This window comes from Streptomyces sp. 5K101, from assembly GCF_046506645.1.
Taxonomy (GTDB): Bacteria; Actinomycetota; Actinomycetes; order Streptomycetales; family Streptomycetaceae; genus Streptomyces.
Genome location: NZ_JBKFFO010000001.1, coordinates 625,699 through 675,110, shown reverse-complemented (window position 1 = coordinate 675,110; position 49,412 = coordinate 625,699). Strand labels below are relative to the sequence as shown.

Below are 49,412 nucleotides of genomic sequence, written 5' to 3'. Positions count from 1 at the left end.
ACTCCACCAGCGCCAATCCCGGCCTCCCCACACACGCCGCAACGACGCGCACAGAAAAGCCGATCACGGCCACTGTCAACCATCAGCTGGGACCGAAGTGTCAAGCATCTCCCGGGACCGGACACACCTGCCTGACGTTCCCGCGGACAAAGTTTCCCTACGTCATCAAGGGCTCGCTCCGCTCGCCGCGCGCCCGGCTTGGCGCCGGGCGACGCTCCTGTCTCCGCCCCGCTCCGCCCGGCCGCCGGACGCGCGCGGCGCGAGCAGATGCAGAGAAATCGGCCGGCACGGGGCTGGGGCGGTCGGTTCCACGGCTTTAGCCACCTCCCCGGTCCGGGACCCGCGCCGAGCAAGACCAGGGGGCCAATCGGGCACATCAGCGGGCAGGCCAAGGGCTGCCCGATTCGCGGGCCAGCGTAAGGCCCCCTGATCATGCTCGGCCCCGAACCAGGCAGGACACCGGCCAAAGCCGCTCCACCGCCCTTGAGTCGATCCGGCGTGCGACGAACGGGCAGCGTCTAAACTTTGGCCCATGCCTCGCAAAGATCAGAAAATGCCGGATCGGTATACCTGGTTACCTTACAAGGCAGTTCACGCCTGCATCCGGCTAGCCAAGCGGCACTCTGATGCGTTTCAGGAGGCCCGCCACTTTATGATCGACGTGGCGATCTTCCTTGCCGTTATGGCGTATCCGTCAAGCGGAATACGAAGAACCCGTCAGGACCTGCTCGATGGACTGACTATGGTTAGCGAGCTAAAGGTCCTTGTTGAGTCTTCAGAGGAGCGGCTACTTCGCGAGGCGCGACGTCGGGGTATTCCCTTTCGAGAGATAGCCGACGCTATGGCTATGAGTAGTCGGCAGGCGGCAGAGCAGCGGTTCATTCGGCTGGTCGGCGGTCAAGGCGAGGCGGAAAAGGCACACATGAACCGTCGGCGCAAGAGGCGACTCGGGTGCATAGTGGATGCGCAGGACCGGCTCGAGGATCACATTGAGAATCTCACTCTTGCATTCCGTTGGATGCAGCTCGAATCGCATCTTCCGGAGGAGATTGTGCAGGAGGTGGAGCAGGATTCCTAGATGCTTCTGATCTCTCCGCGGAAGCCTGGTGCAACAGCAGAAGGATCCCTGAGATAGCCGTCATCTGTTCTGCGTCAACGAACTGCGAGCAGAGCACGAGAAAGCCGAGCTGGATGGCGATCCTCGCGTTGCATGCGCGTGCTAGATGCGCAGCTCGTGCATAGCGGGTGTTGGGCATCGGTGGTACGTCCCCCTCATTTGGTCTGCGAATGCTGCACCGATGCGTTAATAATGCCTAGCCCTGACAGTCGCCCCGGCGACCAAGAAAATATTATCCAGTGCTAGACCGCCTACCTGCGGCCGAGCGTTGCTGGTGACCGCTTCGACGAGGTTCAGTAGTGATCACAGAGTTGTCAATGATTGATTGACTAGAGATCGGCGTCCGTGTGACAAGCGGATGCTGGGAGGCCGACGCGGCCCGCACGGTGGGAAGCCGTGTACCGCACCAGCTCACATGCAGTAGTCCCCGTGCTGTACAGCAGCGGAGTACAGCAACCACGGTGACCGCAGCCGCCCTTCAACGCCCTTGAAGGACCGATCGGCCAGCTCCACAGACCTCAGCAACCGTCCCGCCGATAGTTCGCATCCAGGGGCTAAAGGCCGGGCACCCCATAGCAGGCCCGGAGAACTACTGACTGGTAGAACTCTTAATCTGTTTCCCTCCGATAGCAGTTTGGAGATTTGACAGAGGAGCGGAACTTAGGCAGGTCATCGCGAAAAAAGAAGATCTGTCGTGGCCCTGCACCGTGGAATTCATCGGCGGATTTCTTTGAAACGATCAGGCAGAATTTCTTGATCAATGGACTGCGATTCTCTGACCGACTCAACTGAAGCGATCCCTCATACCGGCCGGGCTGGAAGGTCCAATTATCGGCCCAGAAATTGAGTGTGGGTTGCTGAGGTTTGTCCTGACTAACAATGAATGGGGCAGGATCGCTGGCCCAGTGATAGTTGATCTGGTCTGAAGTGGGATCGTATACATACGTTCCGCTTTCATGCCAGTAGAAAATCGGCTTCCTTAAAGATGAAAGCGAGCCGACTGGGGTCAGTTGCAGATGTGCATCACGAATCACCTCGACATCCTGGGTCTTAAATCTGGTGGACACCGTCGGCTGAATCTCGAATGCGATTCCATTATCCACCTCCCCAATACGCAACAGGTGAGGAAGGGTCAGATCGATTCTGGGCTTCTGTTGGAGTTCAGCGAAGTTGTAGATCGAGAAAGCAAGCGCGACAACGGCGGCTAGTGTGGCAGCCCACTTGTGCACACTATCGAATCGCGCTCTTCGAGACTCCGTCACCCTCTCATCCGTACCGTTCACACTTCTACTCTCTGCTGAGATCAGAGTCGTCGTCTGCTGTGTTGCTCCATTTGGCCGGCATAATTAGCACCTGGACCGCCAGCGAACGGCTCACTCTCACACCCGCCCATATCTGCAACGATCCGATTACGCGGCAGATCCCGGGAGCTCCTAACACGATCAGAGGTCGCAGGCGCCGAAGCGGCATTGAGTCCTGTGGACTACCCGTGGATGGGCGATGCTCGCTCAAGCGAAGCCCTGACCAGCCATCTTGTTGAGGAGCGAAACGGCCTCCGGAGCCGTGTACGCAGGTTCGAATCCTGCCGGGGGCACCAGCCACAAAGGCCCCGGACCGATCACGGTCCGGGGCCTTTGACATCAGCGGGAGTGATGATCGAACGCAGCGCACCCGTGCCCGCCTCCCGCAACATCTCAAATCGGAGCTCTGGGTGGCTCAGCGGGCGCAGCTCATGGGTGGATGGGGGAAGACGGGTACGAGAGCACGTTGCCACCGGCTGGGAATCGAACAGGAGGTGGTCAGGCGCGCCCCTGCCGCAGGTGGCGGGAGGCGGCAAGACAGGAGGACAACCATGTCGCCTCCTCGCGGTTGACGATCAGGCCAGCGACAGTGATCATCCCGTCCATCGGGCCGCCGAGCCGAATCGAGCGGTCACCGACAAGGAACATCTCCCAGTCCGCGTCGCTATGCCAGAGCCGGGCGGTCTTCTCGCCCCGGCGCTGGGCGAACACGAGTTCCTCTCCGTGCTCATTCATGAAGTATCCGACGTAGTCCTTGTCGGTGATCTCACCGCCGCACAGGCGGGCCAGGAGCGGTTCGATCGCGGTCGGCGCGTCAGTCATGCGGCAGGCCCCTCGTCCGGGTCAACGTCCTGTCGTGCCGATGACAGGGCCAGCATGCGGGAGGCTGAATTCAGCAGGACCTCGTAAGTGATCACTTCTATGCGTGTCTGGTGCGCGTTGTAGGTGCGCAGCGTCTCCGCGATCTCCCGAGAGGTCACGCCCCCGGTCACGTACTGCGGGTGTCCGATCACGACCGTCGCCGAGGCCCGGCGAGTGTCGACCCCGTGCTCGGCCAGGATGCTCGGACGGTTCTCGTCCATGGCCCGGAGGTAGTTCTGCGCCTGGGAGACCGCGCGGTGCGCCGCGGCACCCAGCATGAGGTGGCCGGAGCGTCGTGTGACCAGGTCCTTGATGTTGGCGCGCTTGAGCTCCACCACGTGCAGCGAGCCGTCGCCGCGCAGGAGTGGGATGTCGAGGATGGTTTCCGGGGTGTACTGCCGGCGTGCCAGCTCGGCCACGTAAGCCCCGCCGAAGATCCATTCCTGGTTCTTCAGACAGGCATGGAGGGCGCTCTCGGGACTGTCCGGGTCCTCCACCACGGTACGCAAGGCCGCCAGGCCGGTCTGTCTGGCCCTCAGTTCGAGCAACTGTGCCAGCATGCCTGCGTCGACATCGGCCAGGACGTCGTTCATCATCCGTGCGGCCTCGGCGGAGGCGGGCCGAGGCAGGTTGCGGAGGACTATCTCCATGTGCCCGTACTGCTGGAGTCGCCTCGCCTCCCGGGTTGAAAGCCGGATCCCACCCTCGCCGTCCCCAAGGCTCAGATAGTCGGCGGACCGGGCAATGCCGCGGAAGAGGTCACGAGCATCTGCTGCGGTCGCGTCGGGTCGGTCGCGGCACAGAACGTCCAGGGCGGCGACCGCCCTGTCAGCACCCATGGCAGTCATCCTCCGCATGTGTTCCTCGCTGCGCTGCCGGGCTTCGCCGTCGTAGTAGTTCTCCAGGATTTCAAGAAACAGGTCGCCTCCGGCATAGGCGGCGAAGCGCTGAAAGCGCTGAGCGAGCGCGAAGTCTTCGTGAAGAATTGCCTCTTGGGCTACATCCTCCAAGGCATCCACCAAGGACCTGCCCTTGCCGTACGTCCCACCGAGGCCGCCCATGATGTGCAGCACCGTGTCGACGCGCTCCTGGACGCGCTCATCCGCGGTGAGCTCGCGTGCCGTCCGGACCATCTGCCAGAGTGTGAAGCCGGATCGAAATGTCGTCACGTGGGCACCCTAGGGCCGGGGACTGACAACCACGCTTGGCGGGAGTTTCGGCTGATCCCTGGCGACAGGGCCGAGCGGATGGTGCCGCATCCTTGCGCGCGGTCGCGGACGCAGCCGAGGGCCCTTGGCACAAGTACCGAGACGGAGACGGTGAACACCGCGCTGCGTGAGGCATTGGAGAACCGTCGCCGTGCTCTGGCACTTACCCACCTACGGGAGGCTGTTGGGGAGCACGCCGTCGATCTGGACCTCTTCGAGGACACACGGATCCAAGCGGACTGTCGCGAGTGCACTTTCGCCGACCTGTCGATCGCTGTGGATGTGTGTCGGTCGGCATGTCCGGTGACGCTAGGCCGACCGACCGGGAGAGCCGTTGCAGGTCTGCCCGGTGCCGGAACTGTTCCGCTGACATCCAACATTGACATCAACGACCAGGGACCGCGGTGGCTGCCGACATCCATATACGGCGCCCATGCGCACAGGGGTCCGCAATCACACCGGGCTCTAATCGAACTCCTAAAGCGGGTGTCGCAGGTTCGATCAGCCATTTGTTGATCGTCCAGGCGGAGACGCCGGAAGCGACCATGAGCTGAGGGTGGTCAGAAGGGGGGCGAGCCCGGTGAGGCCGAGCGTCTGCACCCGTTCAGTGAGTCTGAGTGTCTGCTGCTCCAAACTAAGGACGCCGTCGGTAAAACGGGTGCGCCCAGACGTGCCGCCTGCGTACCGTTCTGCGCATGAATGACGTCATGCCTGAGGGCGAGGCCATACGCCTCTTCACGGTGCCGATCACTCAGGAGCTCGCCCAGGAAGCCGCTGCGATCCTGACACGGTTTCGTGAGATTGCGGACGACGCCCTGCGCGTGAAGGATCTGGAGGCATTCGAACAGGACACCACCTCACTGTTCCGCCGGGAGAGCGCAGAGATCGACGCGCTCGGTGAACCGCTCCGTAGTGAACGCCGCAGCCTTCACGGCCTGCTCCTGGAAACGGCGAACCTCACGAAGGACAACGCGCTCGATCACGTGCGCGCCTTGGAGCACGACATCCTCATCCAGCCGCCCCCAGTGTGGTCGCCGCTCACCCTCAGCCGTGTAGTCATGGAGGGCGTACTCTTTTCCGAATACCTCTTCGATCCGGCCATCCCCCTGAACAGGCGTCTCGCCCGCCTTGCCGGAATATGGATGACCGATGCCACCCATAGCCAAAAGCTGGCCCAGGCCTTGGGCCCCGAGGACCAGGCGAAGGCCGCCGATATGTTGGCCTATGTTCAGGACTGCTTGCGGAAGTGCCAGGCCACTGAACGGCACAACAGGAACGGCAAGCTGATCGGCTACAGCATCGATAGCGAGTCCGCGACCATCGATATCAACATCACCGAACGCGCGGCTCAGGCCTTGCCCACCTGGCTCCCGGCTCCGTACCGACTGACCTCCGGCGCGGCGCACAACCGCCCGTGGATGATAGGCCGCGCCAAGGACTTGGCTGGGGGCAACGGTCTAGTAGGAGAGGCGGCCACGGTCATGGCAGCGGTGATGGTAGCCATGGGCGCCGTTGAGACCGTCGTACGCGTATTCGGGGAGTTCTTCGGAGTGGATACGAACGACGGGCTCCAGGAAATGGAGGACGAGCGGGTGGCGTTCCTGTACAGGGCCATCGGGATCGCCCACGCGCAGTAGAAAGGTGCAGGCCGGCAGTAGCATTACTAGACGCCCGGGCGAGCGGGCCCCGGGCCTGGCCGAGTAGACCCGAAGCGTGTTGCGGAGGGCATCTCCTCCAGATTCGCGCCCACCTCAAGCCCACCGAGACAGCCGTCTGCCTTGCAGCCGATCGGAGAGGCTTCCGAACGCAGCACAGGGAGCAACCAATTCAACGAACTCTTCGACCAGCTTGCGGTCAATGAATGGATTGAGAGAGAAGCTCAGCTTAGGCTCGCGACTCCGGGTGATCATCGTCATCGCAGCGAGCGCCAAGAACTGGTCCGTCTCCTCCCACATTTTACTGAAGACCTCCGGCCAGCATCGGAGGTCGGGAAGGTCGGTGTCGCTGAGGTCGACGATCAGCACGGAAGGCAGTAGCTTCGACTGCCGCACCTTACGTTTCTCCCGCAACACGTTGCGTGCCACCTCTTGGGCCATCGCGATCATGTGCGGACTGTTGTGCGGGGCCGACATCCGTCCGTAGCCGCCCCGAGAACTGACCTCAATTGTCACCCAGGAGGCGGGTATCCCGTCGTCAGGCCGCGCTGGCGAAGCCATCACCCGCATCGATGTGACGCCCGGGGTTCCGTCCGTAGGTAGGAAGGCCTCAAGGATCTCCTTACGGACTTTGTCGCGGATCAATACCGGAGGAATCGGGTTAGTCGAATAGCTCACTGCCGACGGCAGGCCCCTCGCTCGAAGTCCCGTGCTCAGTTCCTGAGTCAGGCTCCGAAGGCTCTTCGGCCGTCGTGAACTCACCTCGATGCCGAAGTCCTGTTCCCCGGAGCCCAGGAGAATGTCCGGCCCCTCGCCGCCGTTGAACCGGAACGGAATGCCGCTCTCGGCAAGGTGGGATGCCACCGTCAACTCGGCGCGGTGCGTCATGAACTGATCCATGCCCACACCGCTCTGGTCCCTGAACGCTCGGAACTCTCGACGCTTCGCTCCGAGACCGTCGGGTTGAGCGGCTTCGAGGATCGCCAGTGTCTCCTCAACTGCCCTAAGGATAGGGTTGCGCCACCAAGCGAAGACAACACTCGGGTGCAGGTTCGGTCTACGAGATTCGAAGTACCAACGTAGCGGGTGTGCCTGGACCCCCTCCAGCCAGTGGCGGAGGAATGGTAGATCACCATCGAGGTTGCCGGTCACCCGTTAATGCTATGAGCCCGAACACCTATCTCGCCATCGAGTTCCGTATGCCGCTGCCCTGTCGGCTCCCGCGTGTTGTGCAGCAGGAGGAGATCGTGCGAGGGTGCTTAGTTGTGACCGACGGCGATCAGGGGTGGCAAGTCGACTACCAAGGTGACCCGGGAACGCGCAGGTCAGCGGCCCTCACCCCCTGGTTCGCACCCAGGGGCGGCAGTCAGGGGAGATGGAGTGTTTCTCACCGCGGCGGTGGGTGAAGTGGCTCGTGGTGGTGCCAGATGAGGTAGCGGTCCTCGCGGCGCAGTTCGGCGGAGCCCCATTCGATGCGCATGACGCCTTGAGTCATGGAGCAGGCGTAGGCCACGAGCACGAGCTTGACGTCCTCTGACAGCAGAGCGAGGTCGGGATGGGGTTCTTGCTCGTCCAACTCGTTGAGGCCGAGGTCGAAGGCCTGTTGCATGGGCTCGGGGCCATGCCGTCGTATCAGGTCGGCTCGGAAGCCCTTGGTGCGTCGCAGTCGTGCTGCCGTGACGGGGACGTCTTTCTTCGCGTAGCAGAACGGATAGATCACATGGTCGCGAAGGATCATGAGCGTTCGTCCCTGTAAGCGCACAGAGGTGGCCGTGGGGAGTGAGGCGAGGCCCACTTCCAGTTCCTCGTACTGTGCGGCGTACAGGCCGTGTCCGTATGCCTCCAGGGTCTGGGTCTGCACTCCCTCGTGGCCGTTACGGGCTCGGGCATGGGCTCGAACCAAGCTGGCCGGAATCAGGTCGGCCAACGGGCCGGCGGCATCGCCGAAGGTCTTCTCGGCCCACCCTGTCACGGTTGCCATGGCCTACCGCCCTTCCCCCTTATGGCACCTGAGTGCCGAGCAGCATTCAACGAAACCGTGCAGGCTGTGTGCGAGCCGCGCAAGAGGGCATCCGTCGCACGGCGGGGCGCACGGTGCCCCGGAGCCCAGCCTTCGGGTGCGTGGAGCGGCAGGTGGGTGTCATTGGTGGGCCGTACGCTGCCGCCATGCGCAGAGGAGCGATCACACAGGGATCCGTGCTCAAGGCCATCGCGGAGTACGACGAGTTGGGGCGGGATGCGTTCCTGGCCAAGTATGGATTCGGCGAGGCTCGCTCGTACGTTGTGGTGCACGACGGGCGGGAGTACGACTCCAAGGCCATAGCAGGCGTGGCGCACCAGTGGGATCAGGGGCGAGTCCTCAGGGCTGACGAGTTTAGTGGCGGCAAGGAGCACGCCGCGGCGTGGCTGAAGCGGGCTGGTTTCCAGGTGAAGGCTGTCAAGAACCCCGACTGGGCCCGAGACGAGATCATCCTTGCCTGCCAGCTCGTGATGGAGAACGACTGGAAGGGGCTGGACGCTCAGGACGCAAGGGTGGTCGAGCTGTCGGGGCTGCTCCAGCTGCTTCCCATCCACGCCGAGGCTGAGCGCAACGAGAAGTTCCGCAACCCCAACGGGGTGGCGCGCAAGACGTTCGACATCGCCACCCGGCATCCGGACTACCAGGGCAAGCCCACCAACGGCGGCGCCCTCGACGTTGCGGTGCTGAACGAGTTTCTCGACCGGCCTGACGAGATGACCGGGGTCGCTCGGCTCATTCGCCAGGGCATCGCGGCCGGCGAGTTGCAGGGCCTTGCGCCGACGGAGGACGAGGAGTTCGACGACTACAGCGCTCCTGAGGGGCGGCTGCTCATGCGGCGGCACCAGGCCCGCGAGCGGAACAAGAGCCTGCGGAAGAAGAAGATCGCTTCTGTGATTCAGCGCGGTGGGCGGCTGGCGTGCGAGGCGTGTGGGTTCGACTTCGAGGAGGTCTACGGCGACCGCGGTGCTGGCTACATCGAGTGCCATCACGTGGTGCCGTTGCACGAAGCAGGCGAGGGGCGGACCAAGCTCAGCGATCTCGCCCTCATATGTGCCAATTGCCACCGTATGGTCCACCGGCGTGCGCCATGGCCGACCCCTGCGGAGCTGCGGGTCTCCATTGAGCGAAAGCACGCAGCTGACAGGCGTGCCGCGGAAGCCATTGGACGACCGCGTCGGGCGGCTGACGAGCAGATGCCGAAGCCGTGATCTGACATCCACCGCTGACATCAACGTCGGCGCACAGAGGCAGTCCCGGTGGACTGTGGGCGGCAGCCGTCGCCGGGGCCGCCAAGGTGCTCAGCGGCCATCGGGCGAACTTACAAAGCAGATGTCGGCGGTTCGAAACCGTCCGCGCCCACCAGCGAAAAGGCCCCCAGCCGATCACGGCTGGGGGCCTTCGACGTGTACGGCGGCCGCTCATTGGCGACCGGCGGGGGCGATGTGGTGGTCGTGCCGCGGCACAGGGGGAGCCGATCGGCGTGGGAGAAACAATCAGCGAAACCCACTTTTTCCGCTAGCATGTTCGAGCTCATAAACGATCACGCTGAAATATCACAAATCGGTTGAAAAATTGATATCCACACTGACGCGAGGGTCTTCGCGGCGAGGCGGCAGCCCTCGGTGGGCTGCATGGCGTCAACCACGCGTCATGCTGTGGGGCGCGGTGAGTGCGGTAGGCCTCGCATTCCTCATTGCACTGGAGATCGCCGCGCGTCGGTACGGCGAGCGGGGGCCGATCACCGACCAGGCGCGCGAGGTGGTATTCGCGCCCAAATCGGGGACGGTGCTGTACGTCAGCATGGCGTTGACGCTGGTGGTGCTCACCTGGCGGCAGCGGTTCATCGCGGTCGGCGCCGCGATCGGCATCGACGTCGTCTTCTGGCTTGTGCGGTGGGCCGTCGGCGGCAAGATGATGTACGGCAACGGCGCGTTGTGGGTGACTCTGGCCTGCGCCGTCATCGCCGTCACGCGCCGCACCGGCCGGGACCGCGTCCTGCTGCTGAAGGGTGTCGGACTGGCCCTGCTGCTGGTGGCCGGCCGCAAGGCCGGCTACACCTGGCTGCTGATCACGTCGAAGACGCGTCCGACGGTGCTCGACCAGTACGTGGCAACCGCCGATCACGCGTTGGGCGACCCGTCGTGGGTAGCGGGCCGGATCGTCGCGGCGACCGGCTCGGTCGGCGCCCACGTTCTCGACTGGGTCTACATCCAGCTCGCGGTGGGCGCGGTCGTCGTCGCGCTGTACCAGCTGCGCAACGTGGCGGTCGAGCGCCGCTTCCCGGGCCACCACCTGGTGCGCACGTTCCTGGTCATCGGCCTCCTCGGACCGGGCATCTACATGATCTTCCCGGTGGTCGGACCGATCTTCGCCTACGGTGCCGACGGGGGACACTGGGCGATGGCCGACCTGTGGCCGGACACGCCGCCACCGGTCGGCACCCCGCAACCGATGCCCTTCGACGGGATCACCCCGCGCAATTGCATGCCAAGTCTGCACACGGCGTGGGCTACCGCGATCTTCATCCACTCCCTCAAGGGCCCGTGGGCTTTGCGCTTCCTGGGCGCGTTCTGGCTGATCGCCACGCTCGGCGCGACGCTGGGCTTCGGCTACCACTACGGCGCGGACATCATCGCCGGTGTGGTCTTCACGCTCACGATCGAGACGGCGCTGCGCGCGCTCGACCGCGGCTGGGACCGGCCGGGAATCCAACTGGTCGTCCACGGCACCGCGGTCTTCGCCGCGCTCCTGGTGTCGTATCGCTATCTGCCGGTGGAGATGGCCGAACATCCCTGGGTGTTCGGGCCGTTGCTCGTCCTGGCGACGGCCTCAGTGGTCTACGGCTACGTACGGACCACCAGGTTGTGGGACCGTCAGGCCGTGTCGGCGCATCTGCCGGAACCGCGACGCGAACCGCAGCCCGAACCGGTCGAGTCACGCGCGGCCGCCGCCGAGCGGGCCGGCTGGAGCTGAGGACCAGACAGGGCATCGTGCCCGATCCGTGTCTGACAAGGCGGGTGACCGGGCAGCGCAGACGGACCGCGCCGGACCGGGGGCGGCATGTGGAGCGTCAGGCGCGGCGCCGGCCACCGGGTACCCGGCTGGTGCTGTCAGTCCTCGTCAGGGACGGCCTTGGCGCCGTCGCGTCCGTGCATGCGGACGAAGATCGGGTTGGCGGCGGCAGTGGTCTCCGTCAGGCTGTCGGCCTCCGCCGTCCTGCCCTCCGCGCGGAGCGTGGGGACCACGTCGTGGGTGACAGCCGCCTCGTTCCATTCGTAGGAGCCGGACCGGTAGGTGTCGAGGGCTGCCTCGAGGTCGGCGTGTGCCTCCGGGTACCGGCCGAGCTCCCGGTACGCGACGCCGCGGAGGTGCCTGGCCATGGCTCCGGCGTACGCGTCTCCGGCTCGCCCGGTCACGTCGACGGCGTGCGTCAGCGGTTCGAGGGCGTCCCCCCGGCCGGTCGGCCCTGAGGTGGAGCCAGCCGATGTCCCGCTCGGTGTGGGCCTGCCAGATCTCGTCGCCGACCTGCTCGAAGATGTTCAGCGCGGCTCTGGCCGTGTCGGCGGCCTCGTCGAGGCGTCCCATGCCGGCCAGGACGCGGATCCGGGCGTTGGTGACGCGACCGACCCAGTGGCGTTCGCCCATCGGCCCGAAGATCTCCTCGGCCCGGTCGTAACGCTCCCGGGCGTCCTCACGCCGGCCGAGCAGGCGGTAGATCTTGCCGAGGGCGTAGAGGCTGGCACCTTCCACCTGCGGTCGTTGAGCACTCGGAAGTCATGGACGGCGGCTTCCAGCAGGGGTGCCGCCTCCTCCGGGCGGCGCAGATATCCGAGGGTCTCCGCCAGGGTCCGCCGCAGCCGGGCCCGGGCTCTGAGGTCGCCGCCTTCGGCCAGTCGAAGTGCCTCCCGCTGGCTCCGCTCCGCCAGTTCGGGATTGCCTCGCCACCTCTGGAACTCGCCCAGTTTCTCCAGCGAGTTGAGGACGTGCCACACGTCATCGGCGGCACGCAGCTGGTCGGCAGCCGCGGTCATGTGGTCCAGGGCTTCATGGAAGTCCCTCTTCGCCGCGTACGCACGGGCGACGACCATCTCGTCCCTGGCTCGGACTGCCGGGGTGGCACTGTCGTCGGGTTCGTTGTGCAGAAGGAGCGTCAGCGCGGTGTCCGGTGACCCCTCGGCCACGGCCGCCGAAGCGCGGGCACGCCGCAGGCCCGCGAGCACGCGCGGCCGGGTCTCGGACGGCGGCGCATCGAACCACCAGTCCGCAGAGCCGGCGGGAAGGTTGATGTCGTCGAGGAAGTACGACAGCGCCTCCCCTATCTCGGCCGCCTCGGCGTGCATGTCGAGGCTTCTGGCGCGGCCGATGGCCCAGCGGAGCCGGTCCTGCTCGGCCGACACCCAGTCAGCGGCCGAAGACCGGCCCAGATCGCCGATGTCCGCGGCGGACACCTCGGCTGCCAGCTCCGGTGCACGCTGTGCGGCCAGGTGCACCACGGCGTCGCGGTACCCCTTCACCAAGCGGGCCTCGTGCGGGCGCCGTTCCTCCGGCGGCAGCAGCTCGTACCCTTCGGCGGCGAAGACCCGGACCAGGTCATGGAGGCGATAACCGGCACCCGCCTCGTCGCCCCCCTGTGCCTCCATCAGACTGACCTCGATCAGCTCGTCGCACGCTGCGATGGACGCCCCGGGGGTGGTGGCCACGCGCGCGAAGTGCCAGTCGGTGAGTCGGCCGGCCGGCAGTGAGGCGATCAGTCCGAGCGTGGTCCGCGTCGACTCCACGAGATCCCGGTAGGTGAGCATCAGGCATGCCTGCAGGCTCTCGCCGTCGTAGACGAGTTCCCTCATCAGGAGACTCTCGTTCTCCAGCCGTTCCTGCATGTCGCTCAGGCTCAGGTCGGGCCGTTGGGCCAGTTTCGAACCGACGATGCGCAGGGCCAGCGGAAGTCTGCCGCAGAAGCGGGTGATCTGCAGGGCGACTGCCGGATCAGCGGTGATGCGCTCGCGGCCGGCGTAGTGGGCCAGCACGTCCAGCGCCTCACTTTCGTCCGGCAGGGAAACCAGGACGGGCTGACGCGCGGTGGCACCGGCGGTGAGCGGCTTGCGGCTGGTGATCAGGACCGAGCAGCCCGCACCCACCGGCAGGAGCGGTCGTACCTGTTCGGTGCTGTGCGCGTTGTCCAGCACGATCAGCAGCCGCTGGTCGTTGGTGAGACTGCGGAGGCGGGCGGCCCGGCCGTCGACGTCGGCCGGAAGGTCGTCGCGCGCGACATCGAGGCTGAGCAGGAGGTGCTCCAGCGCCTCACTGCTCGTCTTCGGCATGTCGCCGTCGCCCTGCAGATTGACGTAGAGCTGGCCGTCGGGATACGCGTCCTGTGCCCGGTGTGCCGCGGTGAGGGCGAGAATGGTCTTGCCCACGCCCGCCGCGCCGTACACGACGACGATCTTCGCTTGGCTCTCGGTGACGTCCACCGGCAGCGATCCACCGGTCGGAGGGGGCACGTCCCTGAGCAACGTCAGCAGTCCGTCCACGAGCGCCTCGCGCCCCACCAGGGGCTCCACCCTGGGCAGTTCATGCCGCCGGGTGAAGCCCGACGTCACCGTGCGTACGGACTCCTCCTGCCGAGCCCTGACGGCCTGATAGGCGACGATTCCGCCCGTCACGACGGTGGCGCCGACGGACACGACCTTGGCCGTCACCCCGCTGCCGAAGACGTTGAAGATGAGGTCGCCGGTCGTGCTCAGGGCAGCGGCGCTGAAAGCCGTTCCGGCCAGCAGAATCGTGCTGCGACGTGAACTGACCTGCTCCGCCATGAACATCCCCCCGAGGTCGGCATGGCCCGATGATGCCCGCCGATCAGTAGCAGCTTAAGCCGACCAACTTGCCTGACGGAACAGGCGACTTACGTACCGAGGGCCGGCCGGGCCCGGAGGGGGCGGCGGTCAGCCCGTCCCGGGGCCCGGGGTGAACATGACCGGGAGTCGCGTCGGGCCGCGCAGGCCGCCGAGGCGCCATGGCAGGTCGGTCGGGGGCACGGCCAGGGCCAGGTCCGGAAGGCGGCGCAGCGCCGTGCCGATGGCGATGCGGCCCTCCAGCCGGGCGAGCGGCGCGCCCAGGCAGTAGTGGATGCCGTGCCCGAACGCCAGATGGCCGTTGTCACCCCGGGTGACGTCCAGCCGGTCGGGGTCGGGGAACCGTGCCGGGTCGCGGTCCGCGATCGCGGACGCGATCAGTACGGTCGCGCCGCGCGGAATGGTCACGCCCGCGATCTCGACGTCCTCGCGTGCGAACCGGGCAATGCCCGGGCTGACCGGCCCGTCGTAGCGGAGGAACTCCTCGATCGCGTCCGGCAGCAGCCCGGGATCGTCCCGCAGCAGCGCCAGCTGGTCGGGGTGGGCGAGGAGTGTGGCGATGCCGCCGCCGATCAGGTTGACCGTCGTGATGTACCCGGCCGCGAGCAGCAGGAACGTCATGGCGATCAGCTCGTCCTCGTTCAGCCGCTGCCCCTCGTCGCGGGCGCTGATCAGCGCGCTGAGGAGATCGTCACCGGGCCGGGAGCGCTTGGCATCGAGGAGCTTCGTCACGTACGCACGCATCCGCTGCCAGGCCCCGTTCACGACGGCCGGGTCCGGCATCCTCTCCCCGCGCGCGAGCATCTCGTCGGTCCACCGCTGGAAGTCGTACCGCTCGTCCACCGGCACGCCGAGCATCTCGCTGATCACGGTGACCGGGAGGGGCAGCGCGAAGTCCGCGACGAGTTCGGCCCGGCCGGTCGGCACGACCGCGTCGAGCAGCCGGTCGGCGATCTCCTGGATGCGGGGCTCCAGCTCGGCGACCCTGCGTGCGGTGAACGCCTTCGAGACCAGGCGGCGCAGCCGGGTGTGGTCGGGCGGGTCGGAGCGCAGCATGTTGCTCATCATCGACTCACGCTCGAACTGGGGCAGCTGCTCCATGAGGCGCGGGTCCGAGGCGTCACGGATGTCGCTGCTCAGCCTCGGGTCGGACAGGGCGGCCAGCCCGTCCTCGTAGCGAGTGACCAGCCAGGCGTCCAGGCCGCCTGCGAGGACGGCCCGCCGGACCGGGCCGTCCTCGCGCAGCCGCCGGTAGAGCGGGAAGGGGTCCGCCACGAAGGCCGGGTCGGCGTAGGGGAGAAGGACCGGCTGCTGGCTCATCATGCCTCCTGGGCACGTTACGACCATATGTGGCAGTTTGCTGTGACTTGATGGTGTATACCCACGATGGACCGATATGCGGAGCCAGTGAAGGGAAGCCGTGATGGACGCGGAGAACGCCGGGGAGACGGGCGAGCGGACCACCTGCTGCGTGGTGGGCGGCGGCCCCGCCGGCATGGTCCTCGCCCTGCTCCTGGCCCGGGCCGGGGTGGACGTGACCGTCCTGGAGAAGCACGGCGACTTCCTGCGCGACTTCCGCGGCGACACCGTGCATCCGACCACCCTCGCGCTCCTGGAGGACCTCGGCCTCGGCGAGCGGTTCGCCCGGCTGCCGCAACGCCGGGTCACCACGATCCAGCTGCCTCTCGGCCGCGATCGCTCGCTGGTCACCGTAGGAAACATCGGCGCACTGCGGGGCCCGTACAACTACATCGCACTGGTGCCGCAGTGGGACCTGCTCGACCTTCTTGCCGACGAGGCCCGGCGGGAGCCGGGCTTCTCCCTGCGCATGAGCACCGAGGCGACCTCCTTCCTCGTCGAACGGGGACGGGTGACCGGGGTGTCCTACCGCACGCCCGACGGCCGCACCGGCGAGCTGCGGGCCACCCTCACGGTGGCCTGCGACGGGCGCGGCTCGCTGGCCCGCTCGCTGCCCGACCTGGGGCTGCGGAGGTTCCGCTGCCCGATGGACGCCTGGTGGTTCCGGCTACCGCGACGCGGCGGCGACCCGGCCGGGCTGGTGGGGGGCGTCGGTGACGGGTTCCTCTGCGCCATGATCGACCGCGGGGACTACTGGCAGTGCGCCGGGCTGATCCCCAAGGGCAGCGACGCACGGCTCCGCGCGGCCGGCCTCGACCGGTTCAGGGACGCGTACGCGGCTGCCGTGCCGTGGATCGGGGACCGGGTGCCCTCCCTCGCGTCGTGGGACGAGGTGAAGTTGCTCGACGTACGGCTCGACCGGCTGCGGCGCTGGCACCGGCCGGGGCTGCTGTGCATCGGCGACGCGGCGCACGCCATGTCGCCGGTCTTCGGCATCGGCATCAACCTCGCCGTGCAGGACGCCGTGGCCGCTGCCCGTCACCTCGTCGGACCGCTGCGTGACGGCGCGGCCGGCCTGCCGGCGGCCGTACGCCGCGTCCAGCGCCGCCGCCGGCCGACCACGGTCGCCACCCAGGGCCTGCAGCGCTTCGCCCACACCCACGTCATCGAACCGGTGCTGCTGGGCCGGCCCCCCTTCGGCGATCCCCGGCGCGCGGGGCGCCTGGCCGAGCTGGTCACCACCTCGCACTGGCTGAACCGGGTGCCCGCGTACTTCCTGGCCTACGGGGCCCTGCGCGAACGGCCCCCGGCGGCGTCCGTGCGGCGGGCGCTGTGACCGGGGCGCGGCCACGCCCTGAACCTGGTGCGGCGCACTGAGCCGGGCGGTGACGCGCTGGGCCGGGCGGTGACGCGCTGGGCCGGGCGGCGGCGCACTGGGCCGGGCGGTGACGCGCTGAGCCGGCTCCGGGTCACCCTGCGGCCGGGCCGCCGCTCGTCAGTAGCCGTGGCCGGGCCAGTGCGGATCCGTCCAGCGGTCGTCGCCGGTGAGGCCGAGCAGCCGTATCCGGTGCTGCAGATCCGTCGACGCGTCCGCCGCGCGGAGCCGGTCGCAGCGTGGCCGAGGAGCCAGGCGACCAGTTCGGCGCGCATCTCCTCCTCGTCGTGCTCGTACCAGCGGACGCTCCACGGCAGATGGTCTCCCAGCAGTTCGTACTCCCATTCCGCCGCCGCCTCCGCGAGACGTCGGTCGCTGAGAGCCCCGGTCTGCGCCTCCCATACGGCAAGCCAGGGGCCGACCGTTCCGGATGCCTCGGCACACGCCGCGAAGACCTCGTGCGCCGGGACGACCGCCTCCGGATCGGTGACGCTGTGCGCCAGCCACGCATGCAGGAACTCGCGTACCGGACCGGCGTGGTCGTCGGGCCACTCCTGCCAGCAGCGGCCGCGGGCGAAGGAGTACCCGGCTTCTTCCAGCCCGAACACGGGTTCCGCGTGACCGGCGACCAGGACCGGGGCGAACTGCGGCAGGATGCGGCGCAGTACAGCCGCGTGATCGGTCCAGTCGACGGCCTGCCAGGTATGGCGCAGGAGGTCCGGATCCAGTTCCACGTCCGGAGTCCTCAGAAGGGCGAGCTCCTCCGGACTGCCCCAGTGACAGGTGCAGTTGCTCTCGTCCGGGCGCGCGGTCATGCCGCGGAAGGTGACGGCGAGGTCGTCCAGGGCGGCGCTGAGGCGGCGGCCTGCGGGACGGTCGGCGAGATGCATGGGGTGCCCGGCCTTCGGGGACTCCGTACGGCTTCCGCCGGCCGAAGGCCGCCACTTTACCGGGTGACGTGGCTGTGACGCCGGGCGCCCCGGGGACCGGTGCGGGCTGCGCGTCCGCAACTCGCCGCGCACGGCGCCACGTCGCGCGGCCCGGGCCGCGGTCGCAGGGCGGCGGGCCGGATGGAGGGGCCCGCGCGGTGACGCAAGGGCCACGGCTCACCGGGCGAGGAGCATGTAGGTGTTCTCCAGTTCGTCCTGCACGACGTGGGCCTCTCCCGCGACGGTCCGCACGACAAGGTCCTCTTCAGGGGTGTGGACCCGGTACCGCCAGCCTTCCGGGAGGTGCAGGCGCCGGCCGAGCGTGGCCAGGGAGTCCAGCGTCTGGCTGTCGTCCACGGTGTGGGAGTACGCCTGCAGGACATAGGTGCGCTCGCCCGGGGCGAGCAGCGCGTACACCGGTTTGCCGCCGGACAGGACGTACTCGGTGTCCCGTTTCACCGTGGAGTCGACGTAGAACTTCCTGGCCGTCGCCCCGGTGACGTCGATCTCTGCGGGGATGCGGACTTCGGCCACACGGCGGGCCTCCAGGCCGTCGAACATCGCCGTGTCCCCCCACGCGAAGGCCGTGACCTCGTCGATCGTCCAGAAGCGGGGCCCGTTGAGGAACACCATCGGCACGTCGAACTGCTCGGCCAGCGCCCGGGGATCGAGCGCGTTCCAGCGCTGTGGCGGACAGTCGTTGAGACCGAAGGTGTTGTAGACGGCTGCCGTGAGACCGCCGTTCTCGTCGGGCGAGATGAGAAGGACCTCGCCGTAGCGAGCGTTCCGCAGGCCGCTCAGGTGCCGTGCCGATTTGGTGGTGCCGGACATGGCTCCTCCTTGTCGCAGCCGTCTCGGCTCCTGCGCGAGACCGCCTGTGGGGGAAAGGCCCGCCGACGAACGGGCCGGGGTCGTACCTCGATCGTCCACTCCATCCAGCGCATCACATGCGTGGTGGAGCCGCACGTCGTCCCCGTGGACGACACAGCCGGGCCCGGACCGCACAGTCCACGCCGCCGCGGTCAGCCGGTGCGGCGGGAGCGGGCCAGAGCCAGCCCGCCGAGGAGCGTGCCGGTCAGCCCCAGCAGCATGGCCACGTACGCCCCGCCCAGCCCGTTGCCGGTGCCCAGACCTCCGTCGGCGGTGGTCGCGACCAGACCGCCGAGGACCAGGCCGACCAGCCCCGCCACCAGGGCCACCACGGCCCCGAGTGGTCCGTTGGCGGCGCCGAGACGACCGGCGGGGCGGGCCAGTGCGCCCCGCCGGCCGGTGCGGCGGCGGGGCGCTGCGCGTGGGCGTGGGCGTGCCGGGGGCTACGGCTTGCGGCCGACCCCGCAGTAGGCGTCCACCGACGGCGCGTCGTCCACGGTGTCCGACGGGCGCCACTGCGTGACCTGGACGACGCCGGGGGGCGCCGGCTCCAGGCCGTCGAAGAAGCCGGCGATCTCCTCGACGCTGCGCACGTAGTAGGGGATCGCGCCGCTCTGGTTGTACGCGTTCGATGCCGCGATCATGCCGTCGCTCGTCGAGGTGCTGTCGCTGATCACCAGGTAACTGCCGGACGGCAGACCCGCCATGAGGCGTGCGACGAGGTCGCGCGCCTCGGCGTACTCGGCGACGTGGCCCAGCGTGTTGAGGATCATCAGCGCGACGGGCTCGGTGAAGTCGAGCGTGGACTCCGCGGCCTTCAGGATGTCATCCGGTGCGTACAAGTTGGCGTCCAGATACGCCGTGCGGCCCTCGGGCGTGCTCGTGAGGAGGGCGCGCGCGTGGGCGAGCACCATCGGGTCGTTGTCGACGTAGACGATGCGGGAGTCCGGCGCCACCCGCTGCGCCACCTCGTGGGTGTTGTCGGCGGTCGGCAGACCGGTGCCGATGTCCAGGAACTGGCGGATGCCCTGCTCGCCCGCCAGGTGCCGCACCGCGCGCCCGAGGAAGAGACGGCTCGTGCGCGCCACGTCGACCAGACCGGGGAAGATCTGCTTGATGTGGTCGCCGGTCTGGCGGTCCACCTCGTAGTTGTCCTTGCCGCCGACGAAGTAGTTCCAGAAGCGGGCGGAGTGCGGCCTGCTCGTGTCGATCCGGGCGCGTATCTCCGCGGCAGCGTCAGACATGGGGTGGTGTTCCGACACGAGAAACCCTCCTGGGAAGCGGTTCGTGGGGCCGTACGGTGCGCTGACCTGGCGGGGGTCGGTGTGTACACCGGGTCCGGGGCCGGGCAACCGGTCGCCAGCGTAAGGGAATTCCGCAGCTGGGGAAGGGGGCAGGCGCCACTCGGGCCGACGCCGGCCCCCGCCCCGACACACTGTTGACAGCCCCGCCGGACCGGCCCTACGCGTCCGGCCCGTCCTCCAGGTCGCCCTCCGTCTCCAGGAACACCTGCCGCAGGCCCGCGAGCACCGCCGGGTCCGGCTTCTCCCACATGCCGCGGGACTCCGCCTCCAGGAGGCGTTCCGCGATGCCGTGCAGCGCCCAGGGGTTGGCCTCCTGGAGGAAGGCGCGGTTGGTCGGGTCCAGGACGTACGTCTCGGTCAGCTTGTCGTACATCCAGTCCGCGACCACGCCCGTCGTCGCGTCGTAGCCGAAGAGGTAGTCGACCGTCGCCGCCAGTTCGAAGGCGCCCTTGTAGCCGTGGCGGCGCATCGCCTCGATCCAGCGAGGGTTGACCACGCGCGCGCGGAAGACGCGGGACGTCTCCTCGACCAGCGTGCGGGTGCGGACCGTCTCCGGGCGGGTCGAGTCGCCGATGTACGCCTCCGGGGCCGTGCCGCGCAGTGCGCGCACCGTGGCCACCATGCCGCCGTGGTACTGGAAGTAGTCGTCGGAGTCCGCGATGTCGTGCTCGCGCGTGTCCGTGTTCTTCGCCGCGACCGCGATCCGCTTGTACGCCGTCTCCATCTCGGCGCGCGCCGGGCGGCCCTCCAGGCCGCGGCCGTACGCGTAGCCGCCCCACACGGTGTAGACCTCGGCCAGGTCCGCGTCCGTGCGCCAGTCGCGGGAGTCGATCAGCTGCAGGATGCCCGCGCCGTACGTGCCGGGACGGGAGCCGAAGATACGGGTCGTGGCGCGGCGTTCGTCGCCGTGCTCGGCCAGGTCGGCCTGGGTGTGGGCGCGTACGTGGTTCTCGGCGGCCGGCTCGTCCAGGGACGCCGCCAGGCGGACCGCGTCGTCCAGCAGGCCGATCGTGTGCGGGAAAGCGTCCCGGAAGAAGCCCGAGATGCGCAGGGTGACGTCCACGCGTGGGCGGCCCAGCTCCGCGAGCGGGATGGGTTCCAGGCCCGTCACGCGGCGGGACGCGTCGTCCCACACCGGGCGGATGCCCAGCAGGGCGAGGGCTTCCGCGACGTCGTCACCCGCCGTGCGCATCGCGCTCGTTCCCCACAGGGACAGGCCGACGGACGTGGGCCATGCGCCGTTGTCCGCGCGGTAGCGCTCCAGGAGGGAGTCGGCGAGCGCCTGGCCCGTCTCCCAGGCGAGGCGCGAGGGGACGGCCTTCGGGTCGACGCTGTAGAAGTTGCGGCCCGTCGGCAGGACGTTGACCAGGCCGCGCAGCGGCGAGCCGGACGGGCCGGCCGGGACGAAGCCGCCGTTCAGCGCGTGGACCGCGTGGGTGATCTCGTCCGTCGTACGGGCCAGGCGCGGGACCACTTCGAGCGCCGCGAAACGCAGGATCGCCGCGACCTGCTCGCCGTGGGCGGTGCGCACCGCGTCCGGGTCCCAGTCCGCCGCCTCCATCGCCTCGACCAGCGCGCGGGCCGTGGCCTCCGCCTCGTCGGCCGTCGTCCGGGTCGCCGCGGACTCGTCGAGGCCCAGTGCCTCCCGGAGGCCCGGCAGCGACGTCGTACCGCCCCAGATCTGGCGGGCACGCAGGATCGACAGGACGAGGTTGACCCGCTCGGGGCCGGTCGGCGCGCCGCCCAGGACGTGCAGACCGTCGCGGATCTGCGCGTCCTTGACCTCGCACAGCCAGCCGTCGACGTGCAGCAGGAAGTCGTCGAAGCCGTCGTCGTCGGGGCGGTCCGCCAGCCCCAGGTCGTGGTCCAGCTTCGCGGCCTGGATCAGCGTCCAGATCTGCGCGCGGATCGCGGGCAGCTTGGCCGGGTCCATGGAGGAGATCTGGGCGTACTCGTCCAGGAGCTGTTCGAGGCGCGCGATGTCGCCGTACGACTCCGCCCGCGCCATCGGCGGCACCAGGTGGTCGACCAGCGTGGCGTGCGCCCGGCGCTTGGCCTGGGTGCCCTCGCCCGGGTCGTTGACGAGGAACGGATAGACGAGCGGGAGGTCGCCGAGCGCGGCGTCCGGGCCGCAGGCCGCGGACAGGCCCGCGTTCTTGCCGGGCAGCCACTCCAGGTTGCCGTGCTTGCCCAGGTGGATCATGGCGTCCGCGCCGAAACCGCCGTCGTCGGCCGACGCGGCGATCCAGCGGTAGGCGGCCAGGTAGTGGTGCGAGGGTGGCAGATCGGGGTCGTGGTAGATCGCGATCGGGTTCTCGCCGAAGCCGCGCGGCGGCTGAATGAGGATCAGGAGGTTGCCGCGGCGCAGGGCCGCCAGCACGATGTCGCCCTCGGGATTGCGGGACCGGTCCAGGAACATCTCGCCGGGCGCGGGGCCCCAGTGCTCCTCCACGGCCTCGCGCAGTTCGGCCGGGAGCGCGGCGTACCAGCGCTGGTAGTCGGCCGCCGGGATACGGACCGGGTTGCGGGCGAGCTGTTCACTCGTCAGCCAGTCCTGGTCGTGGCCGCCGGCCTCGATCAGCGCGTGGATCAGCTCGTCGCCGTCGCCGGAGACGAGGCCGGGGATCTCGTCCTCGGGCCCGAAGTCGTAGCCCTCGGCGCGCAGACGCCTGAGGAGGGCGACGGCGGAGGCGGGGGTGTCCAGGCCGACCGCGTTGCCGATGCGGGAGTGCTTGGTCGGGTACGCGGAGAGGACCAGCGCGATCCGCTTGTCCGCGTTCGGGATGTGGCGCAGGCGGGCGTGGCGCACGGCCGTCCCGGCCACGCGGGCGGCGCGCTCCGGGTCGGCGACGTACGCGGGGAGGCCGTCCTCGTCGATCTCCTTGAACGAGAACGGGACCGTGATCAGCCGGCCGTCGAACTCCGGCACCGCCACCTGGCTGGCCGCGTCCAGCGGCGACAGGCCCTCGTCGTTCTCCTCCCACGCCGAGCGCGGGCCCGTCAGGCACAGCGCCTGGAGGATCGGCACGTCCAGGGCCGCCAGCGCGCCCGCGTCCCACGACTCGTCGTCGCCGCCGGCCGAGGCGTCGGCCGGCCGCGTGCCGCCCGCCGCGAGGACCGTGGTCACCAGGGCGTCGACGCTGCGCAGTTGCTCCAGCAGCTCCGGCTCGGGGGCGCGCAGCGACGCCACGTACAGGGGGAGGGCACGGCCGCCGGCGTCCTCGATCGCCTCGCACAGGGCGGCCACGAAGGCGGTGTTGCCGCTCATGTGGTGGGCGCGGTAGTACAGCACGGCGATCAGCGGGCCGTCGGTCTCCCGGCGCGGGGTGCGCGCCAGGCGGCCCCAGGTGGGCGCGGCCGCCGGCGGCTCGAAGCCGTGGCCGGTGAGCAGCACGGTGTCGGACAGGAAGCGGGCGAGCTGCTCCAGGTTGGCCGGGCCGCCGTGCGCCAGGTACGCGTGGGCCTCGGCCGCGATGCCGATCGGGACCGTGGAGGTCTCCATCAGCTGGGCGTCGGGAGCCTGTTCACCCGTGAGGACGACGACTGGACGGTCCTGGGCGAGGAGCAGGTCGATGCCCTCCTGCCAGGCGCGCAGCCCGCCGAGGAGGCGTACGACGACGAGGTCGGTGCCCTCCAGGAGGCCGGGGAGGTCCTCGACCGGGAGGCGGGAGGGGTTCGCGAAGCGGTACGCGACCGGGCCGGCTGCCGCGCGGGCGCTGAGCAGATCGGTGTCGGACGTCGACAGGAGCAGGATGCGGGGCTGCGAGGGCAGTCCCTCGGACGAGAGCGGCATGCGACGTCTGGCCTTCCTCGGGGTTTCCGCGCCCCGGGCGGTGGAGGACGGCGGGAGTTCCTGGCTCGCCCGGCGGCGTGCGCGTGCTGCGCTGCTGCCGGGCTCACAGTGGCGGGACCGCGCCGGGATCTCACCGGGCTTCCTCCCCTGACGCCGTCTTCGGCGGTGACGGACCGTGTGGCCCGCCGTTCAGCATAGTAAGGGTCGTCACGTCTCCGGCAGGAGGTGGCTTGTGTGATGGTCGGTATGCTCGCCGCCATGCCCTCGGCCCCCTCGAACCGCCCGGACCGGGACGAAACTCCCGTACGGGACGGCGGTGATGCCTGCCCCGGCGCGCTGCGGCTGCACACCGCGGACGACGGTGCGCTGGCGCGCGTCCGCGTGCCCGCGGGGGTGCTGACCGCCCGGCAGGCGTACGCGCTGGCCGACGCCGCCGAGCGGCTCGGCGACGGCGCGCTCGACATCACGTCCCGCGGCAACCTTCAGCTGCGGGGCCTCGAAGGGGGCTGCGGCGGGGAGTTGGCGGCACTGCTGGACGCCGCGGGCCTGCTGCCCGCGCCCGCCCACGAGCGGGTGCGCAACATCGTCGCCTCGCCGCTGTCCGGGCTGGACGACCGCGGGCACCTGGACGTACAGCCGCTCGTACGCGAACTGGACGCCCTGCTGTGCGCGAGCGAGCGGGCGACGGCGCTGTCGGGCCGGTTCCTGTTCGCGCTGGACGACGGCCGCGGGGACATGGCGGGTCTCGGCGCGGATGTGATGTTGCTCGCAGAGCCGGGCGGGGCGCGCGTGCGGATCCTGCTCGGGGAGCAGGCGGTGACGGTCCGTGCGGCGGACGGCGCGCGTGCGCTGCTGCTCGCGGCCGAGGCGTTCCTGGCCGCGGCGGACGCGAGCGCCACGAGGGCGTGGCGGGTGCGGGAACTCCCGCCGGAGTACGCGGTGTCGGCGGCGGAACTCGCGCGCCGGCTGGGCGATGCGGGTGTCGCGGCGCAACTGTTCCGGCGGGCGACGGCGGCGGGTGCGGTTGCGGTCGGGTCGGCGGGTGGTGTCGTGGGCGACGCGGAGCCCACGGTCCCCGTCCCGGCCGCGGGTTGCTCGGACGGCGAGCCGGCGACGGCGGGTGCCGGGTCCGTGGACGGCCCGGGCCAGCCGCGGCCCGCCCGCGCCCGCGCCGGAGCGCCGTCCGGCGACTCTGCCGCGGCCGTCGCGTCGGCGTCGCGCGGAGCCGACGCGCCCGAGCAGGGCGGCGGGCCCATGGCCTCCGACCCCGAACGGGGCGGCGGGCCCATGGCCTCCGACCCCGAACGGGGCGGCGGGCCTGCGAACCCCAGCGCTGCCCAGGGCGGCGGGTCTGCGGCCGCCGGGCCTGAGCAGGACCGCGTGCCGCCGACACCCGGGCCGGTTGAGGCCCTTGGTTCCCGCGTGCCCGCGGCCCCCGACCCCGAACCGAGCGGCGACCCCACGGTCCCCGTGCCGGGCGTCGTCCGTAATTCTGGCGTACCCGCGGCCCCTGACGCCGACCGGGGCGGCGTGTCCACGGATCCCGGGCCCGACCGGGGCGGCGGGCCCGCGGCCCCCAACGCCGACCGGGAAGGGGGGTCTGTGGCCCCCGGTCGCGAACAGGACGGCGGGCCTGCGGCCCCCAACGCCGACCGGGGCGGCAGGTCTGCGGCCCCCGGGCCCGAGCAGGGTGGCGGCCCCGGGGCCCCCGGACCCCAGCGGGACCGCCTGCCCCCGGCGCCCCGCCCCGAGCAGGGCGGCGGGCCGCTGCCCGGTGTCGTGCACGCGGGGCGAGGCCGGGACTCGCTGCACGTCGGCGTCGCCCTTGGGCGGATGCGGGTCGCGCAGTGGCGGGTGCTCGCCCGGGTTGCCGAGACGTACGGGACCGGGGAGTTGCGTGTCACCCCCTGGCGTGGCGTCGTCCTGCCCGGCGTGTCCGGCGCTCTCCTGCCCGGCCTCGGCGACGCGGGTCTCGTCACCGGGCTCGACTCGCCCTGGGTCGGCGTCGGTGCCTGCACCGGACGGCCCGGCTGCGCCAAGTCCCTCGCCGACGTACGCGCCGACGCCACCGCCCGCACAGCCGCCGGCGCAGGCGGGCTCCCCGTGTACTGGTCCGGCTGCGAACGCCGTTGCGGGCACCCCCACGGCGCGTGGGTGGACGTCGTCGCGACCGGTGACGGCCGCTACGACCTGACCGCCCCCGGAGTCCCGCGGCACACCGTCCCCCTGACCGAACTCGCCGACGCCCTCGCGGCGGCGCGCGGCAACCCCACCGACCCCACCGAACGACCGACGAAGTGAGCGAGAGCACAGTGTTCGACTACGAGAAGGACGGCGCGGAGATCTACCGCCAGTCCTTTGCCACGATCCGCGCGGAGGCGGACCTCGCCGGGCTGCCGGCCGATGTGTCCCAGGTCGCGGTCCGCATGATTCACGCCTGCGGGATGGTCGACCTCGTCCGCGACCTCGCCCACTCCCCGGACGTTGTCCTGCACGCCCGCGCCGCGCTGCGCGCCGGCGCGCCGATCCTGTGCGACGCGCAGATGGTGGCGAGCGGCGTCACCCGCAAGCGGCTGCCCGCCGACAACGAGGTGATCTGCACCCTCTCCGACCCGTCCGTGCCCGCGCTCGCCGCCGAACTGGGCACCACGCGCAGCGCCGCCGCCCTCGAACTGTGGCGCGACCGGCTTGAGGGCTCCGTCGTCGCCGTCGGCAACGCCCCCACCGCGCTGTTCCGGCTCCTGGAGATGATCGAGCAGGGGGCGCCCCGCCCCGCCGCCGTCATCGGCGTTCCCGTCGGCTTCATCGGCGCCGCCGAGTCCAAGGACGCCCTGGCCGCCCACCCGCTCGGCCTCGAACACCTCGTGGTGCGCGGCCGCCGCGGCGGCAGCGCCATGGCCGCCGCCGCCGTCAACGCGATCGCGAGCGAGGCCGAGTAGTGAGTGACGACCAGAAGACCACAGGGCGTCTGTACGGCGTCGGCCTCGGCCCCGGCGACCCGGAGCTGATGACCCTGCGCGCCGCGCGCATCATCGCCGAGGCGGACGTGATCGCGTACCACTGCGCCCGCCACGGCCGTTCCATCGCCCGCTCCATCGCCGCCCCTCATCTGCGCCCCGACCACATCGAGGAGCGCCTGATGTACCCGATCACGGTCGAGACGACCGACCACCCCGGCGGGTACCGCGGCGCGCTCGACGACTTCTACGAGGAGGCGGCGGCCCGGCTCGCCGAACACCTCGACGCCGGACGGACGGTGGCCGTCCTCGCCGAGGGCGACCCGTTCTTCTACGGCTCCTACCAGCACATGCACAAGCGGCTCGCGCACCGCTACCCGACCGAGGTGGTCCCGGGCGTCACCTCCGTCAGCGCCGCGGCGGCCCGGCTCGGGACGCCGCTGTGCGAGGCCGAGGAGGTCCTCACGATCATCCCCGGCACGCTGCCGGAGGAGGAGCTGACCGCCCGTCTCGCCGCGACCGACTCGGCCGTCGTGATGAAGCTCGGCCGCACCTTCCCCGCGGTACGCCGCGCGATGGAGACCTCGGGCCGGCTGGACGAGGCCCGGTACGTCGAGCGGGCCACGATGCCCGGGGAACGGACCGGGCAACTGGCCGGTGTCGACCCCGAGTCGGTGCCGTACTTCTCCGTCGCCGTCGTGCCGAGCCGTATCGCCAACCCGCGGCCGCGGCCGGAGAGCGGCGAGGTCGTGGTCGTCGGCACCGGGCCCGCCGGCCCGCTGTGGCTGACGCCCGAGACGCGCCGCGCGCTCGCCGACGCCGACGAACTCGTCGGCTACACCACGTACCTGGACCGCGTCCCGCACCGCCCCGGCCAGATCCGGCACGGCTCCGACAACAAGGTGGAGTCCGAACGCGCGGAGTTCGCCCTCGACCTCGCGCGGCGCGGGCGGCGGGTCGCGGTCGTCTCCGGCGGCGACCCGGGCGTCTTCGCCATGGCCACGGCCGTGCTGGAGGTCGCCTCCCAGGAAAAGTACCGGGACGTGCCCGTACGGGTGCTGCCGGGCGTGACCGCGGCGAACGCGGCGGCGGCCGCGGCGGGCGCCCCGCTCGGCCACGACTACGCCACGATCTCCCTGTCCGACCGGCTCAAGCCCTGGGAGGTCATCGCGGAGCGCCTGCGCGCTGCGGCCTCGGCGGACCTGGTCCTGGCGATCTACAACCCGGGCTCCCGCTCCCGTACCCACCAGGTCGCGGCCGCCCGTGACCTGCTGCTCGACATCCGCTCGCCCGAGACCCCGGTGGTCGTGGCGCGGGACGTGGGCGGCCCGGAGCAGTCGGTGCGGGTGGTGACCCTGAAGACGCTGGAGCCCGCCTCGGTGGACATGCGCACACTGCTGCTGATCGGCTCGTCCCGGACAAAGGCGGTCGAGCGCGGGGACGGCCGCACGATCGCCTGGACGCCGCGCCGCTACGGGTGACGCCGCCGAGGCTGTCCGCGCCGGGACACCCGACGCGGGGGGCCTTCCGCGTCGAGGCACCCGACGTGGACGGCCTTCCGTGACGAAGCACCGACGTGGACGGCCTTCCGTGACGACCGGCTCCCACCGACCGATTCGCCGCCCAGGACCCGCCGTCGTCGTAGGGAGCGGCACAGCGCTGTACAGTGCCCCTCCGGCGGAACACCGGCCCCACCCGCACCGCCCTCCCCCCGCGCATCGCTCCTTCATCTCGTATGAACAGTCCCGGCCTTGCGCCGCGTGGTCCGGAAAGGGCCCCATACTCTGTGAACACTCGTACCCGGCTGAGCGCGCCGGCCACGGCGGCCATCCTCGCCGCAGCGGGCGGTCTCCTCACCGCCACCCCGGCCTCCGCGGCCGTCACCTGCACCGCTCCGGTCTGGAAGGCGCAGTTCTTCGCCAACACCTCGTTCAGCGGCACGCCCAAGCTCACCAGCTGCGACACCACCGTCAACGAGAACTACGGCACCGGCGACCCGGCCGGCGTCACTCTGCCGAGGGACAACTTCTCCGTCCGCTGGTCCGTCACGCGCGACTTCGGCTCCGGCGGGCCGTTCACGTTCTCCGCCGCGACGCAGGACGGCATCCGCGTGTACCTCGACGGGGTGCGCAAGATCGACCTGTGGCGGAACGTCTCCACCACACAGAGCAAGGCCGTCAACGTGACCGTCCCGTCCGGACGCCACACGATTCGTGTGGACTACGTGGCCTGGACGGGCTACGCGAACGTCAAGTTCACCTACGCGCCCCGCACCTCGGCCACCGTCGACACGGTCAGGCCGCTCGCGCCCACCGGCACCTCGGTCACGTACGACCGGGCCACCAACAAGGCCACGCTCCGCTGGTCGGCGAACAAGGAGATGGATCTCGCCGGTTACCGTGTCTACCGCAGGCTGGGCTCCACCGCCTGGGCGAAGATCAGCGGCACGGCCCTCCTCACCGGCACCTCCTTCGCCAACTACCCGCCGGCCACTGGCGAATCGTTCCTCTACGAGGTCCGCGCCGTCGACAAGGCGGGCCATGAGTCCTCGGGCAGCGCTGACGTGACCGTCGCCACTGTCGACCGGACCGCCCCGGCGGCTCCGGGCGGGCTGACCGCGACGGACGGCCAGGGCGGGACGGCGCTGGCGTGGCAGCCGGTCGTCGGCGCGACCAAGTACACCGTCTTCCGGCAGCAGCAGGGGCAGACCGACACCGGTGGCGCCCACCCGGTGGTCCAGCTGGCCACGGTGACGTCGGCATCCTGGACGGACACCACCGGCGTCGAGCGGACGGGCTACACGTACGCCGTCTCCGCCACCGACGCGGCCGGCAACACTTCGGCGACGCGGACCACGGTCTCCGCAACGCGCGGCGACTACGCGCCCGCGGCGCCGACGGGCGTGACGGCCTCCTTCGAGCCGCGCAACGGCATCGTCGTCAGCTGGACCCCCTCGACGAGCGACGACGTCGTCCACTACCGCCTGTACCGCTTCGGCTCCCTGTACACGGAGGTCTGGGGCAGCACCTACACGGACATGTCGGTCCGCCACGGCACCACGTACACGTACACGGTCACCGCCGTGGACGAGGCGGGCAACGAGTCCCTCGTGTCCGCCTCCGCGTCCGCCACGACCGACGGCGACCTGGTCGCCCCGGCGCCCGTCACCGGCCTGAAGGCGACGGCCCGAGAGGACGGCGTGTTCCTGGAGTGGACGCCGAGCACGGAGCCCGACCTGAGGCGGTACGAGGTCTTCAAGGCCGAGAAGTACGACGACGGCGAGGGCGGCCACGTCTGGCTGGCCCACCGCGTCGAGTACGTCGGCGAGCACGCCACCTCGTTCCTCCACGGCAGCGCGGCGGACGGCGAGACCGTCATGTACGCCGTGGTGGCCGTGGACGACTGGGGCAACTCCCTCCGCGTGGACGACGAGACCGTGAACTGGGTCGAGGTCACCGAACTCGGCGCTCCCGCCGCGGGCTGACGCACCCGTGGCCGAGGCCGCCGTTCCCTCCTGGAGCGGCGGCCTCAGCCGTGCACCCAGGCCGCCGCTTCCTCGACCGTCGCCGCCACCCGCACGCCCTCCGGCACGGGCGGCCTGCGCACGACCACCACCGGGATGCCCGCCTCACGGGCCGCGCGGAGCTTCGGGGCGGTCGCCGCGCCGCCGCTGTCCTTCGTCACCAGGACGTCGATCCGGTGGGTGCGCAGCAACTCCCTCTCGCCGTCGAGGGTGAAGGGGCCCCGGTCCAGGAGGATGTCGCTGCGGGCCGGCATCGGCGCCTCCGGCGCGTCCACCGACCGGACGAGGAACCACTGCGGGCAGTCCGCGAAGACGGCGAGCCCCATCCGCCCGGTCGTCAGGAACACCCGTTCCCCGAGGCCGTCCAGTGCGCGGGCCGCTTCCGTCAGCGAGCCGACCGGGTGCCAGTCGTCGCCCTCGACCGGGACCCAGCCGGGGCGGCACAGTGCCAGCAGGGGAACATGGGCGGTGGCGGCCGCCCGGGCCGCGTTGAAGCTGATCCGCTCGGCGAAAGGATGGGTGGCGTCGATGACCGCGTCCACGTGGTGTGCGCGCACCCAGTCCACCAGCCCGTCCACGCCGCCGAACCCGCCGACCCGTACTTCGCCCGCCGGCAGCCGGGGGCTCGCGACGCGCCCGGCGAGCGAGCTGGTGACGCGGACCACCGGGTGCAGGGTCGCGGCGAGGGCGCGGGCCTCGGTGGTCCCGCCGAGAATGAGTACGTGCACGGGAGTCCTCTCATGAGTTCAGGCGGCGGGCGGGAGGCCCAACTCAAGCACACCGGTCTGCGGCCCGGATGGACGACCGGGGCGTGCGCGACGGCGGCGGCCACGGCCGCGTACACGGCGCTGCTCACCGGGGAGTTCCCGGACCCGGTGACGATCACGCTGCCGAAGGGCCAGACGCCGTCCTTCGCCCTGGCCGTCGAAGCCCTGACCGGCTCGTCGTCCGCCATGGCCGGGGTCGTCAAGGATGCCGGCGACGACCCGGACGTCACGCACGGCGTGCTGGTCCGGGCGACGGTCCGCCCGCTGCCGGCCGGGTCCGGGGTCGTCTTCCGGGCCGGGCCCGGCGTCGGTACGGTCACGCTGCCCGGCCTGCCCCTGGAGGTCGGCGAACCGGCGATCAACCCCGTCCCGCGCCGGATGATGCGCGACCACATCGCGCTCGTCGCCGGCCGGCACGGCGGCACGGGGGACGTCGAGATCACCGTCTCCATCGACGACGGCGAGGAGATCGCCCGCTCCACGTGGAACCCGCGGATCGGCATCCTCGGCGGCCTGTCCGTCCTCGGGACGACCGGCATCGTCGTCCCGTACTCCTGCTCGGCCTGGATCGACTCCATCCGCCGCGGTGTGGACGTGGCCCGGGCCGCGGGGCTGACGCACGTGGCCGGCTGCACCGGCTCCACCTCCGAGAAGACCGTGACGACGCTCTACGACCTGCCGGACATCGCGCTGCTCGACATGGGCGACTTCGCGGGCGCGGTGCTCAAGTACGTGCGGCGGCATCCGGTCGACCGGCTCACCGTATGCGGCGGCTTCGCGAAACTCTCCAAGCTGGCGGCGGGCCACCTGGACCTGCACTCGGCGCGCTCCCAGGTCGACAAGGGCTTCCTCGCCGAACTGGCCCGCGCGGGCGGGGCGTCCGAGTCCCTCGCGGCGGAGATCGCCGCGGCGAACACGGGCCTGGCGGCGCTGCGCCTGTGCGAGGCGGCGGGCGTCCCGCTCGGCGACCTCGTCGCGGCGAGGGCCCGCGACGAGGCCCTGTCGGTCCTGCGGGGCGCGCCGGTGACGGTGGACGTGGTGTGCATCGACCGCGCGGGCACGGTGGTGGGCCGCTCAGCCCCGGCGGGGCCGTGACGCGGGGGCATTGACCCCTGGAACTGCCCCGGCCCCCGGCCTACGGCCGTGCGCGGGCTTCGCCACGAGGGAGTCAGGCCACTGTTGTGGGCAACTGTTCCGCGGGGCGGAAAGGGTGGCAGGGGAGAATGAACCCCAAGGCTCCTGAAGGATCGTCGTCTGGATGACCCGACACTCAAGGTACATGCGTTGCGGCGCGTGCCCTTGGGCGCACTCGGTCCGGCGGATCTACGCACCCTCATTTGACAGCAGGTGGCACTGCCCTACGTCCTTCCACTCGCAGTGCGCTTGCTGCTCGAGGAGCCGCTGCTTGACGCCTACTCTACGAGGGCGACCTGCTGCTCGCCGCCGTGAACGCTCCCGCCTCCTCCTCCTCCCTGCTGCCGGACCTCGGCGCAAGGCTGCGCGCCGTGATCACGACGTTGCCGGAGGCAGCAGTCGCCGACCTGCCCCACGGCGCCGCCAAGGAGCTCGGCCGCTTCGTCGCCGGCACGGAAACACTTCGCTGACCCGACGCATGCGCGGGTAGCGCATCCGCAGCCAGGCCTGTGGACGCGGCTGGTGGCCGGGGCGCCCGCTCAGCCCGGCGGGCGGCGAAGAGACGCGTCCATGCCGGTGGCGAGCATGCCGAAGGCGCGGTCGGCATGGGCCACCGCGTCCGGATGGACCTCGTCCGCGCTGCGGCCCGCGGCGATCATGCGCCAGTTCTCCCGGCCGAGTTCGTGGCGCACCGTCACCAGATGGAGGGCGGCGAGGCGGGCGGTGAGGGCGTCGCCGGTGTCCGGGCGCAGTGCCTCGGCCAGCAGGTCGACCTCGCGTTCGGTGTAGTGCAGCAGTCGGATCTGCAGGCTCGCCGTGGTGTAGAGCAGCCGCTGGAAGGCGACGACGTCCGCGGCGTCGTTGAGCCCGGTGATCGGGTCGCGGCTGCTCAGGCCCTGGAGGAAGTGCCGGTGCAGTGCTTGCACCGGTGTGTGGCCGGTGGCTCGGGCGCGTACGACGTGGGCCGCCTCGTCCTGGTGGTCGGCGAAGCGGTGGAGCACCAGGTCTTCCTTGCTGGCGAAGTACCGGAACAGCGTCGGTTTGGAGACCTCTGCGGCGGCGGCCACGTCGGCCACCGACACCGCGTCGAAGCCGTGTTGGAGGAAGAGGTCGAGCGCCGCGTCCATGAGGTGGCGACGGGTGCGCAGTTTCTTCTGTTCCCGCAGTCCGGGTGGGTGCTCCATGGGGGCAGCCTAACCCATTTGTGAGGCCGGGTTAAATTTGTAACCGAGTTGCGTTTTCTCGGGCGGCCGGGTTGGGTGAACACACCCGATCACGAGAGGACCTCCGATGACCGACGTGTTGATCGTGGGCGCCGGCCCCACCGGCCTCACCTTGGCCTGTGACCTCGTCCGTCGCGGCCTTGCCGTGCGCATCATCGACAAGAACGCCGTCCACCACCGTGAGTCCCGCGGCAAGACCCTCCACCCGCGCAGCCTGGAGGTTCTCGAAGACCTCGGCGTCGCCCGCCGGATCGTCGCCGACGGCACCGTGCACCAGGTGTTCCGCAAGTACTTCGACGGCGCGCACGTCAGTGACACCGATCCGTTCGCCGGCGCGGGGCCCACTCCTGACGCCCCGTTCGACAGCGCCGTCTTCATCGGGCAGTGGCGCATCGAGGAGATCCTCCGCGACCGCCTCGCGGAGTTCGGCGTGCAGGTCGAACTCGGGACGGAGCTGACCGGCTTCACCCAGGACGCGGACGGCGTCACCGCCGCGCTCGCCGACGGACGTACCGTGGACGCGGGTTGGCTGGTCGGCTGCGACGGGGGGCACAGCGCCGTCCGCCGGGTGCTGGGAGTGCCCTTCGAGGGCCGGACCGACGCCGTGCAGTCCATGGTGTGCGGCGACGTGGAGGCGGAGGGCCTCGACCGGGACGTCTGGCACCAGTGGTTCACGCCGGACGGCGCGATCATGCTCTGGCCGGTCCCCGGGACCTACGCCTTCCAACTGCAGGCGAGCCCCGAACTCGACGACGAGGGCGCACCCCTGCCGCCGACACCCGACGGCTTCCAGCGGCTGTTCGACCGTCATGCCGGGATCGCCGGCGTCCGGCTGCGCAACGCCACCTGGCTGTCGACCTGGCGGGTCAACGTACGCATGGTCCGGCAGTCGCGGGTCGGCCGGGTGTTCCTGGCGGGAGACGCCGCACACGTGCACCCGATCGCGGGCGGACTCGGCATGAACGCCGGCATCCAGGACGCCTACAACCTGGGCTGGAAGCTGGCACTCGTCCTCACCCGCCGGGCGGGCTCCCGACTGCTGGACACCTACGAGGAGGAACGGCTCCCCATCGCCGCCTGGACCCTGCAGATCACCACCGAGCGGCTGGAACGCGTACTGGAGGCCGTCAAGGAGCCCGGCACCGGCACCGAAGTCGCCCTCACCACGGCTGTCCCGCAGGGATACCGGTGGAGCTCCCTGGCCGCGGGTCCCGGAAACGACGTGCTGCGGCCGGGCGATCGTGCCCCTGACGCGCCGTGCACGGACCCGACGGGCAACCCCGTCAGGCTCTTCCAGCTCTTCGCCGGACCGCACTTCACGCTGCTCGGCTTCGGCCCGGCCGGAGCGGCGGCCCTGTACGAGGTGGCGGACGAACACGGCGACCTCGTCCGCACCCACGCCGTCGACGCGGGTCCCTCGGGACTGAGCGACACCGACGGCCATGCCCGAAGGGCCTACGGCATCGACGGCGACGCCCTGGTGCTCGTACGGCCCGACAACCACGTAGCCATGATCACCGAAGGCGCCGACAGCCAGGCCACACACGCCTTCCTCTACCGGCTCCACCAGGGCCTGCGCGGCGCGTCAGGGCCGAAGCCATGACCGGATCGCGGCGAGGGAGACGGTGCCAGGTACGCGCCCCCGGCCGCGGCCGTCAGCAGGTGTGGCGGTCGCGTTCCGGCGAGTACAGGTGACTGTCGCGGAACTGCGTCGCCGCCAGCGTGCGGCCCACCAGGATCACCGCCGTCCGCGTCACCCCCGCCGACTTCACCTGGTCCGCGATGTCCTCCAGCGTGCCCCGCAGGACCAGTTCGTCCGGGCGGCTCGCCATCGCTACGACCGCCGCCGGGCAGTCCTTGCCGTAGTGCGGGCTCAGCTCGTCGACGACCCGGTCCACGTAGCGCGCCGCCAGGTGCAGCACCACCAGCGCCCCGCTCCTGCCCAGCGTCGCGAGGTCCTCGCCCTCCGGCATCGGCGTCGCCTGCTGGGCGATACGCGTCAGGATCACCGTCTGACCCACCGTCGGGACCGTGAGCTCCCGCTTCAGCGCCGCGGCCGCCGCCGCGAACGCCGGTACGCCCGGGACCACTTCGTACGGCACGCCCGCCGCGTCCAGCCGCCGCATCTGCTCCGCGACCGCGCTGAACACCGACGGGTCGCCCGAGTGCAGCCGGGCGACGTCGTGGCCCTCCTCGTGGGCGCGGACCAGCTCGGCCGTGATGGCGTCCAGGTCCATCCGGGCCGTGTCCACCAGGCGTGCGTCCGACGGGCATTCCGCCAGCAGCTCGGTGGGCACCAGGGATCCCGCGTACAGGCACACCCCGCACGACGCCAGCGTGCGCGCGCCACGCACGGTGATCAGGTCGGCGGCTCCGGGGCCCGCACCGATGAAGTACACGGTCATGTCAGTTCTCCGCTCTTGGTGACGGACCATTGGGTGACGGGCATCGCCTGGCGCCAGCCGGTGAAACCACCGACGGGCACGGCGTGCGCGACCGCGAGCCGCACCAGCTCGCCGCCCAGCGCGCGGTACCGCTCGGCGAGCAGCGCCTCGGACTCCAGCGTCACGGTGTTGGCGACCAGCCGGCCCCCGGGTGCCAGCGCGTCCCAGCAGGCGTCCAGCAGGCCGGGGACGGTCAGCCCGCCGCCGATGAACACCGCGTCGGGCGCGGGCAGCCCCGCCAACGCCTCGGGGGCCGCGCCGCGCACCACACGCAGGGCGGGCACGCCGAGGGTGTCGGCGTTGCGGGCGATGCGCTCGGCGCGCACGCCGTCGCGTTCGACGGTGACCGCGCGGCACGAGGGGTGCGTGCGCATCCACTCGATCGCGATGGACCCCGAGCCGCCGCCGATGTCCCACAGGAGCTCGCCGGGAGCGGGCGCGAGCGCCGCCAGGGTGGCGGCGCGGACGTGGCGCTTGGTGAGCTGGCCGTCGTGCTCGTACGCCTCGTCCGGCAGGCCGGGCGCGGCGGACAGCCGCAGGACCCCGTGGGCGCGGCGGCAGTCGAGGGCGATGACGTTCAACGGGTCGACGGCGCAGGCCGCGTCCCAGGTGTCGGCGCTGCCCTCGACCTGCCGCTCCGCGTCGGCGCCGAGCTGTTCGAGTACGCGCATCCGTGTCGGACCGTAGCCGCGGTCCCGCAGCAGCGCGGCGACCTCGGCGGGCGTGTCCGCACCCGCGCTGAGCACGAGCAGGCGGCGCCCGTCGTGCAGGGCGGCGGCCAGGCGTGCCGTCGGGCGGCCGACGAGCGTGACGACGCCGGTGTCCTCGACGGGCCAGCCGAGCCGGGCGCAGGCGTACGAGACGGAGGACGGATGCGGCAGCACGCGCAGCGCGTCGGGCCCGAGTTCGTCGGCGAGGGCGCGTCCGATGCCGTGGAAGAAGGGGTCGCCGCTGGCGAGGACGGCGACGCGGCGCCCGGCGTGCGCGGCGAGGAGGCCGGGGACGGCGGGGCGCAGAGGGCTCGGCCAGGGGACCCGTTCGCCGCGGCACTCGGCGGGCAGCAGCGCGAGCTGTCGTGCACCGCCGATGATCACCTCGGCTCCGCGCAGGGCGTCCTGGGAGGCGAGGGCGAGCCCCGCCCAGCCGTCCGCGCCGATCCCGACGACGGTCACTGCAGGCGGGCGCGGTGCGGGTGTCACGGAGTCGGGTACCTCGGGAAGCGGGGGAGGGGACGGAGCCGCACTCTACTGTCCGGCCCCGACCGGCCCCGACGGGCCCCCACCGGCGCTCCGGCGCCGCTTCGACCGGTGGCCGGTGACCCGAGGCCGGAGGCCGGCGGCGTCGCGGCGTTGACGGCCCCCCACTGCTGTGGCGTCCGCCGCCCGGCGCCAACGGCCCGCGCTGCCGTGGCGTCCCGGAGTCCCGGCGTTGGCGGTGCGCGCTCCCGTGGCGTCCGCCGCCCGGCGTCAACGGCCCGCACCGCCGCCCGGCCCGGCGTCAACGGCCCGCGGTCCGGCCGCGTCCGGGCGGCCCGGCGGTGGCGGTACGCGCCCCCGCCGCGTCCGGCGTCTGTGGCCCTCGCTGGCGTGGCGTCCGGTGTCAACGGCCCGCGCCTCCGCCGCGTCCCGGAGTCCCGGCGTTGGCGGTGCGCGCTTCCGTGGCGTCCACCGATCGGCGTCAACAGCCTCCGCCCCCGCCGCGGCGCGGCGGCGTGCCACTGAGCGTTCGGTGGCGACCGCGGCGGGTGGCAGGGCCGCTCGCGGTCCGGGCGGCCCGGCGCTCGCCGGGTGTCAGTGGTGCGCGGCACACTGGACGCATGTGCCGCAGCATCAAGACCCTTCGTCCGCCCGTGCTCCGCGAAGAAGCCACCGAGGAGGACATGCACGCCGCCGCTCTGCAGTACGTGCGCAAGGTGTCCGGGTTCCGGGCGCCCGCCGCGCACAACCGGGAGGTGTTCGAGCAGGCCGTCGACGAGATCACCGAGGCCACCCGCAGGCTCCTCGAAGGGCTCGAGGTGCGCGGCGGGGTCAGGCGGTCGGCGCCGGACGCCGCATGACGTAGGCGGCCAGCGACCCGGCCGCGAACAGCGCCAGCACCGACACCGCCGCGCCGACCCAGCTCGCGCCGAGCCACTGGCCGCCGAAGTAGCCGAGGCCGACGCTGTAGCCGGCCCAGGCCACCCCGGCGAGGGCCGACCACGGCAGGAACTCCGTCACCCTGCGGCGTGCCGCGCCCGCGCCCAGCGAGACGACCGACCGTCCGGCGGGTGCGAAGCGCGCGATGATGACGAGCGCCCCGCCGCCGCGGCTGAGCGCGGCACCGAGACGTTCCTGCGCCCTGGTGAGGCGGCGGGAGCGCGCGATGGCCCGGTCGAAGCGGTCGCCGCCGCGCCAGGCGAGCCGGTAGGCGACCAGGTCGCCCAGCACGGACGCGGTCGCCGCGCAGAGCACGAGGACGAGCAGGGAGGGGACTTCGCGCTCCACCTGCCCCGCCGCGCCCGCGATGGTCGCCGTGGACCCCGCGGCGGCGGCGGTCGCGGCCGTGATCACCAGCACACCGCTGGGCAGGACGGGCAGGAAGACGTCGAGGAGGACGGACACGGCCACGACGGCGTAGATCCATGGACTGCCGGTCAGCGACCCCACACTCTCCAGCACCTTGTTCTCTCCCCGTTCCGGTGACAAGGCCGCTGTGTCACGAGGAGCGCCAGGGGCGCCAGGGGCGGCTTGACAGCTGTACAGCGTACGCCCGGGTAACGGGCGGGGATCGGCAGGGGGGCGGCAGGGGAGCGAGATGTCGTCCACCGCGTGAACCGGCGCAGAGCCACGCGCGAAACGGCAAGCGCCCGGCCCCTCGTGGGAGGGGCCGGGCGCCGACAGCACGTCAGGCGGTCACGGCCGCCTTCTCCTCGCGGGCGTCCTCATCCTCCCGCTCGGCGCCGCGCGCGCCGAACAGCCCGTCGAGCGCGAGCGCGCCGGGGCCGGTGAAGACCAGCAGCAGGAAGGCCCAGCAGAACATGGCGGACGCCTCGCCGCCGTTCTGGAGCGGGAACAGCGACTCCGGCTGGTGCACCGAGAAGTAGGCGTACGCCATCGAGCCGGAGGCGATGAGCGCGGCACCGCGCGTGCCGAGGCCGAGCAGCACCAGCGCGCCGGCGACGAGCTGGATCACCGCCGCGTACCAGCCGGGCCAGACGCCGGTCTCCACGGTGGTGCCGTTCATGCCGCCGAGCACGCCGAACAGCGAGGCGGCGCCGTGGCACAGGAACAGCAGGCCGACGACGATGCGGAACAGGCCGAGCGCGTACGGCTGCGCCTGATGCAGCCGACCGGAACGTGTGGGGGTAGCCATGGGACTCCTTCGGTCATGGGGGACGAACCGATGAGGAGATACAGGTTAGGCGGACCTAATTCATACTTGCAAGTTCAATATTTGCCCCCGTCCGATTTCCGCCGCCTTCCGGACGGCCGCCCCGCCGCCGTTCCCCGGACCGCGGCCCGCGCCGGCGAGCGGCGGGGCGAGCGAGCGCAGGACCGCGCGCGCGACCGCGTCGGCATCCGACAGCGTCACCGAGTCGACGCCCGGCCGGGCACCTGCGGCGGTCACCCAGTGCACCCCCTCCGTGGGCACGCCGAACGCGAAACGCCGCGGATGCGCCCGCCCCTGACGGCTCACCAGACGGTACGGGCGGGGTGTGACGTCCAGACCTCCGGTTTCGTAACCGTCGATGGCGTGGGGACGGCACTGGCCCGTCTTCAGCAGCCGGCCGAGGAGCTCGTCGTCCGTCCTGCGCAGATCCGGCTCCGGCAGCCGCGCCTCGATCAGCGTGGTGAACGTCACGGCCGATCCCGGCACGTCGGGCGACTGCGCGGTGAAGAGCCCTTCCTCCGTGCCCACCGACATCCGTGGGCCCACCACCTCCAGGACTCCCGCCTCGATCAGCGCCGTCATCTCCTCGATCCTGCGCCGCGGCGGGCCGATGGACAGGAACGCGTTCAACGGCGTGTACCAGCGGTCGAGGTGGTCGCGGCGCGACGTACCGGTCAGCCCCCCGTGGTCGACGATCAGACGCAGCTCGTTGCGGACGTCGCGCAGCACGTCGAGGGCCGCCTTCAAGGGGCCGTCGACGTTGCCGAGTGCGGCGTGCGCGGCGTCGGCGCGCAGATACGCGAGCAGCCAGGCCCGGTGGCAGGCGGGGGAGGTGAAGACCTGGCCCTGGTACGGGCGGGCGAGGCGGTCCCACGACCAGCGGTCCGCCGCCGCCACGCCGAACGCCTCCAGCGTCGCGGCCTCCTCCGCGCTGCCGTGCGCCGACGCCAGGAACCGCTCCCGGAAGGAGCCCGGCCCCTCGCCCGCGGCCTCACGCTCGTGGACCGTCGGCAGGGACGCGTAGTAGACGGCCTCCACCTCCTTGGCGACCAGCGGCCAGATCTCCGTGCGGAAGTCGGCCGGGTCCCCCGCCTCCGCGCGCTCCCGGAAGTCGGCGATCACCTCCGGTGTCAGGACCAGCGGTTCGTGCCGCCCCGAGGGGCCCTTGGCGTTGTCGCCGCGCGCCTGGTAGGGCACGCCGCGCCGGGAGCCGGCGTACAGCTTCGGCTCGCGCCCGGACGGGCGGTAGACGAGCCCCCGCTCCCCGTCGCGGACGAACGACCCGCCGCGTCCCGTCGTCAACAGGGCCAGGTGGTCGAAGAAGGTGAGCCCCAGGCCGCGCAGCAGCACCCGCTCCCCGGCCGCGATGCCCGACAGGTCGAGGTCGGCCGGGTTGGCGGGCGGGAAGTGGCGCAGCCCCGGACGGCGGGCCGCGTAGTCCGCGAACTGCGCCGTGGACTGGCGCGAAACCACCGGCAGATGTCCCTGCGCGAGCACGACCGCGCTCAGCCCGGACAGCAGCGTGCCGTCGTCGAGCAGGAGCGACTGCAGCGGGTCCCGCACGTCCGCCGGGGCGTCCCGGTCGTCCTCCAGCCGTACGGCGCGGGCCCGGTGCACCCGTACCTCCACCGTCCCCGGGGCCGATCCCACGGTGCGGGCGAACGCCCACTCCAGATAGCGCCCGTAACAGGCGCGGGTCGGGTAGTCGTCGGGGCCGAGCCGTTCGCCGGGCCGGCCGGCGGCCCACTCGTACAGGCTCGGCCCCGGGCGTATCGGCCCCTCGCAGCCGACGCTGTCGTCCGTGAACACCGTCACCTGCGAGGCCACCGTGTTCATGAGCAGCTCGGCGCTCTGGTCGGCGCGCCACACCCGGCCGGCCCCGGGAGCAGCGGGGTCGACGACATGGACGGTCAGGGGTGTGTCCGGGGCGAGGTCGGGGACGGAGGCGCAGAGCCGTTCGAGGACGCAGGTGCCGCGGGGGCCTGCGCCGACGAGGGCTATCGCGGACTGGCGGGGGGACTGCGCGGAACCTGCGGACAACACTGACTCCCGGGGCATGTGGGGTGCGCGACGGGCGCTGGAAGCGGATCGTCCGCCTCATCATGCCTGTGTCACACCGCACACGGCCGGTCCGGGTCCGCGCCGCAGGCCCCGCACGACCGGAATGCGACGCCGGGAGCACGACATCCGGAACACGACGACCGGAAAACGACTGAACGCGACGACCGGGACACGACGACCGGAAAACGCCTGAACGCGACGACCGGGACACGACGACCGGTCAGCGACCGTCCGTCAGATTCCGCTCCAGTACGGTCACGAGGCGCGCCGCGCCGCCCCGCGCCTCCTCCCGGCCCGCCGCCTTCTGCAGCCGCAGCGCGGCGGAGCGGCCCCGCAGCTTCAGCGTCATCAGCTGGTTGCCGAACCACGGACCGCCCGTGCGCCGCCAGCTCACGGACGGGGCGTCCGTACGGCCGTGGCGCGCCAGCACGCGGCCCAGCCGCCTCCCGAACCGGCTCCAGCCGAAACGGAACCCGCTCCGTATCGCCGCAGGCACCGAATTGTGCAGCGGCGAACACGTCAACTGGAGCACGCGTGCCGCAGGCCGCCCGGCCGCCGGCCACACCGGCTCCGCCACATACGCGTGGTGCACGTCGCCGGAGAGGACGCACACCGTCGCGGGGGCGTCCTCCCCGGCGCCCGCCTCCGCGATCATGCGCGTCAGCTTCTCGAACGACGCCGGGAACGCCGCCCAGTGCTCCAGGTCCGCGACCCTGCGCACCCACTCGCTCAGCCGCGCCCAGCGCGGGCCGCGCCCGCCCCGGCACAGCGCCGCGTTCCACACCTCCACGTCGTGGAGCAGGTGCGGCAGCAGCCACGGCAGCGAACTGCCCACGAGCAGGTGGTCGAGCGAGCCCCGGCCGTCGAGCGCCTGTTCGCGCAGCCACGCGGCCTCCTGCGGGTCGAGCATCGCCCGGCTCTGCTCGTCCAGCACCCGGCCGGCCCGTGTGTCCACCATCAGCACGCGGGTGCGGCCGAAGTCGCGGCGGTAGCTCCAGCGGACCGAGGCCGGGTCGGCGTCCGCCCGCAGCGCGAACTTCCGCAGCGTGTCGGTCCCGTCCCCGGCCGCTCGCACCTGCCCGTACAGCTCGTCGGTGTCCAGCTCGGCGGGGGAGAGGTTGCCCAGGTGCTGGTACACCCAGTACGACATGAGCCCGCTCGTCACCCGCTCCTGCCACCACGGCCGCCGCCGCATCTCCGCGAGCCAGGACGCGCTGGTGTTCCAGTCGTCGACGAGATCGTGGTCGTCGAAGATCATGCAGCTGGGGACCGTCGACAGCAGCCAGCGCAGCTCCGGGTCGAGCCAGGACTCGTCGTACAGCCGGGTGTACTCCTCGAAGTCCGCGACCTGCTCCGCCGGCGCCGTGGCACCCGTGCCGGCCCTGGCCCGCCGCTCGGCGATCCACCGGCGGGTCGTGTCCGACGTCTCGTCCGCGTACACCTGGTCGCCGAGCAGGAGCAGGACGTCGGGCCGCCGGGCGGTGGGGTCGGCGGCGAGCGCGGCGGCCAGGGTGTCCAGGGCGTCGGGGCCCACCGGGTCGTGCTCGCCGCCGGGCGGCGCGGCCCAGCGGCAGGAGCCGAAGGAGACGACCACGTCCGCCGAGGACACCTCGGGCGTACGGATCGTGCTCGGCGGGAAACGCGAGTCGGGCAGCGGCCACACGCGCTCGCCGTCGAGCAGCACCTCGTACGCCGAGGTCGTGCCGGGCGTGAGACCCGTCACCGGCACGAGCGCGTAGTGGTGGCCCGCGACGGTGAAGGTGCGCGAGGAGCCGCGCCCGCCGCCCTCGCAGCGCACCTCGGCCGTGCACGGGCGGTCCGCCTCGACCCAGACGGTCGCGCTCGTGCCCGTGTCCCAGTCCACGTACCGCAGCAGCGGCCCCAGGCGCAGCCCGGCCATGTGTGCCCCTTCCGTCACCCCGCAGGGTACGGAACGACGGAAGGGGCGGCCTGGTTCCATGCGGCGTGCGCGCTCCCGGAGGCTGCGGTCAGCAGCCGTTCAGTATCGACTGGAGCGCGCTCTTCTCGGCGGAGTCGACCTTCAGGTTCCAGTAGTACTTGGTGTGCACCCACATCCGGGCGTACATGCAGCGGTACGAGGTGACCGGGGGCAGCCACTCGGCCGGGTCCTGGTCGCCCTTGGCCTGGTTGACGTTGTCGGTGACGGCGATCAGCTGGGGGCGGGTCAGGTCGTTGGCGAACTGCTGGCGCATGGAGGTGGTCCAGCTGTTCGCGCCGGAGCGCCACGCCTCGGCGAGCGGGACGATGTGGTCGATGTCGACGTCGGAGGCCGCGTACCAGGTGGCGCCGTCGTACGGGGAGTACCAACTGCCGCTGACGGCCGCGCAGCTGGAGTCCTGGACGACGTTCGAGCCGTCGCGCTTGAGGACGACCTCGCGGGTGTTGCAGGCACCCGACTGGGTGATCCAGTGCGGGAACAGGTCACGGCTGTAGCCGGTCGACGAGCCCTCGGGGGCGACGGTCAGCTGGCTGAGGTAGCTGCGGGCGGTGGAGGCGCTGACCGGAGTGGGCGGGGCGGCCTGTGCGGCGGGAGCGGTCGCCAGCAGGCCGGTGACCGCGAGGGCGGAGGTGGCGGCGAGGACGGCTGCACGGCGGGCATGACGCGCGTAGACACCAAACATGCGAACTCCTTCTGAGTGGGGGGAACGCGGCCACCCCTGCGCCCTTCGGTGCGGGAGGGGCCCGGGCGTGGCCATGCTGGCGGCGCCAGGTTGCTCGGGGATGGGCGCCAGGTAACAGGGTGACGACATGAGCACGTCACATCAAGGGTTCTGACGTCCCGCCACCGTCCGTCCTGAGGGCTAGGGTTGGCGCGTGCTGCTGCCGGTCAACCTCACGCTCGGGGCCGTACTGGCCGTTCTGCTCGCCGCGGCTGCGACCGTCGCCGCCCTCGCCCACCTGGGCCGTTCCCGTGCGATCGCCGTCGCGGGCGTGCGCGCGGCGGCCCAACTCGCCGTCGTCTCCCTCGCCATCGGCTGGGTCGTCGAAGCCGTACCGCTGCTCCTCGCCTTTCTGCTGCTGATGTACGCCGTCGCCGTGCGCACCGCCGGGCGCCGCGTCACCGCCAACTCCACCTGGTGGTGGGCCGCGCTCCCGATCGCCGCCGGCGTCCTGCCGGTCGTCACGGCCCTGCTGCTGACCGGGCTCGTGCCCGTGAAGGGCATCACGCTCATCCCCGTGACCGGCATCCTCATCGGCGGGGCGCTCACCGCGACCGTCCTCGGCGGCCGCCGGGCCCTGGACGAACTGGCCCAGCGGCACGGCGAGGTGGAGGCAGGACTCGCCCTGGGCCTGCCGGACCGGGACGCCCGCATGGAAGTGGCCCGTGAGCCCGCCTCCGACGCCCTGCTGCCCGGCCTCGACCAGACCAGGACCGTCGGACTCGTCACGCTCCCGGGCGCCTTCGTCGGCATGCTGCTCGGCGGCGCGTCACCGGTGGAGGCGGGCGCGGTGCAACTCTTCGTGCTCGTCGCGCTGATGGCGGTGCAGGCCGTCGCCGTCGCGGTCGTGCTGGAACTCGTGGCCCGGGGGCGGCTGCACCGGGACGGCGCGGACACCCCCTGACCGGTGGCGGCGCGACCCGTCGGCGCAGCCGCTCACCGCTCCTGCGCGCCGCTCCTGCGGGCCGCGCCGCGCCCGTACGCCCGTGCCCGGCCCGGTCGCGTGTGCCCGCCTGGTCGCGTGCGCCCGCCCGGGTCGCCCGTGCCCGGCCTGGTCGTCCGCGCCCGGCCCGGGATCCTGCCCGGCCCGGTCACCCGTGCCCGGTGTGACAAAGGCCCCAAACGATGGGGTCACGGTCCCGGACGGGCCGGACGGACGGTCGCGTATGCTGGGGGGACCGTAAGGGGAGTAGCTCTTCGCCGGAACGTCGACATACTGCCGGGCCTCGTGCCTGGCCGGCGCCCGGAGGCGGACTCGACAGGGACCGCCAGCGAGACCTTCGGCCGCAGTGTCCATGTGTTCATGGCGCTGCCGTGCCGAAGCGACCCCTGAAACGCTCAGGACTCTCGGCAGGGCCGCGCCCGACCGATTGAGGTTCACCCTCCATGATCAGCTTCACCGTCATGGCGATCACGTTCGGTGTCGTCTTCCTCGCGGAGCTGCCCGACAAGACCGCGCTGGCCGGTCTGATGCTCGGCACCCGGTACCGCGCGTCCTACGTCTTCGCCGGGGTCGCCGCCGCCTTCGCCGTCCATGTCGCGCTCGCCGTCGCGGCCGGCAGCGTGCTCACGCTGCTGCCGCACCGGCTGGTGCAGGCCGTCGTCGGCCTGCTGTTCCTCGCCGGCGGGGTGATGCTGCTCCTGAAGAAGCACGACGGCGACGAGGAGCACATCAAGGCCCCGGCGGACCAGTCCTTCTGGAAGGTCTCGGGGGCCGGGTTCATGCTCATCCTCGTCGCCGAGTTCGGCGACCTGACCCAGATCATGACCGCCAACCTCGCGGCCCGTTACGACAGCCCCTTCTCCGTCGGCCTCGGCGCCGTGCTGGCGCTGTGGGCCGTCGCCGGGATCGGGATCCTCGGCGGCCGGACGCTGATGAAGTACGTGCCGCTGCAGCTGATCACCAGGATCGCCGCCGCCCTGATGCTGGCGCTCGCCGGGATCAGCCTGTACGAGGCCCTTGCGGGCTGACCGCCTCGGTGGTCGCCCGGCCCGACGCGGTGGTCGCCCGGCCGACACAACGCAGTGGACCCTGCCCCTCGGGGCAGGTCCACTGCGTGGGAGGCGGACGCCGTCAGGCCACGCTGAGCTCGATCGTGCCGTCGGCGCGGGCGGTCACCGTGAGGTGCGTCAGGTCCGGCACGTACAGGTCAGGGGCGAAGGCCGCCGCCCGCGGGCCGACGCCGACGACGCGCATGCCCGCCGCGCGGGCCGCCGTGATCCCGGCCTCGGAGTCCTCGAACGCCACGCAGTCGGCGGGGTCGTGGCCGAGCTCGGCCGCGCCCTTGAGGAAGCCCTCCGGGTCGGGCTTGCTCGCGCCCACGCACTCGGCGGTCACCCGTACCTCGGGCATCGGCAGCCCGGCCGCGTTCATCCGGGCCGTGGCCAGCGCCTCGTCGGCCGAGGTCACCAGGGCGTGCGGGAGGCCGGCGATCGCGGCCAGGAAGGCGGGCGCGCCCTCGACGGGCACGACGCCGTCCGTGTCGGCGGTCTCCCGGGCGAGCAGCACGCGGTTGTCGGCGTAGTTCTGCTCCATGGGCCGGTCGGGGAGCAGGACGGCCATGGTCGCGTAGCCCTGGCGCCCGTGGACGACCTTGAGCGCCTCCTCGGGGTCGAGCCCGTGCTCGACGGCCCAGTCGCGCCAGCAGCGTTCGACCACGGCGTCCGAGTTGACGATCGTCCCGTCCATGTCCAGGAGCAGGGCACGGGCGGTCAGGACGGGCGTGGTGGCCGGCATCGGCATGGCTCCAGGGCGGGGGAAAGGAGACAGAGCGGTCCCGCCCGCCGGTCAGGGAGTACGGGCGGAACCACTTTGTTCCTACACGATACAAAACGGGGCGGGTGCGCGCCACCCCGCCTCCCCGCCGGCCTCGTCACGGCTCGCTCGTCTCCGACTCCAGGGACCGGCGCGTCTTCTGCCCGTAGACGCCGAGGGGGTCGCCCTTGATGCCGCGCGCCCGCTGGTACCGCGCCACGGCTGTCTCGATCTCCTCGTCGTACTCCCCGTCCGCGGGGCCCTCGTACAGCCGGATCTCCGCCAGCCGCAGCTGGAGCTCGGTCACGGCGGGGCCGCTGTCGCCCTTCTGCAGCGTCCTCGTCGAGGACCGCCGCGACGGCTCCTCCGACATGCTGCCGGTCGCCACGGCGGTCGACGGCGGGCCGCTCGGGGCCGCCCCCGGAGCCGACCCGGCCGGTGCCGTGCCGTCCGCCGAGGCCTTGGCGGAGGAGCGCGCCGACGCGGACGGCGACGCCGAGGCGGACGCGGAGGGGGAGGCCGACGTGGGGGAGGAGGCGGACGGCGAGCCGGTCACGGTCGGGGGAGCGGACGGCGCGTCCGGGCCGACATTGAGGCTGGGGCCGCTCGTGTCCCGGTCGGGCATCGACACGTGGTCGCGTTCGCGCTCCCCGGAGAACAGGCCGCCCGCGAACGCGACGGTCCCCGCCACGGCGAGCACGGCCGCGCCGACCACGGCGACGGCCGCGCGCCGCCGTGGCGGGCGGCCGGCGGGAGTGCGGCCGGCGCCGGTGTGGCCGGCGAGCGGAGGCAGCTCGTCGGTGTCGTCGCCCCACGCCGCGCCGGTCCCGCCGGGGGCCCGTACGACCCCGAGAACCACGGTGTCGGCATCCCCCGACCCGTATCCCGGTACGTGATCGGGTGCGGCGGTCGGGGCGAGATCGGGCATCGGGCCTGGTCCGGCCTGCGGTACGGGACGGTCGTACGTCGCGCCGGGTGCGCCCGGCGCGAGCCCCAGCCCGGCGGCCACCTGCCCGACGGCCCCGGAACCGTCACCGCCGGGTCTCCCGGCCCCGGCCGCTTCCGGCCGGAACGTACCCGCACCCCCGCCGCCCGCGCGGGCCGCCCGGGGGGCTCCCGCGCCGCCGACCCCTGGTCCTGCCGTCACGTGCCCGACGGCACCGGGCCCTGCGGCCCCCGGCCCTGATGTCACCGGCCCGACGGCACCTGGGCCTGCGGTCACCGGTCCTGCGGCCGCCGGCCCGACGGCCCCCGGCCCCGCGGCACCTTGTCCTGCCGTCTCGTGCCCGACGGCGCCCGGCCCCGCGGCCACCGGTCCTGCCGTCTCGTGCCCGAAGGCACCGGGCCCCATGGGACCCGGTCCTGCGGCCACCGGCCCTACGGCACCGGGCCTTGCGGCCCCCGGTCCTGCCGTCGCGGGGCTGGCCGGTCCCGATGCCGCAGTCGCCGCGTCTGCGGTGCCTGAGTCCACCGTCGCCGACACGCTCTGCGCCGCCGACACGCTCTGCGCCGCCGGCGCGCTCTGCGCCGCCTCCGGCACGACGGCCGTCGGCTTCGCCGTCTCCTGGAGCGGCGGCGGGGGCGGCGGGGGCGTGTCGGGGAAGTCCGGGTCCGGGTCGGGGAGCGTCACATACGGGCGTATCCGCAGCGGATCGAAGTCCTCCGCCGCCGCGACACGCGCCCGACGTTCCGCCCGCAGTGCCTCCACCGCTCTGTGCGCACAGTCGCAACCCGGCCCCGCGCCGCCGTCCGCGCTCCGCGGACTGCCGCACTCGGGACAGCTGTTTCCGGTCATGGCCGGCCCCTCCCCTAGGAATGCCGCCGATTATGCAGACGCCCGGTGCGCCACCGCACGGCACCACCCCGCAAGTCCCGGCCGGCCCGGTGCTCGGCAGGCCATAACCGGACACACCCACCACGATGGAAGGAAGCGCAAAGGAGATCCGCATGGCCCAGCATGTGAGCACCGCGCAAGCGCCCCCGTCCCCGGGAGAGGGCCGGAACCGCACCGTACTCGTCGCCATCGGAGCCCTGCTGCTGGGCATGCTGCTCGCCGCGCTCGACCAGACCATCGTCGCGACCGCGCTGCCGACGATCGTCAGCGAACTGGGCGGCATGGACCATCTGTCCTGGGTGGTCACCGCCTACCTGCTGGCCTCCACCGCCGCCACGCCCCTGTGGGGCAAACTCGGCGACCAATACGGCCGAAAGAAGCTCTTCCAGGCCGCCATCGTCATCTTCCTCATCGGCTCCGCGCTGTGCGGCATCGCACAGAACATGCCCCAGCTCATCGCCTTCCGCGCCCTCCAGGGCCTCGGCGGCGGCGGGCTCATGGTGCTGTCCATGGCGATCGTCGGCGACATCGTCGCGCCCCGCGAACGCGGCCGCTACCAGGGCCTGTTCGGCGCCGTCTTCGGCGCGACCAGCGTCCTCGGACCGCTCCTCGGCGGATTCTTCACCGAACACCTCAGCTGGCGCTGGGTGTTCTACATCAACCTGCCCATCGGCGTCGTCGCGCTGCTCGTCATCGCCGCCGTCCTGCGCATCCCGGTCCGCGCCACCCGGCACACGATCGACTACCTCGGCACGTTCCTCATCGCCTCCGTCGCCACCTGCTTCGTCCTCGTCGCCTCCCTCGGCGGCACCACCTGGGCGTGGGGCTCCGCACGGATCATCGGGCTCGCCGTGCTCGGGGTCGTCCTGCTCGTGGCGTTCGTCGCCGTCGAACGCCGCGCCGCCGAACCGGTGCTGCCGCTGAAGCTGTTCCGCATCAGGACGTTCAGCCTCGTCGCCGTCATCAGCTTCGTCATCGGCTTCGCGATGTTCGGGGCGATGACGTACCTGCCGACGTTCCTCC

General features: G+C 71.5%; 39 protein-coding genes, 1 tRNA gene, 2 pseudogenes and 1 riboswitch (1 of these 43 running past the window's edge). Of the genes and pseudogenes, 18 read left to right on the top strand and 24 right to left on the bottom strand.

Features of this window, described 5'->3' with window-relative positions; all coding sequences use genetic code 11:
- Positions 1-532 precede the first annotated feature (532 nt).
- Positions 533-1,078 (top strand): hypothetical protein, encoded by a 546-nt coding sequence (locus ACLB9X_RS03000; RefSeq protein ID WP_410358594.1) that lies wholly within the window; start codon positions 533-535, stop codon positions 1,076-1,078.
- 647 nt (positions 1,079-1,725) lie between these two features.
- On the opposite strand, the gene ACLB9X_RS02995 is transcribed toward ACLB9X_RS03000, so the two are convergent.
- A complete protein-coding gene (locus ACLB9X_RS02995) occupies positions 1,726-2,400 on the bottom strand; it encodes a hypothetical protein (protein WP_410358593.1) in 675 nt (224 codons plus the stop codon).
- A 244-nt stretch (positions 2,401-2,644) separates the two neighbouring features.
- Here ACLB9X_RS02995 and ACLB9X_RS02990 point away from each other — a divergent pair.
- Positions 2,645-2,714: transfer RNA gene (locus ACLB9X_RS02990), tRNA-OTHER, on the top strand.
- A gap of 202 nt (positions 2,715-2,916) precedes the next feature.
- Here the strand turns inward: ACLB9X_RS02990 and ACLB9X_RS02985 are convergent.
- A complete protein-coding gene (locus ACLB9X_RS02985; protein WP_410358592.1) occupies positions 2,917-3,240 on the bottom strand; it encodes a hypothetical protein in 324 nt (107 codons plus the stop codon).
- Positions 3,237-4,448, bottom strand: a complete 1,212-nt coding sequence (locus tag ACLB9X_RS02980) for a Shedu anti-phage system protein SduA domain-containing protein (RefSeq protein WP_410358591.1) — start codon at positions 4,446-4,448, stop codon at positions 3,237-3,239. The genes ACLB9X_RS02985 and ACLB9X_RS02980 overlap by 4 nt, the downstream gene beginning before the upstream one ends.
- 78 nt (positions 4,449-4,526) lie before the next feature.
- Here ACLB9X_RS02980 and ACLB9X_RS02975 point away from each other — a divergent pair.
- Both ACLB9X_RS02975 and ACLB9X_RS02970 read left to right on the top strand, forming a co-directional pair.
- A pseudogene (locus tag ACLB9X_RS02975) lies at positions 4,527-4,715 on the top strand (hypothetical protein); the annotation flags it as partial.
- Between the two features lie 467 nt (positions 4,716-5,182).
- Positions 5,183-6,124, top strand: a complete 942-nt coding sequence (locus ACLB9X_RS02970) for a hypothetical protein (RefSeq protein ID WP_410358590.1) — start codon at positions 5,183-5,185, stop codon at positions 6,122-6,124.
- Positions 6,125-6,238: 114 nt separating this feature from the next.
- On the opposite strand, the gene ACLB9X_RS02965 is transcribed toward ACLB9X_RS02970, so the two are convergent.
- Positions 6,239-7,294: a hypothetical protein gene (locus tag ACLB9X_RS02965; RefSeq protein WP_410358589.1), complete on the bottom strand. Its 1,056-nt coding sequence runs from the start codon at positions 7,292-7,294 to the stop codon at positions 6,239-6,241.
- 235 nt (positions 7,295-7,529) lie between these two features.
- Positions 7,530-8,123: a hypothetical protein gene (locus ACLB9X_RS02960; RefSeq protein ID WP_410358588.1), complete on the bottom strand. Its 594-nt coding sequence runs from the start codon at positions 8,121-8,123 to the stop codon at positions 7,530-7,532.
- Between the two features lie 185 nt (positions 8,124-8,308).
- On the opposite strand from ACLB9X_RS02960, the gene ACLB9X_RS02955 reads away from it, so the two are divergent.
- Positions 8,309-9,370, top strand: a complete 1,062-nt coding sequence (locus tag ACLB9X_RS02955) for an HNH endonuclease (RefSeq protein WP_410358587.1) — start codon at positions 8,309-8,311, stop codon at positions 9,368-9,370.
- Positions 9,371-9,812: 442 nt separating this feature from the next.
- Entirely contained in the window at positions 9,813-11,135 is a 1,323-nt protein-coding gene (locus tag ACLB9X_RS02950) for a phosphatase PAP2 family protein (RefSeq protein WP_410358586.1), read from the top strand.
- 137 nt (positions 11,136-11,272) lie between these two features.
- Here ACLB9X_RS02950 and ACLB9X_RS02945 read toward each other — a convergent pair whose 3' ends face one another.
- The 3 genes from ACLB9X_RS02945 to ACLB9X_RS02935 all read right to left on the bottom strand — a co-directional run bounded on the left by ACLB9X_RS02945 (position 11,273) and on the right by ACLB9X_RS02935 (position 15,331).
- Positions 11,273-11,542 (bottom strand): hypothetical protein, encoded by a 270-nt coding sequence (locus tag ACLB9X_RS02945; RefSeq protein WP_410358585.1) that lies wholly within the window; start codon positions 11,540-11,542, stop codon positions 11,273-11,275.
- 159 nt (positions 11,543-11,701) lie between these two features.
- The gene (locus tag ACLB9X_RS02940; RefSeq protein WP_410358584.1) at positions 11,702-13,972 is read right to left on the bottom strand and encodes an NB-ARC domain-containing protein; all 2,271 of its coding nucleotides are present in this window, start codon (positions 13,970-13,972) and stop codon (positions 11,702-11,704) included.
- Between the two features lie 129 nt (positions 13,973-14,101).
- Positions 14,102-15,331 carry a cytochrome P450 family protein gene (locus tag ACLB9X_RS02935; protein ID WP_410358583.1) on the bottom strand — a complete coding sequence of 410 codons (1,230 nt, stop codon included), beginning with the start codon at positions 15,329-15,331 and terminating at the stop codon, positions 14,102-14,104.
- A gap of 103 nt (positions 15,332-15,434) precedes the next feature.
- Here ACLB9X_RS02935 and ACLB9X_RS02930 point away from each other — a divergent pair, with 103 nt between their 5' ends.
- The gene (locus tag ACLB9X_RS02930) at positions 15,435-16,706 is read left to right on the top strand and encodes an FAD-dependent oxidoreductase (protein WP_410358582.1); all 1,272 of its coding nucleotides are present in this window, start codon (positions 15,435-15,437) and stop codon (positions 16,704-16,706) included.
- Here ACLB9X_RS02930 and ACLB9X_RS02925 read toward each other — a convergent pair.
- The 5 genes and pseudogenes from ACLB9X_RS02925 to cobN all read right to left on the bottom strand — a co-directional run bounded on the left by ACLB9X_RS02925 (position 16,652) and on the right by cobN (position 23,641).
- Positions 16,652-17,635, bottom strand: a complete 984-nt coding sequence (locus ACLB9X_RS02925) for a hypothetical protein (RefSeq protein WP_410358581.1) — start codon at positions 17,633-17,635, stop codon at positions 16,652-16,654. The two genes, ACLB9X_RS02930 and ACLB9X_RS02925, sit on opposite strands and share 55 nt — an antisense overlap.
- Positions 17,636-17,851: 216 nt before the next feature.
- On the bottom strand, positions 17,852-18,505 hold the full coding sequence (locus ACLB9X_RS02920; protein WP_410358580.1) for a hypothetical protein: 654 nt from the start codon (positions 18,503-18,505) through the stop codon (positions 17,852-17,854).
- Positions 18,506-18,696: 191 nt separating this feature from the next.
- A pseudogene (locus ACLB9X_RS02915) lies at positions 18,697-18,930 on the bottom strand (DUF6223 family protein); the annotation flags it as partial.
- A gap of 57 nt (positions 18,931-18,987) precedes the next feature.
- Positions 18,988-19,788: an SAM-dependent methyltransferase gene (locus tag ACLB9X_RS02910; protein WP_410358579.1), complete on the bottom strand. Its 801-nt coding sequence runs from the start codon at positions 19,786-19,788 to the stop codon at positions 18,988-18,990.
- A gap of 217 nt (positions 19,789-20,005) precedes the next feature.
- A complete protein-coding gene (gene cobN, locus ACLB9X_RS02905; protein ID WP_410358578.1) occupies positions 20,006-23,641 on the bottom strand; it encodes a cobaltochelatase subunit CobN in 3,636 nt (1,211 codons plus the stop codon).
- A 54-nt stretch (positions 23,642-23,695) separates the two neighbouring features.
- Positions 23,696-23,786: riboswitch (cobalamin riboswitch) on the bottom strand.
- A gap of 113 nt (positions 23,787-23,899) precedes the next feature.
- On the opposite strand from cobN, the gene ACLB9X_RS02900 reads away from it, so the two are divergent.
- The 4 genes from ACLB9X_RS02900 to ACLB9X_RS02885 all read left to right on the top strand — a co-directional run bounded on the left by ACLB9X_RS02900 (position 23,900) and on the right by ACLB9X_RS02885 (position 30,082).
- A complete protein-coding gene (locus ACLB9X_RS02900) occupies positions 23,900-25,942 on the top strand; it encodes a hypothetical protein (protein WP_410358577.1) in 2,043 nt (680 codons plus the stop codon).
- A gap of 11 nt (positions 25,943-25,953) precedes the next feature.
- Positions 25,954-26,580, top strand: coding sequence for a precorrin-8X methylmutase (locus ACLB9X_RS02895; protein WP_410358617.1), 627 nt, complete (start codon positions 25,954-25,956; stop codon positions 26,578-26,580).
- On the top strand, positions 26,580-28,079 hold the full coding sequence (locus ACLB9X_RS02890; RefSeq protein ID WP_410358576.1) for a precorrin-2 C(20)-methyltransferase: 1,500 nt from the start codon (positions 26,580-26,582) through the stop codon (positions 28,077-28,079). The genes ACLB9X_RS02895 and ACLB9X_RS02890 overlap by 1 nt, the downstream gene beginning before the upstream one ends.
- 305 nt (positions 28,080-28,384) lie before the next feature.
- The gene (locus ACLB9X_RS02885; RefSeq protein ID WP_410358575.1) at positions 28,385-30,082 is read left to right on the top strand and encodes a fibronectin type III domain-containing protein; all 1,698 of its coding nucleotides are present in this window, start codon (positions 28,385-28,387) and stop codon (positions 30,080-30,082) included.
- 44 nt (positions 30,083-30,126) lie between these two features.
- On the opposite strand, the gene ACLB9X_RS02880 is transcribed toward ACLB9X_RS02885, so the two are convergent.
- On the bottom strand, positions 30,127-30,849 hold the full coding sequence (locus tag ACLB9X_RS02880) for a cobalt-precorrin-6A reductase (protein ID WP_410358574.1): 723 nt from the start codon (positions 30,847-30,849) through the stop codon (positions 30,127-30,129).
- Positions 30,850-30,861: 12 nt separating this feature from the next.
- Between ACLB9X_RS02880 and ACLB9X_RS02875 the strand changes: the two genes are divergently transcribed.
- Together ACLB9X_RS02875 and ACLB9X_RS02870 are read left to right on the top strand one after the other, a co-directional pair.
- The gene (locus ACLB9X_RS02875; protein ID WP_410358573.1) at positions 30,862-31,983 is read left to right on the top strand and encodes a cobalt-precorrin-5B (C(1))-methyltransferase; all 1,122 of its coding nucleotides are present in this window, start codon (positions 30,862-30,864) and stop codon (positions 31,981-31,983) included.
- 350 nt (positions 31,984-32,333) lie between these two features.
- On the top strand, positions 32,334-32,492 hold the full coding sequence (locus ACLB9X_RS02870) for a hypothetical protein (protein ID WP_410358572.1): 159 nt from the start codon (positions 32,334-32,336) through the stop codon (positions 32,490-32,492).
- A gap of 69 nt (positions 32,493-32,561) precedes the next feature.
- On the opposite strand, the gene ACLB9X_RS02865 is transcribed toward ACLB9X_RS02870, so the two are convergent.
- The gene (locus tag ACLB9X_RS02865; protein ID WP_410358571.1) at positions 32,562-33,206 is read right to left on the bottom strand and encodes a TetR/AcrR family transcriptional regulator; all 645 of its coding nucleotides are present in this window, start codon (positions 33,204-33,206) and stop codon (positions 32,562-32,564) included.
- A gap of 106 nt (positions 33,207-33,312) precedes the next feature.
- Here ACLB9X_RS02865 and ACLB9X_RS02860 point away from each other — a divergent pair, with 106 nt between their 5' ends.
- The gene (locus ACLB9X_RS02860) at positions 33,313-34,848 is read left to right on the top strand and encodes an FAD-dependent monooxygenase (protein ID WP_410358570.1); all 1,536 of its coding nucleotides are present in this window, start codon (positions 33,313-33,315) and stop codon (positions 34,846-34,848) included.
- Positions 34,849-34,900: 52 nt separating this feature from the next.
- Here the strand turns inward: ACLB9X_RS02860 and cobM are convergent, their stop codons facing one another.
- Together cobM and cbiE are read right to left on the bottom strand one after the other, a co-directional pair.
- On the bottom strand, positions 34,901-35,650 hold the full coding sequence (gene cobM / locus ACLB9X_RS02855; RefSeq protein ID WP_410358569.1) for a precorrin-4 C(11)-methyltransferase: 750 nt from the start codon (positions 35,648-35,650) through the stop codon (positions 34,901-34,903).
- The gene (cbiE, locus tag ACLB9X_RS02850) at positions 35,647-36,888 is read right to left on the bottom strand and encodes a precorrin-6y C5,15-methyltransferase (decarboxylating) subunit CbiE (RefSeq protein ID WP_410358568.1); all 1,242 of its coding nucleotides are present in this window, start codon (positions 36,886-36,888) and stop codon (positions 35,647-35,649) included. Before cbiE ends, cobM begins: the two co-directional genes overlap by 4 nt.
- Positions 36,889-37,505: 617 nt before the next feature.
- On the opposite strand from cbiE, the gene ACLB9X_RS02845 reads away from it, so the two are divergent.
- Positions 37,506-37,745 (top strand): DUF2277 domain-containing protein, encoded by a 240-nt coding sequence (locus tag ACLB9X_RS02845; protein WP_410358567.1) that lies wholly within the window; start codon positions 37,506-37,508, stop codon positions 37,743-37,745.
- On the opposite strand, the gene ACLB9X_RS02840 is transcribed toward ACLB9X_RS02845, so the two are convergent.
- The 5 genes from ACLB9X_RS02840 to ACLB9X_RS02820 form a co-directional block, all read right to left on the bottom strand.
- The gene (locus ACLB9X_RS02840) at positions 37,717-38,346 is read right to left on the bottom strand and encodes a DedA family protein (RefSeq protein ID WP_410358566.1); all 630 of its coding nucleotides are present in this window, start codon (positions 38,344-38,346) and stop codon (positions 37,717-37,719) included. The genes ACLB9X_RS02845 and ACLB9X_RS02840 overlap by 29 nt on opposite strands.
- Positions 38,347-38,572: 226 nt before the next feature.
- A complete protein-coding gene (locus ACLB9X_RS02835; RefSeq protein ID WP_410358565.1) occupies positions 38,573-39,040 on the bottom strand; it encodes a DoxX family protein in 468 nt (155 codons plus the stop codon).
- A 60-nt stretch (positions 39,041-39,100) separates the two neighbouring features.
- The gene (locus tag ACLB9X_RS02830) at positions 39,101-41,116 is read right to left on the bottom strand and encodes an FAD/NAD(P)-binding protein (protein ID WP_410358564.1); all 2,016 of its coding nucleotides are present in this window, start codon (positions 41,114-41,116) and stop codon (positions 39,101-39,103) included.
- Between the two features lie 223 nt (positions 41,117-41,339).
- Positions 41,340-43,019, bottom strand: coding sequence for an alkaline phosphatase D family protein (locus ACLB9X_RS02825; protein WP_410358563.1), 1,680 nt, complete (start codon positions 43,017-43,019; stop codon positions 41,340-41,342).
- Between the two features lie 88 nt (positions 43,020-43,107).
- Positions 43,108-43,761, bottom strand: a complete 654-nt coding sequence (locus ACLB9X_RS02820) for an HNH endonuclease family protein (protein ID WP_410358562.1) — start codon at positions 43,759-43,761, stop codon at positions 43,108-43,110.
- Positions 43,762-43,954: 193 nt separating this feature from the next.
- Between ACLB9X_RS02820 and ACLB9X_RS02815 the strand changes: the two genes are divergently transcribed.
- Entirely contained in the window at positions 43,955-44,704 is a 750-nt protein-coding gene (locus ACLB9X_RS02815) for an ABC transporter permease (RefSeq protein ID WP_410358561.1), read from the top strand.
- A 482-nt stretch (positions 44,705-45,186) separates the two neighbouring features.
- A complete protein-coding gene (locus ACLB9X_RS02810; RefSeq protein WP_410358560.1) occupies positions 45,187-45,771 on the top strand; it encodes a TMEM165/GDT1 family protein in 585 nt (194 codons plus the stop codon).
- A gap of 103 nt (positions 45,772-45,874) precedes the next feature.
- On the opposite strand, the gene ACLB9X_RS02805 is transcribed toward ACLB9X_RS02810, so the two are convergent.
- Positions 45,875-46,537 (bottom strand): HAD-IA family hydrolase, encoded by a 663-nt coding sequence (locus ACLB9X_RS02805; RefSeq protein WP_410358559.1) that lies wholly within the window; start codon positions 46,535-46,537, stop codon positions 45,875-45,877.
- A gap of 136 nt (positions 46,538-46,673) precedes the next feature.
- On the bottom strand, positions 46,674-47,702 hold the full coding sequence (locus ACLB9X_RS02800; RefSeq protein WP_410358558.1) for a peptidoglycan-binding protein: 1,029 nt from the start codon (positions 47,700-47,702) through the stop codon (positions 46,674-46,676).
- Between the two features lie 800 nt (positions 47,703-48,502).
- Between ACLB9X_RS02800 and ACLB9X_RS02795 the strand changes: the two genes are divergently transcribed.
- Positions 48,503-49,412, top strand: the 5' end (the start) of a protein-coding gene (locus ACLB9X_RS02795) for a DHA2 family efflux MFS transporter permease subunit (RefSeq protein WP_410358557.1). The gene runs 1,163 nt beyond the window's last position; only the first 910 of its 2,073 coding nucleotides appear in the window; its start codon is at positions 48,503-48,505; the stop codon falls past the right edge of the window.

Coding starts and splice junctions, on each gene's coding strand:
- ACLB9X_RS02930 (WP_410358582.1), top strand. CDS start 15,435: ATGGACGCGGAGAACGCCGGGGAGACGGGCGAGCGGACCACCTGCTGC.
- ACLB9X_RS02960 (WP_410358588.1), bottom strand. CDS start 8,123: ATGGCAACCGTGACAGGGTGGGCCGAGAAGACCTTCGGCGATGCCGCC.
- ACLB9X_RS02940 (WP_410358584.1), bottom strand. CDS start 13,972: ATGGCGGAGCAGGTCAGTTCACGTCGCAGCACGATTCTGCTGGCCGGA.
- ACLB9X_RS02845 (WP_410358567.1), top strand. CDS start 37,506: ATGTGCCGCAGCATCAAGACCCTTCGTCCGCCCGTGCTCCGCGAAGAA.
- ACLB9X_RS02875 (WP_410358573.1), top strand. CDS start 30,862: ATGAGTTCAGGCGGCGGGCGGGAGGCCCAACTCAAGCACACCGGTCTG.
- ACLB9X_RS02805 (WP_410358559.1), bottom strand. CDS start 46,537: ATGCCGGCCACCACGCCCGTCCTGACCGCCCGTGCCCTGCTCCTGGAC.
- ACLB9X_RS02820 (WP_410358562.1), bottom strand. CDS start 43,761: ATGTTTGGTGTCTACGCGCGTCATGCCCGCCGTGCAGCCGTCCTCGCC.
- ACLB9X_RS02825 (WP_410358563.1), bottom strand. CDS start 43,019: ATGGCCGGGCTGCGCCTGGGGCCGCTGCTGCGGTACGTGGACTGGGAC.
- ACLB9X_RS02830 (WP_410358564.1), bottom strand. CDS start 41,116: ATGCCCCGGGAGTCAGTGTTGTCCGCAGGTTCCGCGCAGTCCCCCCGC.
- ACLB9X_RS02985 (WP_410358592.1), bottom strand. CDS start 3,240: ATGACTGACGCGCCGACCGCGATCGAACCGCTCCTGGCCCGCCTGTGC.
- ACLB9X_RS02950 (WP_410358586.1), top strand. CDS start 9,813: ATGCTGTGGGGCGCGGTGAGTGCGGTAGGCCTCGCATTCCTCATTGCA.
- ACLB9X_RS02865 (WP_410358571.1), bottom strand. CDS start 33,206: ATGGAGCACCCACCCGGACTGCGGGAACAGAAGAAACTGCGCACCCGT.
- ACLB9X_RS02970 (WP_410358590.1), top strand. CDS start 5,183: ATGAATGACGTCATGCCTGAGGGCGAGGCCATACGCCTCTTCACGGTG.
- ACLB9X_RS02810 (WP_410358560.1), top strand. CDS start 45,187: ATGATCAGCTTCACCGTCATGGCGATCACGTTCGGTGTCGTCTTCCTC.
- ACLB9X_RS03000 (WP_410358594.1), top strand. CDS start 533: ATGCCTCGCAAAGATCAGAAAATGCCGGATCGGTATACCTGGTTACCT.
- ACLB9X_RS02925 (WP_410358581.1), bottom strand. CDS start 17,635: ATGCATCTCGCCGACCGTCCCGCAGGCCGCCGCCTCAGCGCCGCCCTG.
- ACLB9X_RS02955 (WP_410358587.1), top strand. CDS start 8,309: ATGCGCAGAGGAGCGATCACACAGGGATCCGTGCTCAAGGCCATCGCG.
- ACLB9X_RS02835 (WP_410358565.1), bottom strand. CDS start 39,040: ATGGCTACCCCCACACGTTCCGGTCGGCTGCATCAGGCGCAGCCGTAC.
- ACLB9X_RS02920 (WP_410358580.1), bottom strand. CDS start 18,505: ATGTCCGGCACCACCAAATCGGCACGGCACCTGAGCGGCCTGCGGAAC.
- ACLB9X_RS02945 (WP_410358585.1), bottom strand. CDS start 11,542: ATGGCCAGGCACCTCCGCGGCGTCGCGTACCGGGAGCTCGGCCGGTAC.
- ACLB9X_RS02910 (WP_410358579.1), bottom strand. CDS start 19,788: ATGTCTGACGCTGCCGCGGAGATACGCGCCCGGATCGACACGAGCAGG.
- cobM (WP_410358569.1), bottom strand. CDS start 35,650: ATGACCGTGTACTTCATCGGTGCGGGCCCCGGAGCCGCCGACCTGATC.
- ACLB9X_RS02860 (WP_410358570.1), top strand. CDS start 33,313: ATGACCGACGTGTTGATCGTGGGCGCCGGCCCCACCGGCCTCACCTTG.
- ACLB9X_RS02935 (WP_410358583.1), bottom strand. CDS start 15,331: ATGAGCCAGCAGCCGGTCCTTCTCCCCTACGCCGACCCGGCCTTCGTG.
- ACLB9X_RS02900 (WP_410358577.1), top strand. CDS start 23,900: ATGCCCTCGGCCCCCTCGAACCGCCCGGACCGGGACGAAACTCCCGTA.
- cobN (WP_410358578.1), bottom strand. CDS start 23,641: ATGCCGCTCTCGTCCGAGGGACTGCCCTCGCAGCCCCGCATCCTGCTC.